The following is a 57,671-nucleotide window of genomic DNA, read 5'->3' as shown; positions in this document are numbered from 1 at the left end:
CTGTTCGTCAGTGCAGCGGCGAGGGTGGTGCAGGCGCTGGCCGTGGCTATCGTCAGCTCGCGCCGGTGGTCGTCCAGCCCAGTACGAAGCCCGCCAGCGCCAGGTAGCGGCCTGCCTTGGCCAGCGTCACCAGCAGGATGAATCGCCACAAGGGTTCGCGCATCGCCCCGGCCACCACGGTCAGCGGATCGCCGATGATCGGCAGCCAGCTGAGCAGCAGCGACCAGCAGCCATAACGCCGGTAGCGCGCCTGGACCTTGGCCAGTTGCTCGGCGTTGAGCGGGAACCAGCGGCGCTCGTGAAAGTGCTCGAAGTAGCGACCGAGCAGCCAGTTGACCAGCGAGCCGAGCACGTTGCCCGCCGTGGCGACGGCCAGCAGCGCCCAGGCGGCGTGCCGACCGTCGAGCAACAGCGCCACCAGCACGGCCTCGGACTGCAGCGGCAGCAGGGTGGCGGCACCGAAGGCGGCGAAGAACAGCGAGGCGAATGCCAGCACGGGAAGGGCTCGAATGCGGGGCGGCAATTCTCGGCGACCCGGCGGCGGCGGACAAGTGCGGCCAAAGGCTGGGCGGTGTGCATGCGGTTATGTATACATGCGGTGATACTTTTGTAGACAATAGTATGGGCGCTAGTCGAAACCTCGTCGTGTTAGTGTTCCTGGCCGCGCCGACAACATCTGAGCTATAGCCGAGTCGATTTCGCTTCTTTGCCGTTATATCTGGAACCCGCCATGTACAGAGTTTCCCCCCAGGAATTACGCCGCGGTTTTCGTACGCTGCTGAAATTCCCTGCCTGCTATCACACCGCCTCGGTGTTCGACCCCATGTCTGCGCGGATCGCCGCCGACCTCGGTTTTGAAATGGGCATCCTCGGCGGATCGGTGGCCTCGCTGCAGGTGCTGGCCGCGCCAGACTTCGCCTTGATCAGCCTCAGCGAGTTCGCCGAACAGGCCACGCGCATCGGTCGGGTGGCGCGCCTGCCGGTGATCGCCGACGCCGACCACGGCTACGGCAACGCGCTCAACGTGATGCGTACGGTGGTCGAGCTGGAACGTGCCGGTGTGGCGGCGCTGACCATCGAGGACACCCTGCTGCCGGCGCAGTTCGGGTGCAAATCCACCGACCTGATTCCGCTCGCAGAGGGCGTCGGCAAGATCCGCGCAGCATTGGAGGCGCGGGTCGATCCGGAGCTGGTGATCATCGCCCGCAGTCACGCCGGCGTGCAGACCACCGAGCAGGTCATCGAACGCGCCGTGGCCTATCAGGAAGCCGGCGCCGACGGCATCTGCCTGGTCGGGGTGCGCGACTTCGAGCACCTCGAGGAGATCGCCGCGCATTTGCATATCCCGCTGATGCTGGTCACCTACGGCAACCCCAAACTGCGCGACAACCAACGCCTCGCCGAGCTCGGCGTGCGCATCGTGGTCAACGGCCACGCGGCGTACTTCGCGGCGATCAAGGCCACCTACGACTGTCTGCGCGAACAGCGTCAGTTGGATGGCAGCATCGGCCTCAGCGCGTCCGAGTTAGCGCACAAGTACACCGAGCCGGAGGACTATCAGGCCTGGGCGCGCGAGTTCATGGACGTCCGCGAGTAGTGACGGTGGTTATCGCGAATTCATTCGCGATGCTCTGAGCGGCTATTGGCCTTCGCGGCCTATGGCCGCTCAGAACGTAGGGCGGGTGAAACCCGCGTGGTGCCTCTATCGGCGGGTTGCACCCGCCCTACAAGAGCGATGCGCAATTTCGTCTTTTCGTAGGAGCGGATTTATCCGCGATCATCGCAGTGCTCGTCACCCGGCTTGTAAAACGACTGACGGGCGCGCATATCTGGTCAATAACTGAACAGTTGCGGAGGTGCGCGATGGCCGGTGGCTGGACCAACGACGACAACATCCAGGAGCAGATCGACGACAGCATCGCCGATGCCATCGCCCGGGCGCGCAGCGAGATTCCGCGTGGCGAGAGCCTGACTCACTGCGAAGAGTGTGACGCACCAATCCCCGAGGCGCGGCGCCAGGCGGTTCCCGGCGTGCACCTGTGCGTGAGTTGCCAGAGCGTGCATGACCAGGAGCAGAAGGCCGTCAGCGGCTACAACCGGCGGGGCAGCAAGGACAGTCAACTGCGTTGAATTCTCCGCTATGGTTAGCGGCATATTGCCCGTCAGCCATCCGGAGTCCCCATGCCGAGCCTGCAGCATCGTCTGGTCGTCCTTGCCTTGCGGTTGATCCGCCGGAAACGGATCTGGGCCTCGATTCCCAACCTTCACGCCAGCCTCGCCGAGGTCCGCCAGAGCGGGCCGGAGCGGCCGTCCGAGCGATTACAGCGCGAGTTCGAGGTGCGCCACGAATGGCTCGACGGCCAGGAGCTCTACACCCTGGCACCGCGCGCGCCGATGGCCGGAGCGAAGCATCTGCTGTACCTGCACGGCGGTGCCTACGTGCGACCGATCAGTCGCTACCACTGGGGATTGCTGGCCGATCTGGTACGGCGCAGCGGCTGCACCATCAGCGTGCCGTTCTACCCGCTGGCGCCGGAACATACCTGCCAGCAGGCTCTGGCGTTCGCCCACAAGGCCTGGGCGCTGGCCCGCGAACGTGCCGGCAGCCAGCCGCTGTTGCTCGGCGGCGATTCGGCCGGTGGCGCGCTGGCGCTGGCGCTCGCCTTCGCCCTGCGCGAGCGGAACGAGGCGCTGCCGGAGTGGCTGCTGCTGATCTGTCCGTGGGCGGACGTGCGAATGACCAACCCCGCGTGCGCGGCGATCGAGCCGCGCGACCCGATGCTGGCGCTGGCCGGAACCCGCGAGGCCGGGCGCTTGTACGCCGGGGAGTTGTCGCTGGAGCATCCGTCGGTGAGCCCGCTGGAAGGCGAGTTCAGCGGCCTGCCGCCCCTGCTGCTGGTCGTCGGTACCCGCGATACAGCCTGTCCGGATGCCCTGCTGCTGGCGGATAGGGCCCGCGCCCAGGGCGTGACCGTCGACCTGGTGCGCGGCGACGGGCTGGTGCACGTCTGGCCACTGTTTCCGATCCCCGAGGCCGATGCCGTGCGCGAGCGGATGGCGTGCTTGCTGCGCTGAGTGGCGGGAGGCGCTTGGTCCCGCTGTTGCAAGCGTATCGTGCGCGCCGCCCGTCACTCGGCGAGCGAGCGATGCTGCGTCGAGCGTCGGCGGTCAGCCGTAGCGTTTCTTCGCCTCGATGGCCAAGCCGCTGCCGATGCTGCCGAACAGGTTGCCTTCGACCAGCCGCGCCTTCGGCAGCATCGTCGCGATGCTCTGGCGCAGCGCCGGCACGCCGCTCGAGCCGCCAGTGAAGAACAGCGTGTCGACTTGCTCGGCGCCGATCCCGGCGTCGGCCAGCAATTGGGTAACACCGCCGCGAATGCGCGTGAGCTGGCTGTCGATGGCCGCCTCGAACAGGCTGCGGCTCAGCTCGGCGACCAGCCCCGGCTCGACGCGGCCGAGGTCGATGGAGTGCTGCTCGCTATCGGTCAGGGCGATCTTGCTGTCTTCCACCTGCATCGCTAGCCAGTGCCCGGCGCGCTGTTCGATCAGGCTGAACAGGCGGTCAATGCCGGTGCCGTCGACGATGTCGTAGCGCATGTTCTTCAGCGCCAGCTGGCTCTTCTGCGCGTACGCCGCGTTGATGGTGTGCCAGGTGGCGAGATTGAGGTGGTAGCTGGTCGGCATGAAGGCGTCGCTCTTCATCCGGCTGCCGTAGCCGAACAGCGGCATCACGCCCTGCAGGCTGAGTTGCTTGTCGAAGTCGGTGCCGCCGATGTGCACGCCGCCGGTGGCGAGGATGTCATCCTGCCGCTCGGCCACTTCGCGGCGCTCCGGCGCCAGGCGCACCAGCGAGAAGTCCGAGGTACCGCCGCCGATGTCGACGATCAGCACCAGCTCTTCGCGCTCAATGCCGCGCTCATAGTCGAACGCCGCGGCAATCGGTTCGTACTGGAACGACACGTCCTTGAAACCGAGCTTGCTCGCCACCTCGACCAGGGTGTTTTGGGCCAGCAGGTCGGCCTGCGGATCGTCGTCGACGAAGAACACCGGCCGGCCTAGCACCACCTGCTCGAACTCGCGCCCGGCCGCCGCTTCGCCGCGCTGCTTGAGCTGGCCGATGAACAACCGCAGCAGTTCCTTGAACGGCAGCGCGCTGCCCAGCACGGTGGTCTCGCTCTTCAGCAGACTGGAGCCCAACAGGCTCTTCAGCGAGCGCATCAGCCGCCCTTCGTAGCCGTCCAGGTACTCGTGCAGGGCCAGGCGGCCGTACACTGGGCGGCGTTCCTCGGCGTTGAAGAACACCACCGAGGGCAGGGTCAGCTTGTCGTCCTCCAGGGCGATCAGCGGATCGACGTCGGGACGCCACCAGCCGACGGTGGAGTTGGAGGTGCCGAAGTCGATGCCGAGGGCGTTGGCGGGCTGAGCGAAAGTCATGGCGCAGGCGGTCCGGAAAAAACGGCCGCGCAGTGTACGCGAGCGCGCGGCGAAGTGCTGCGTCTGCGCGCGACGGTCCGACATAGAGCAGGCGGAACGCGTCAGGCGCTCTAAAGTCATAGCTCAGGCAGTGGCCGGTTAACCCGGTCAGCACTGGTTCCGTGCTCGCGGCTGGTCGACTGAAGGCAAAGGTGGCTCGATGGATTTCAAGGATTACTACCAGGTTCTCGGCGTTGCAGCGGACGCCGACAGCAAGGCGATCAAGACCGCCTATCGCAAGCTGGCGCGCAAATATCACCCCGACGTCAGCCAGGAGACGGACGCGGAGAATCGTTTCAAGGAAGTGGCCGAGGCCTATGAGGTGTTGAGCAACACCGAGAAGCGCGCCGAATACGATGAGCTGCGCAATTATGCCCAGCAGGGCCGACCCTTCGAGGCACCGCCCGGTTGGCAGTCGCGCAGTTCCGGCGGCTATGCCGACGAATTCGGTGGTGGTGGGCGGGATTTTTCCGACTTCTTCGAGTCCATCTTTGGCGCTAGCGGGCGCTCGCAGGGGCCGCAGGGTCACGCGCGCCGCAGCGCGCATCGCGGCCAGGATGTGGAGATGGAGCTGCCGATCTTCCTCGAGGACACCCTCGCCGAGGAAGCCAAGCAGGTCGCTTACCAGCTGCCGCAATACAGTGCCGATGGCCAGCCACTGGCGCCGCTGAGCAAGACCTTGAAGGTGAAGATTCCCGCCGGGGTCACTGATGGCGAGCGCATTAGGCTCAAAGGCCAGGGCGCGCCGGGTTTCGGCGACGGTGCGCCGGGCGACCTGTACCTGATCATCCGCCTGGTGCCGCACCCGCTGTTCGATGTGGAGGCACACAACCTGATCATTGTCGTGCCGCTGGCGCCCTGGGAAGCGGCGCTGGGCGCCAAGGTCGCGGTGCCGACCCTGGACGGCACGATCAACCTGACCGTCCCGGCCAACAGCCAAAGCGGCCAGCGGCTGCGGATCAAAGGCAAAGGCTTGGTCAACAAACTCGGTGAGCGCGGCGATCTGTACGCGTTGTTCAAAATTGTCATTCCCGCGCACGGCGACGAGCAGGCCCGGCAGCTCTGGCAGCAACTGGCTGAGCACGCCGCCTTCGATCCCCGCGCCGAATGGAGGAGCCGCTGATGGCCAGCCGTTTGATCATCCAGTTCAATTTGCAGGAGTTCTGCCAGTGCGCCGAACTCTCCACCGACTACGTCTACGAGATCGTCGAGCATGGGATTGTCGAGCCGCGCGGCAGGTTGCCGGAGGAGTGGTTGTTCGATGCCGCTGCGCTGGCGATTGCCAAACGCGCAGCGCGGATGCGCCGGGATCTGGATATCGAGTGGGCGGGCATCGCCTTGGCGTTGAATCTGCTCGATGAGCTGGAGCAGTTGCGCGCAGAGAACCGCCGGTTGCGGCAGCGTTTGGATAGATTCCAGTTGGAGTAGGGGCGCAGGGCTCCAATCCCGTGTGGCAGGCCCGCGACCTGCATGTTGGGCATCGCTGCGCTCAGCACCAACCTACCAGAGTTGCATCCCTGCACCGTAAATCCAGCAGGGCAACCTCGACGTAGGTTGGCGCTGAGCGCAGCGATGCCCAGCGCGATGACGCGGGGCGCCCTGGTTTTCAACCTCCAGACCAATCCGGCGTCACCACCCCCTCGCGCGCATAGCGGTGAATCGACGAATACGGCCAATCCACGGCGCGGCTTACGTAGCCATGCTTGAGCGGATTGCCATGGATGTAATCGATATGCCGCGCGAGGTCCTGCTCATCGCGGATCTGGTGCTCCCAATAACGCCGCTGCCAAATGCCGCGCTCGCGCTTGAGCCGGCGTGACAGCGTGACGGTTTCCAAGTGACCGATGGCACGGGAGAAACCGGCCTTGATCAACGACCAGCGCAGCGGGTAATTGGTGTCGTTTTCCGGCAGTCGCCAGAGCGCATGCAAGTGATCCGGCAACACCACCATCGCCAGGATCTCGAACGGATGCAGTGAACGCACATGGCGTACCGAAGCGCGCAACGCATCGATATGGTCGGTCAAGAGGGTTTGCGAACGGTCAGCCAGGTTGACCGTAAAAAAGAATGTGCCGCCCGGCACATAGGCGCGTCGATACCGCATAGCCACCATCCTTGGTGTGAGTGCAACCGGTGAGAGTGTAAGTCAATCGGGGAGGTGATCCCCAGCGGCAGGCCTACATGTTGGGCATCGCTGCGCTCAGCACCAACCTACCAAGGCGATCTCCTCACCTCGCGAATCCAGCAGGCCGACCTCGACGTAGGTTGGTGCTGAGCGAAGCGATGCCCAACAAGACACCGCCGCCCTCGCTCGACAGACGAGCAAGGGCTCGTTTGCACGATCTCAAAACAAGAAATAACGCTGCGCCAGTGGCAACACCTCGGCCGGTTCGCACCACAGCAGTTGGCCATCCGCCTTGACCTGATAGGTCTGCGGATCGACTTCGATCTCCGGCAAATAATCGTTGTGGATCAGGTCGGTCTTCTGCACGTCGCGGCAGCCTTTGACCACGGCGATGCGCTTCTGCAGGCCGAGCTGTTTGGGAATCCCCGCGTCCAGCGCCGCCTGGCTGATAAAGGTCAGGCTGGTGGCGTGGCGGCTGCCGGCGTAGCTGGCGAACATCGGCCGGTAGTGCACCGGCTGCGGGGTGGGGATCGAGGCGTTGGCGTCGCCCATCAGGCTGGCGGCGATGGCGCCACCCTTGAGGATCAGCGTCGGCTTGACCCCGAAGAACGCCGGGCGCCAGAGCACCAGGTCGGCCCATTTGCCGACTTCGATGGAGCCGACTTCGTGGCTGATGCCGTGGGTGATCGCCGGGTTGATGGTGTACTTGGCGATGTAGCGCTTGATGCGGAAGTTGTCATTGCCCGCGCCGTCGCCGGGCAGGGCGCCGCGCTGCAGCTTCATCTTGTCGGCGGTCTGCCAGGTGCGGATGATCACCTCGCCGACGCGGCCCATGGCCTGGCTGTCCGAGCTGATCATCGAGAACGCGCCGAGGTCGTGGAGGATGTCCTCGGCGGCGATGGTCTCGCGGCGGATGCGGCTTTCGGCGAAGGCCACGTCTTCGGCGATGCTCGGGTCGAGGTGGTGGCAGACCATCAGCATGTCCAGGTGTTCGTCGATGGTGTTGCGGGTGAACGGCCGGGTCGGGTTGGTCGAGCTGGGCAGCACATTCGGAAAGCCGCAGGCCTTGATGATGTCCGGCGCGTGACCACCGCCGGCGCCTTCGGTGTGGTAGGTGTGGATGGTGCGGCCCTTGAACGCGGCGAGGGTGGTTTCGACGAAGCCGGACTCGTTGAGGGTGTCGGTGTGGATCGCCACCTGCACGTCGTACTGGTCGGCGACGCTCAGGCAGTTGTCGATCGCCGCCGGGGTGGTGCCCCAGTCCTCGTGCAACTTGAGGCCGATGGCGCCGGCCTTGACCTGCTCGATCAGCGGCTCGGGCAGCGACGCGTTGCCCTTGCCGGTGAGGCCGATGTTCATCGGGAAGGCATCGGCGGCCTGCAGCATGCGCGCCAGGTGCCAGGGCCCGGAGGTGCAGGTGGTGGCGTTGGTGCCGGTGGCGGGGCCGGTGCCGCCGCCGATCATGGTGGTCACCCCGCTCATCAGCGCTTCTTCGATCTGCTGCGGGCAGATGAAGTGGATGTGGGTGTCGATGCCGCCGGCGGTGAGCAGCATGCCTTCGCCGGCGATCACCTCGGTGCTGGCGCCGATGGCGATGGTCACGTCGGGCTGGATGTCCGGGTTGCCGGCCTTGCCGATGGCGGCGATGCGCCCGTCCTTCAGGCCGACGTCGGCCTTGACGATGCCCCAGTGGTCGATGATCAGCGCGTTGGTGATCAGCGTGTCGACCACCTCGGCGGCGAGCAGCTGGCCCTGGCCCATGCCGTCGCGGATCACCTTGCCGCCGCCGAACTTCACTTCCTCGCCGTAGGTGGTGAAGTCCTTCTCGACTTCGAGCCACAGGTTGGTGTCGGCCAGGCGCACCTTGTCGCCGACGGTGGGGCCGAACATGTCGGCGTAGGCTTGGCGGGAAATCTTCATCGCTCGTTCCTTGTCATGTGTCCGGTCTCGCGCTTGGATGCGGGCCACGGGGTTGTTTCGTTCACGGCAGACAGTCCCCTCTCCCATTTATGGGAGAGGGCTAGGGAGAGGGGAGACAAGCGGCCCGCGCGCGCTGTTGGTCACAAATCGCCCATCACCCGGCCGGCGAAGCCATACACGCGGCGCAGGCCGGCCAGTTCGACCAGCTCGACCTCGCGGCTCTGTCCCGGCTCGAAGCGCACCGCGGTGCCGGCCGGAATGTTCAGGCGCATGCCGCGTGCGCTGGCGCGGTCGAACAGCAGCGCGTCGTTGGTTTCGAAGAAGTGGTAGTGCGAGCCGACCTGGATCGGCCGGTCGCCGCTGTTTGCCACGTTGAGGGTCAGAGTGCGGCGGCCGGCGTTGAGCTCGATCTCGCCGTCCTGGATCTGGTATTCGCCGGGGATCATCTGTGGGTCACTCCAGGATCAGTTGCATAAAAGTGAGATCCAGCCAGCGGCCGAACTTGCGGCCGACCTGGGGCATCTGCCCGCAGATGACGAAGCCGAGGCGTTCGTGCAGGCGGATCGAGGTGCTGTTCTCGCGCTCGATGGCGGCGACCATGACGTGCAGTTTGGCCGCCCGGGCGCGTTCGATCAGCGCTTGCATCAACGCCGGGCCGAGGCCCTGGCCGCGCTGGTCGCCCCGCACATACACCGAATGCTCGACGGTGTGGCGAAAGCCTTCGATGCTCCGCCAGGTGCCGTAGCTGGCATAGCCGAGCACCGCCCCCTGGGCGTCGCGCGCGACCAGCACGGGAAAGCCGGCGGCGTGGCGCTCGCTCAGCCAGGCGCGGCGGTTGGCCAGGTCCACCTCGGTTTCGTTCCAGATCGCCGTGCTGTTCAGCACCGCGTCGTTGTAGATCGCGAGGATGCCGGGTAGATCGGTTTCGCCGGCGTTGTCGAGCAAATGGGACATAGGTTCACGTCGGTCAGGGCGGTGATCGGGTAGGGCGGGTGCAACCCGCGCGGGGCTGCTGTGGGTTGCACCCGCCCTACGGTTACGCAATCGGTTGGTGGACGGTGACCAGCTTGGTGCCGTCGGGGAAGGTAGCCTCGATCTGAATCTCCGGAATCATTTCCGGCACGCCTTCCATCACCTGCTCGCGGGAGAGCAGGGTGGTGCCGAAGTGCATCAGCTCGGCGACCGTGCGGCCATCGCGCGCGCCTTCGAGCAGGGCGGCGGAAATCAGCGCCATGGCTTCCGGATAATTCAGCTTGAGACCGCGCGCCAGGCGCCGCTCGGCGACCAGGCCAGCGGTGAAGATCAGCAGCTTGTCTTTTTCTCTGGGTGTCAGGTCCATGGTGCGTCCGTGTGGTTCGGTAGGAGCGAATTCATTCGCGATGGGGCGGTTCGGTGGCGCCGATGATCGCGAATGAATTCGCTCCTACAGGTTCGTCGGTAGCGGCTCGTAGCCCGGATGCAATCCGGGAGCGGAGTAGCCGGATTACGTACTCCAGATGCGTGGTGGCACCGCCTCGCGACCGAGCAGCGCCGGGCGCAGCAGGCGCCACAGCGCGATCAGCCAGGCGCGGGCGTGCAGCGCTTCGCTGGCCAGGCAGCGTGCAACCAGCAGGCCGGGCAGCTGGGTCAGGTCGCCGCGCACCGCGCAAGGCAGTTCGCGGCAGCGTTCGAGTAGCTCGGCGTCGATCTCGCCGCTGACCAGCAGCGTGGCGAATACCGGCTGGCCGGCGAGACCGATCGGCGAGTCGAGTAGGCCGTCGCCACCGATCACGCGTTGGCGTTCGTGCCAGAGCAGCTGACCGTCGCGTCGGATATCCACGCGCGCCTGCAGATGGCCGTCGGCGAAGCGCTCGCCGGCCGCCGGGCGACCGAGTGCGACGATGTCCCAGTAGCACAGGCGGGCGTCGCCTTCGAGTTCGATGCGGGTGGTCAGTTCGGCCTGGGCGGCGGAATAGACGATGGTTTCCTGCGGTAGCCATTCCAGGGTGGCGCCGGCGGCGACGCGCAGGTCGAGGGTTTGATAGGCCGGGCCGGCGGCGCGGTACCACTTGGCGGCGCCGGGGCTGGTCAGCTGCGCCCAGGCGTGTGCGCCGACGCTCACGTCGATGCCCAGGCGATCACCGCCGGCGATGCCGCCGGGTGGGTGGACGATGATGTGTTGGCAGACCTGCGGCCCCTCGGGGTAGAGGTGCTTCTGCACCCTAAGCGGGCCGAGGTGGCGACGCTGCACCGGACGGGTGCACTCGTCGAAGCGAGCATAGGCCAGCTCCAGTTCGGCATGCCAGCTGGGCGTGAACAGAGCAGCGGGGCGGTTCATGACAGGCGCGGTGGTCCGTGCGAAAAGTTGACCACCTGGCCAAGCAAGAGGCGTGCCTCGGGCCAAAGCGGTGCGCGGAGAGGCGTAGCCCGTAGGATGGGTCGAGGAGCGCAGCGACGATACCCATCATGGCCACGATGGGTATCGCTTCGCTCGACCCATCCTACGAGTTTCTTAAATCGCCACCAGGCCGCGCACGCCCTCGGCGTCCATGTCCGCACCACGGCCCTGCTGGACGATCTCGCCGCGCGCCATCACCAGGTACTGGTCGGCCAGTTCGGCGGCGAAGTCGTAGAACTGCTCGACCAGCAGGATGGCCATGTCGCCGCGCTCGGCGAGCTTCTTGATCACCGCGCCGATCTCCTTGATCACCGAGGGCTGGATGCCCTCGGTGGGCTCGTCGAGGATCAGCAGGCGCGGCTGGCTGGCCAGCGCGCGGCCGATCGCCAGCTGTTGCTGCTGGCCGCCGGAGAGGTCGCCGCCGCGCCGCGCCTTCATCTGTTCCAGTACCGGGAACAGCTCGTAGATAAACGCCGGCACGCTCTTGGCGTCTTTGGCGCCGAAGCGCGACAGGCCCATCAGCAGGTTTTCCTCGACGCTCAGGCGCGGAAAGATCTCGCGACCCTGCGGCACGTAGGCGATGCCGGCGTGCACGCGCTGGTGCGGCTTGTAGCCGGTGATCGGTTTACCTTCCCAGGCGACCTGGCCTTCCTTGCTCGGGATCAGGCCCATCAGGCATTTCAGCAGGGTGGTCTTGCCCACCCCGTTGCGGCCGAGCAGGCAGGTGACTTCGCCGATCTTCACGTCGAACGACAGGCCGCGGAGGATGTGGCTGCCGCCGTAGTACTGGTGGAGCTGTTGGACTTGCAGCATGGGGATGTCCTTGTCGTCTTGTCGGTGGACAAGCCTGCGGCGTTGTCCACCCTACGGATGTCTGGGCCCGGTGTAGGGTGGATGGCCGAAGCCATCCACCGATCGGTGTCATGGGTGGATGAGCTGCGCGTCATCCACCCTACAAAATCTCATTTCGTAGGATGGGTTGAGCGAAGCGATACCCATGCGGATATGCCATGTTGGGTATCGCTGCGCTCAACGCCAACCTACGTGATGCTCAGCGTTAGCGACCGAGGTACACCTCGATCACCCGCTCGTTGCCCTGCACCTCATCCAGCGAGCCTTCGGCCAGCACGCTGCCCTGGTGCAGCACGGTGACGTGGTCGGCGATGCTGCCGACGAAGCCCATGTCGTGTTCCACCACCATTAGCGAGTGCTGGCCGGCGAGGCTCTTGAACAGCTCGGCGGTGAACTCGGTCTCGGCGTCGGTCATGCCCGCCACCGGCTCGTCGAGCAGCAGCAGTTGTGGGTCCTGCATCAGCAACATGCCGATCTCGAGGAACTGCTTCTGGCCGTGGGAGAGCAGGCCGGCGCTGCGATGGCGGGCGTTCTCCAGGCGGATGGTGGCGAGCACCTCGTCGATGCGGTCGCGCTGCTCGCCGGAGAGCCGTGCGCGCAGGCTGGCCCACACTGACTTGTTGGTCTTCTGCGCCAGTTCGAGGTTCTCGAACACGCTGAGCGCCTCGAACACCGTGGGCTTCTGGAACTTGCGGCCGATACCGGCCTGGGCGATCTCGACCTCGCTCATCTGCGTCAGATCAAGGGTTTCGCCGAACCAGGCCTGGCCGCTGTTGGGCCGGGTCTTGCCGGTGATCACGTCCATCAGGGTGGTCTTGCCGGCGCCGTTGGGGCCGATGATGCAGCGCAACTCGCCGACGCCGATGTACAGGTTCAGGGCATTCAGCGCCTTGAAGCCGTCGAAGCTGACGCTGATGTCTTCCAGGGTCAGGATGGTGCCGTGGCGCACGTCGAGGCCGGGTTCGACGCGACTGCCGAGGCCCAGCGCGTCGCGGCTGGTGCCGGCGTCGCGATTCGGATTATAGGCCGGTTCGAGCATGAATTCCGGGGTGGCGGTGACTCTCATTCGGCTTTCCCCCGCTTGAGCAAACCAATGACACCTTTGGGCAGGAACAGCGTGACCACGATAAACAGCGCGCCGAGGGCGAACAGCCAGTACTCGGGGAAGGCCACGGTGAACCAGCTCTTCATGCCGTTGACCAGGCCGGCGCCGAGCAGCGGGCCGATCAGCGTGCCGCGCCCGCCGAGGGCTACCCACACGGCGGCCTCGATGGAGTTGGTCGGCGACATCTCGCTGGGGTTGATGATGCCCACCTGCGGCACGTACAGCGCGCCGGCCAGACCGCACAACACGGCACTCAATACCCAGATAAACAGTTTGTAGCCGCGCGGGTCGTAGCCGCAGAACATCAGGCGGTTCTCCGCGTCGCGTAGCGCGGTGAGTACCCGGCCGAACTTGCTGCGCGCCAGCTTCCAGCCGAGCAGCAGGCTGCCGACCAGCAGCAGCACGGTGCAGAGGAACAGCGCGGCGCGGGTGCCCGGCGCGGTGATCTCGAAGCCGAGGATGCTGCGGAAGTTGGTGAAGCCGTTGTTGCCGCCGAAACCGGTCTCGTTGCGGAAGAACAGCAGCATGCCGGCGAAGGTCAGCGCCTGGGTCATGATCGAGAAGTACACGCCCTTGATCCGCGAGCGGAAGGCGAAGAAGCCGAACACCAGGGCCAGCAGGCCGGGGGCGAGGACCACCAGGGCCAGGCACCAGAGGAAGCTCCCGGTGCCGTACCAGTACCAGGGCAGCTCGGTCCAGGCGAGGAAGCTCATGAACCCGGGCAGCCCGTCGCCGGCCGACTGGCGCATCAGGTACATGCCCATGGCGTAGCCGCCGAGGGCGAAGAACAGGCCGTGGCCAAGCGACAAGAGCCCGGCGTAGCCCCACACCAGGTCCAGCGCCAAAGCGACGATGGCGTAGCAGAGGATCTTGCCGATCAGGGTCAGGGTGTAGGCGGAGACGTGCAAGGCATGCTCGGCCGACAGCAGGTGCAGCAGCGGCAGGGCGATGAGCACGGCGAGCACTAGCGCGCCGACGGCCAGGCTCAGCTGCGGGCCGAGCTTGGTGCCGGCGCGGGCCAGCAACGTTTGATTGAGGGGCATGGTCATTAGTCAATCACCCTGCCTTTCAAGGCGAAGAGGCCCTGCGGGCGTTTCTGGATAAACAGGATGATCAGCGCGAGGATGAGGATCTTGCCCAGCACGGCGCCGATCTGCGGTTCGAGGATCTTGTTGGCGATGCCCAGGCCGAAGGCCGCCAGCACGCTGCCGGCCAGCTGGCCGACGCCGCCGAGCACCACCACCAGGAACGAGTCGATGATGTAGCTCTGGCCGAGGTCCGGACCGACGTTGCCGATCTGGCTCAGCGCCACGCCGCCGAGCCCGGCGATACCGGAGCCGAGGCCGAAGGCGAGCATGTCCACACGCCCGGTCGGCACGCCGCAGCAGGCTGCCATGTTGCGGTTCTGGGTGACCGCGCGGACGTTGAGGCCGAGGCGGGTCTTGTTCAGCAACAACCACGTCAAGGCAACGACAAAGAGCGCGAAGCCGATGATCACGATGCGGTTGTAGGGCAACACCAGATTCGGCAGCACCTGGATGCCGCCGGACAGCCAGCCGGGGTTGGCTACTTCGACGTTCTGCGCGCCGAACAGCACGCGCACCAGCTGGATCAGCATCAGGCTGATGCCCCAGGTGGCCAGCAGGGTTTCCAGCGGGCGACCGTAGAGGTGGCGGATCACCGTGCGCTCGAGGGCCATGCCGATGGCGGCGGTGACGAAGAACGCCACCGGCAGCGCGGCCAGCGGATACAGCGCCAGGTAGTCGGGGGCCAGACGCTGGAACCCCAGCTGCACCAGGTAGGTGGCGTAGGCGCCGAGCATCAGCATTTCGCCGTGGGCCATGTTGATCACCCCGAGCAGGCCGAAGGTGATCGTCAGGCCGAGGGCAGCGAGCAGCAGGATCGAACCGAGGCTCATGCCGCTGAACGCCTGGCCGAGCAGTTCGCCCAGCAGCAGGCGGCGCTTGACCTGGGCCAGGCTGGTCTCGGCGGCGGTGCGCACCGTGGCGTCGGCTTCCACGCCGTCGGCCAGCAGCGCTTCCAGGCGGGTCTTCGCCAGCGGGTCGCCGGTGGCGCCGAGTAGGCGCACGGCATTCAGGCGGACGGCCGGGTCGGGATCGACCAGTTGCAGGTTGGCCAGCGCCAGGGCTAGGGCGTCGCGCACCGCCTCATCGCTTTCCGTGGCGACGCGACCATTGAGCAGGGCGAGCTGCGCCGGCTTGGCGGATTTCTGCAGCTGGCGGGCGGCTGCCAGACGCACGGCCGGGGCGTCGGCGAGCAGCTGGTGGCTGGCCAAAACGGTGGCTAGCAGGCCGCGCAGGCGGTTGTTCAGGCGCAGCTGTTTGGGCGGGCTGGCGGGCGGTTGGTCACCTTCGGCGGCGTGGAACTGGCCGCCTGCTTCGATGAATGGGGTCTTGCTGCTGTCGGCAGCCAGGCGGCCTTGTTGCAATGCGTCGAGCAGCGGCAGACGCGCCGGGTCGGGTTTGGCGGCCCAGCTTTCCAGCAGCTTGGCTTGTTGAGCCGGGTTGGCCGCAACGAAATCATTGGCATCGCCGGCGTGGGTGGTCATCGGCAGCAGGAGCAGTGCCAGTGACAGCAGAAAGGGGTAGAGGGCAGTGGGCATAGCAAGGTCCTTCAGGTCGCCGCTAGCGTCGTAGCCCGGATGCAATCCGGGATCGGTTATTCCCGGATTACATCCGGGCTACGGTCCTGTGGCATGGCTATCTCGTGGAGCGAGGTTCACGTGGGGCAGCAGAGGTAGGTTGGCGCTGAGCCGAAGGCGATGCCCAACAACCGGTCCGGAGGGACCGGCAGGGTTGCCGGCGGCCACCACGGGAACCGCGAGCGGTTCCTTGTTGGGCATCGCTGCGCTCAGCGCCAACCTACGCACGTAACCTGCGTTGCAGCATCAGTTGCTCTTCACCGCGTAATCCGGCTTCTTGTCGTTACCCGGGATGAACGGGCTCCACGGCTGGGCGCGGATCGGTCCTTCGGTCTGCCAGACGACGGAGAACTGGCCGTCGGCCTGCACTTCGCCGATCATCACCGGCTTGTGCAGGTGGTGGTTGGTCTTGTCCATGGTCAGGGTGTAGCCGGACGGCGCGGCGAAGGTCTGCCCGGCGAGCGCTTCGCGGACCTTGGCGACGTCGGTGGACTTGGCCTTCTCGACCGCCTGCGCCCACATGTGGATGCCGACGTAGGTGGCTTCCATCGGGTCATTGGTCACCGCGGTGCTGTAGTTGGGCAGGTTCTTGGCCTTGGCGTAGGCTTTCCACTGCTCGACGAACTTGCCGTTGACCGGGTTCTCCACCGACTCGAAGTAGTTCCAGGCGGCCAGCTGGCCGACCAGCGGCTTGGTGTCGATGCCGCGCAGTTCTTCTTCGCCGACCGAGAAGGCCACCACCGGGATGTCGGTGGCGTCGATGCCCTGGTTGGCCAGTTCCTTGTAGAACGGCACGTTGGAGTCGCCGTTGACGGTGGAGATCACCGCGGTCTTGCCGCCGGCGGAGAACTTCTTAATGTTGGCGACGATGGTTTGATAGTCGCTGTGGCCGAACGGGGTGTAGACCTCTTCGATGTCCTTGTCGGCGATGCCCTTGCTGTGCAGGAAGTTGCGCAGGATCTTGTTGGTGGTGCGCGGGTAGACGTAGTCGGTGCCGAGCAGGAAGTAGCGCTTGGCAGCGCCGCCGTCCTCGCTCATCAGGTACTCGACGGCCGGGATGGCTTGCTGGTTCGGCGCCGCGCCGGTGTAGAAGACGTTTGGCGACATTTCCTCGCCTTCGTACTGCACCGGGTAGAACAGCAGGCCGTTGAGCTCCTCGAATACCGGCAGCACGGATTTGCGCGACACGCTGGTCCAGCAACCGAACACCACGTCGACCTTGTCCTGGGTCAGCAGTTGGCGCGCCTTCTCGGCGAACAGCGGCCAGTTGGACGCCGGGTCGACCACCACCGGCTCGAGCATCTGGCCGTTGACCCCGCCCTTGGCGTTGATCTCGTCGATGGTCATCAGCGCCATGTCTTTCAGCGAGGTCTCGGAAATCGCCATGGTGCCGGACAGCGAATGCAGGATGCCGACCTTGATGGTCTCGGCGGCCTGAATGGTCCAGGTCATGCCCATGGCGGCGATGGATGCGGAAAGGGTGAAAGCCTTGATCAGGCTGCGACGTTGCATAGTGCGATCTCCATTCACAAAACGTGTTTTAAAAGTGGACTTCGTCGGCATTCATCGAGGTTCTTGTCGTCACGGCGTCTGGGCGCCAGTGCTCCTTTCTACTGCGGCCTCGGCAAGGCATTCAGCAATAGGCGTGCCGGCTGCGCGGCAAGCGCATAAGCGCGGGCTTTTCGGCGATGGAGCACGCGGTGGTTGAGAATCCGTTGCACCTGGACGGTGCGAAAGTAAGCGGACACGGTGGCGGATGCGCGGTGTTGCACCACGTGTGTGCGCAAGCGTGCGGCAGATCGGGGCGGGCTCTCCAGGCCGGGGCGCCTGGCTACTCGAGGGGTGGCCGGATGACGCCAGAGCCGTAGGATGGGTCGGGACGCGCAGTCTGAGCGTAGCGATACCCATCACAATCCAACCGCGCGGGTATCGCTGTGCTCAACCCACCCTACAAAAGCGCAGCGGTCGCCGTAGACCTTGAGCAGACGCACAGCCCGCGGTCGGCAGCGGCGGCGGGTTTTCCGCCGGCCTTTTAGATATGAATGCGGACCTCAGCCGAGCAGGTAGTTCTTCACCCCGGTGAAGATGATCTGCGCCGCCAGCGCGCAAACGAACAGGCCCATCAGGCGGCTGACGATCTGCAGACCCTGCTCGCCGAGCAGGCGTTCGAACAGGTCGGAGAGATAGAGCACCACGCCGACGGTGAGGCTGGCCAAAACGATGGCCAGAACGGCGATCAGCTTGTCGTTCCAGTGCACCTGGCCGGCGCCCATCACCAGCATGGCGCCGATCGTGCCGGGGCCGACCGTCAAAGGGATGGTCAGCGGCACGATGGTGACGTCTTGTTGCACGTTGTCGCTCTGCACCACCGACTTGCCCTGGGCCATGCCCAGCGCCGAGATGAACAGCACGCTGCCGGCACCGATGCGGAAGGCGTCGATGGTGATGCCGAACCCGATGAAGATCGTCTGCCCGAACAGGTACAGCAGCACGCTGGCAATCACCACGCCGAGGGCGACTTTCCAGGCCAGCTTCTTGCGTTCCTTGGCCGTGTAGCCGCGGGTCAGGCTGATGAAGCACGACAACACGAAGAACGGGCTGTAGAGCACCAGCATCTTCAAATACAGGCTGAACAGCTCGGAATGCATGGACTGGGCTCGTGCGGGTGGGTTGGCTGTTAGTGTAGGGGCGGATTTATCCGCGAGCCGGGGCGACTCGCGTAATGCCTATATCGCGAATGAATTCGCTCCTACAGGGTGGTTACTCAGGACAGCGCGTTGCTTTGCTCGCGCTGGCGGCGTGCCTCGCGCTCGCTGACCCAGAATGCGATCAGCTCGCGCAGCTGCGACATTTCCACCGGCTTGGCCATGTGGCCGTCCATGCCCACTTGGCGTGCGCGCTCCTTGTGCTCGCTGAGAATATGCGCGGTGAGTGCCACCACCGGGGTGCGTCGGCGCTGCTCCTGCGCTTCCCAGCTGCGCAGCCGCTCGGTGGCGGAAAAGCCGTCGAGCACGGGCATTTCGCAATCCATCAGCACCAGGTCGTATTGCGTGGCCTGCATGGCGTGCAGCGCTTCTTCGCCGTTGCTGGCAGTGTCCGGCTGCAGGTTGAGCTTGCCGAGCATGCCGCGGATCACCTTGGTGGAGATGCTGTTGTCTTCGGCGACCAGGATGCGGAAGTCTGTCGGCACCGGCAGCGCCGTGTTGGCGGCAGCGTATGGCGGAACAACGGAGCCGCTGTAGCGCTGGGCCAATTCGTCGGCCAGGGTGGTCTTCAGGGTGTAGCCGGCTACCGGCTTGGCGAGGATGCGCTTGATCCCGGCGTTGCGCGCGATCACCTTGCTCGGCGCATGGCTGATACCGGTGAGCATGATGATCAGGATGTCGTGATTGAGGCTCGGATCTTCCTTGATTCGTGCGGCCAGCTGCATGCCGGTCATGCCCGGCATGTCCTGGTCGAGCAGCACCGCGTCGAAATATTCGCGGATGTGTGCCTTGGTGCGCAGCAGGGCCAGCGCCTCCTTGCCGGACGGCACGGCGCTGACTTGCAGGCCCCAGGCGCTGCACTGCTGGACCAGAACCTTGCGGCAGGTGTCGTTGTCATCCACCACCAGCAGGCGCGCGCCCTGCAACGGGCCGTCGAGGTCGGTGGTCGGGTGTTGCAGGCGCTCGACGTCCAGCGGCAGGGTCAGCCACAGGGTATTGCCCTGGCCGCCGCCCTGGATGCCGAATTCGCCGTCCATCAGGCGCACCAACTGACGGGCGATGATCAGCCCGAGGCGGCCGCCCAGCTTGGTGGCGGCGAGGAAGTCGCGGCTGTGTAGCTCGGCGGTGAGCAGGGCGGCGCGCTCGTCGGCTTCCAACGGCCGCCCGCTGTCCTGGACGGCGATGCGCAGACGCGGTTGGGCGGCGTTCTGGTCGAGGGCCACGGCGAGCAAAATCTCGCCCTCGTCGGTCTGTTTGAAAGCGTTATCGAGCAGGCTCAGCAGCGTCTGGCGCAGGCGCGTCGGATCGCCGCTGATCACCCGTGGCACCTGGGGCTGGGTGAAACTGATCAGCTCGATTTTCTGCTGCTCGGCCTTGGCGCGGAAGATGTCCAGGCAATCGTCGATCAGCGCGTTGAGGTCGAACTGCACGTCATCCAGCTCGATCTGCCCGGACTCCAGTTTGGAGATGTCGAGAATCTCGTTGATCAGGCCCAGCAGTTCATTGCCCGAGCTATGGATGGTCTGCACATAGTCGCGTTGTTTGGCTGATAGCGGCGTGCCGAGGAGCAGCTCGGTCATGCCCAGTACGCCATTCATTGGCGTGCGGATTTCATGGCTGATCTTGGCGAGGAACTCAGCCTTGGCTTTCAGCTCGGCGGAGTTCGCGGCGTGCGCCTGACTGCTGCTGAAACGCTCGTAGAGAATGCGTTGCTGGCGCTCGCTGAGGGCGATGCTGAGTAGGAGGCCGCTCACACTGGCGGTGCCGAGAGTGAAGAACGCCAGCCAGTCGGAGGCGACCGTCCAGTAACCGAACAAGGCCGGCAGTGCGCCGATGAACGCCAGGCCGAACAGCAGCATGGCGGCACTGAACAGACGTGCCGGTCGGTAACCGTGCTGCCAATGGAACAGTGCGATAGCGAAGATGCTCAGCGTGGTGACGACGGTGATCAGGTACACCGCCTGGTTGAAATGTGCATCGCTGGCAAGCAACAGCAGCAAACACGCCACGCCAATCAGCACGCCTTCGCCCAGCAGCAGGTGGCGCATGCCATTGGTGCTGCAGACCTTGGCGAAGAAGCTCGAGGTGAACGCCAAGGCGCAGAGCATCGCCAGGAGCATCGCCAGATTGCCCAGTTGGGCCTGTAGGCCTGGCCAGCCGCTCAACACCGGATTGACGATGCCCAACTGATACAGCGCGGTCATCAGCAGGCACGCCTGGGTCGCCGCCAGCCATAGTGCAGCGGGTGCGCGCGAGTAGTTGAAGCGCACCAGGTTGTAGACGATCAAGACGATGAAAATCCCGATCAACATGCCGAACAGCAGCGGGCGGCCGCTTTCGCTGGCCATCAATACCGCGGATTGAATCTCCACGACCGGCCGCAGGGCGTGCTCGGAGGCCAGGCGCACGAAGATATCCAGCGGCTCCTGGGACAGTGGCACGGGGAGCAGAAAATCACGGCTGGGCAGGGGGCGGTTGGCCAGGGGCAACTGACTGCCGCTACGGGTGTGAGTCAGCAGTTCGCCGTTGCGCACCACGTACAGGTCGAGGTGCGCCAGGTATGGCGCGAAGACCCGCAGCAGCGACTCGTGACTCTGTTCAGGCAGGCGGTGATGCAGCCATAGCGCCTGCTGGCCGCCGGGCACATACAGCTGTTCGCTGTCGACGTGATTGAACTGGTTGCGGTAGGTGGCGGTGCGGATGTCATTGAAGTGCAGGTCACCATGGCGATCGACCAGCGCGGACCACTGCGTGCTTTCTGCGGCCTGGCCGGACAACGGGGTGAGCCCCGTCAGCAGCATGCAGGCAATGAGTCCTATGGCGATCCTGAGCCCGCGCACGGCGAAATCCCTTCGAATAGTGAGTGACCGATTATAGTCATGCCACTCACCGTAGGGCCATGACCTCGGCGGCCAGCTATCGGGCGTCGCGGTATGGTTGCTAGTGCCTCGCAGCCCACGCGCCGTGCGGCTTTGCAGATTTCAATAGGCATTAGACTAATGTCTAGTACTGATTGCCATTCGCCCGTCTAGCCTTGCTCTGCAGAACAAACACAAGAAGACGTCCGGGCACAGGGCGATCCACGCTCTTGCCGGCAGGCCGTCGTGGAGGCAAGCCATGAGCGAAGCGACGTTAGTTGCCGGATACGCACCGGCCAGACCCATGACTGCGGAGGAGCGGAAAGTCATTTTCGCGTCCTCCCTCGGCACAGTGTTCGAGTGGTACGACTTCTACCTGTACGGATCGCTCTCGGCGATCATCGCCGCCCAGTTTTTCTCGGGCGTGAATCCCACGGCAGCGTTCATCTTCGCCCTGATGGCGTTTGCCGCCGGCTTCGCGGTGCGTCCGTTCGGGGCACTGTTCTTCGGGCGGCTCGGCGATCTGGTTGGGCGCAAGTACACCTTCCTGATCACCATCATGATCATGGGCCTGTCGACCTTCATCGTCGGCATCCTGCCTTCGTACGCGTCGTGGGGCATCGCGGCGCCGATCATCCTCATCGTGCTGCGGCTGTTCCAGGGCTTGGCGCTCGGCGGTGAATACGGCGGCGCGGCGACCTATGTCGCCGAACACGCGCCGCACGGTCGGCGCGGCTACTACACCGCGTGGATCCAGACCACCGCGACGCTCGGCCTGTTCCTCTCGCTGCTGGTGATCCTCGGCACGCGCACCTGGCTAGGCGAGGAAGCGTTCACCGCCTGGGGCTGGCGCATTCCGTTCCTGCTGTCGATCATTCTGCTCGGCATCTCGGTGTGGATTCGCCTGACCTTGAGCGAGAGCCCGGCCTTCAAGAAGATGAAGGATGAAGGCAAGACCTCCAAGGCGCCGCTGACCGAGGCGTTCGGCCGCTGGGACAACGCCAAGGTGGCGCTGATCGCCCTGTTCGGCGGTACGGCGGGGCAGGCGGTGGTGTGGTACACCGGCCAGTTCTACGCGCTGTTCTTCCTGACCCAGACGCTCAAGGTCGAAGCGGCGACGGCGAACATTCTGATTGCCCTGTCGCTGCTGATCGGCACGCCGTTCTTCATCGTGTTCGGCTGGCTGTCCGACAAGATCGGCCGCAAGCCGATCATCCTCGGTGGTTGCTTGATCGCAGCGCTGACCTACTTCCCGCTGTTCAGCCTGATCACCCACTACGCCAACCCCGCGCTGGAGCAGGCCCAAGCGTCGGCGCCGGTGACCGTGGTGGCGAACCCGAGCGAGTGCTCGTTCCAGTTCAACCCGGTCGGCACCTCGAAGTTCGTCACCTCCTGTGACATCGCCAAGAGCTTCCTGGCCCGCAACTCGGTGAACTATGCCAACGAGGCGGCGCCGGCTGGCACCGTGGCGAGCGTCAAGATCGGTGACGAGACCATTGCCTCCTTTACCGGCGCCGGCATGCCTGCCGATCAGTTCAAGGCGCAGTCCGAAGTATTCAACGCCCAGATGACCGAGGCGATCCGCGGCAATGGTTATCCCGCCAAGGCCGATCCGGCGCAGATCAACACGCCGATGGTGGTGCTGCTGCTGACGGTGCTGGTGCTGTTCGTGACTATGGTCTACGGTCCCATCGCCGCGCTGCTGGTCGAGCTGTTCCCGACGCGCATCCGCTACACGGCCATGTCGCTGCCCTATCACATCGGCAACGGCTGGTTTGGCGGGTTCCTGCCGACCACTGCCTTCGCCATGGTCGCCGCCACCGGTGATATCTACTACGGGCTGTGGTATCCGATCGTCGTGGCGGTGATGACCTTCATCATCGGCCTGTTCCTGATGCCGGAAACCAAGGACCGCGACCTGCGCAACTGGCACTAGAAGCCCCAGCATCCCCTCTCCCGTTTATGGGAGAGGGGATGTCAGCCAAAGCCGCATCTCTCGTTGACTGAAACGACAAGGCCCCGCATCTGCGGGGCCTTTCCTTTCATTCGCTTACGCACACGCCGGACTTGTAGGAGCGAATTCATTCGCGAAGGGCAGGCACGCCGTTCTCCCGGATTCGCGGATAAATCCGCTCCTACAAACAGCTTGCGCTGCGGGCTTCAGCCCTCGCCGCGCTCGCGGGCGATCGCCCGGTAGCCGATGTCGTTACGGTAGAAGCTGCCGTTCCAGCGGACTTTCTCAGCCAGTCGGTAGGCCTGCTGCTGCGCATCGGCGACGCTCTTGCCAATGGCGGTGGCGCACAGCACGCGGCCGCCGGCGGTGACCACCTGGCCGGCGCTGTTCAGCGCGGTGCCGGCGTGGAACACCTTGCCTTCCAGCGCGGCGGCGGCATCCAGGCCTTCGATCACGTCACCCTTGGCGTAGTCGCCCGGATAACCGCCGGCAGCCAGTACCACGCCGACGGTCGGACGCGGGTCCCAGGTGGCTTCGACTTTATCCAGTGCCTTAGCCAGCGCGGCCTCGACCAGCAGCACCAGGGAGCTCTCGAGACGCACCATGATCGGTTGGGTTTCCGGATCGCCGAAGCGGCAGTTGAACTCGATGACCTTCGGCTGGCCGGCCTTGTCGATCATCAGTCCGGCATACAGGAAACCGGTGTAGACATTGCCTTCGCTGGCCATGCCGCGCACGGTCGGGTAGATGACTTCGTCCATCACCCGGTGGTGCACCGCATCGGTGACCACCGGGGCCGGCGAGTAGGCGCCCATGCCGCCGGTGTTCGGCCCAGTATCGGCGTCGCCGACGCGCTTGTGGTCCTGGCTGGTGGCCATCGGCAGGACATTCTTGCCATCGACCATGACGATGAAGCTGGCTTCCTCGCCGTCGAGGAATTCCTCGATCACCACGCGCGAACCTGCGTCGCCGAAGGCGTTGCCGGCGAGCATGTCGCGCACCGCGTCCTCGGCTTCGGCCAGGCTCATGGCGACGATCACGCCCTTGCCGGCGGCCAGGCCGTCGGCCTTGACCACGATCGGCGCACCTTTCTCACGCAAATAGGCCAGCGCCGGTTCGACTTCGGTGAAGTTCTGGTAGTCGGCGGTGGGGATCGCGTGACGGGCGAGGAAGTCCTTGGTGAAGGCCTTCGAACCTTCCAGCTGGGCGGCCGCGGCGCTGGGGCCGAAGATGTCCAGCTTGCGCGAGCGGAACAGGTCGACCACGCCCTTCACCAGCGGCGCTTCCGGACCGACGATGGTCAGCTGCACGTTTTGCTCGGCGAAGTCGGCCAGTTGCTCGATGGCCAGCACGTCGATGGCGACGTTCTCGCACTTGGCCTCAGTGGCCGTGCCGGCGTTGCCCGGCGCGACGAAGACTTTCTGCACCCGCGCATCCTGGGCGACTTTCCAGGCCAGGGCGTGTTCGCGACCGCCGCTGCCGATGATCAGTACGTTCATGGGGTTTCTCCTGACCGTAGCCCGGATGCAATCCGGGGCTTTTGAGTGGGTGTCCCCGGATTTCATCCGGGCTACAACGCTAGGCGACTCGGTGTAGGTCGCAATGAAGCCGGTAGATGCAAGGCTCCCTGGATTTCGACAAGCGGAGTTGCCTAGTGGCAATGAGCATTGGCGGAACCCGGGGCAACATGGCAGATGCCGGTTTCAGTGCGGCCGGAATCAATGTCTAAAGTGACGCATGCCGGTGAAGACCATGGCGATACCCGCCTCGTCGGCGGCAGCAATCACTTCGCTATCGCGCATCGAGCCGCCCGGCTGGATCACCGCGGTGATGCCATTGGCGGCGGCGTTGTCCAGGCCGTCGCGGAACGGGAAGAAGGCGTCGCTGGCCATCACCGAACCGGCCACTTGCAAACCGGCGTGCTCGGCCTTGATCGCCGCGATACGCGCGGAGTTGACGCGGCTCATCTGGCCGGCGCCGACACCGATGGTCTGCCGATTCTTGGCGTAGACGATGGCGTTGGACTTGACGAACTTGGCCACTTTCCAGGCGAAGATCAGGTCGTGCACTTCTTGCTCGGTCGGCGCGCGCTGGGTGACGATTTTCAGGTCGTCAGCGCTGATCATGCCGATATCGCGGCTCTGCACCAGCAGGCCGCCGTTTACGCGTTTGAAGTCCAGGCCCGGGCTGCGCTCGGCCGGCCATTCGCCGCATTCGAGCAGGCGAACGTTGGCTTTGGCGGCGACCACGGCGCGCGCGGCCTCGCTGACTTTCGGGGCGATGATGACTTCGACGAACTGCCGATCGACGATGGCCTGGGCGGTTGCGGCGTCCAGCTCGCGGTTGAAGGCGATGATTCCGCCGAACGCCGATTCGGTGTCGGTGGCATAGGCCAGTTCGTAGGCCTGGCGGATCCCGCCTTCGCTGTCCAGGGCCACGGCCACGCCGCACGGGTTGGCGTGCTTGACGATCACGCAGGCCGGCTTGACGAAGCTCTTCACGCATTCCAGCGCGGCGTCGGTATCGGCGACGTTGTTGAACGACAGTTCCTTGCCCTGCAGCTGCACCGCAGTCGACACGCTGGCTTCGCCGCCTTCGACATAGAACGCCGCGCTCTGGTGCGGGTTCTCGCCGTAGCGCATGTCCTGCGCCTTGATGAACTGGCTGGTGAAGGTGCGCGGGAAGGCGCTGCGGTTGTCGGTCGACAGGGTTTCCGTCGCCTGGTCGATGGTGCCCAGGTAGTTGGCGATCATGCCGTCGTAGGCGGCGGTATGCTCGAAGGCTTTCAGCGCCAGGTCGAAGCGCTGCGCGTAGGTCAGGCCGCCGGCTTTGAGGTTGTCGAGGACGCTGGCGTAGTCGCCGGCATTGACCACGATGGCGACGTCCTTGTGGTTCTTCGCCGCGCTGCGGACCATGGTCGGGCCGCCGATGTCGATGTTCTCGATGGCGTCGGCCAGATCGCAGCCCGGTTTCGCCACGGTGGCAGCAAACGGGTAGAGGTTGACCGCGACCAGGTCGATCGGCTTGATGCCGTGCTGCTCCATGACTGCGCCGTCGAGCGCACGGCGACCGAGGATGCCACCATGGATTTTCGGGTGCAGGGTCTTCACCCGGCCGTCCATCATCTCCGGAAAGCCGGTGTAGTCGGCGACTTCCACGGCGGCGATGCCGTTGTCCTTGAGCAGCTTGTAGGTGCCGCCGGTGGAGAGGATTTCGACGCCAAGGGCAACGAGTTCACGGGCGAATTCAAGGATGCCGGTCTTATCGGAGACGCTGATCAGCGCGCGGCGGACGGCAAGGCGGGTGGTTTGGTCGGTCATCACGGTTTCCATCTAAAGCAGAGAAATCAGCAAAAAAGGGCGGCCTTCCGATGAGTCTGGGGGCCGCCCTTTTCCGTATGAATGCGTGCTTACAACAGGTCGTACTGTTTGAGCTTCTTGCGCAGCGTGCCGCGGTTGAGGCCGAGCAGTTCGGAGGCCTTGGTCTGGTTGCCCTTGACGTAGTTCATCACGGTTTCCAGGAGCGGTGCTTCCACTTCGGAGAGCACCAGGTTGTAGACATCGGAGACGTCCTGCCCATCGAGGTGAGCAAAGTAGTTGTGCAGCGCCTTCTCCACATTGCCGCGCAGGGTTTGCCCTTCTTCGCTCGGCGTATTCAGGTGCTGTTTCAGATTAACGTTGTCGCTCACAGGTGCGGTTCCACTCACTAATGTCTCAGTCATCGTCGTCATGCGGCCACTTCCTCCCCCCGGTTGCGACGTTCGGCAAAAAATTGCTGAACGCTGGCGCATTGCACGTCCGTGTTTTCCAGACGATTGAATTGGGCGCGAAATTCCCTGGCGCCCGGCAGGGTTGCGAGGTACCAGCTGACGTGTTTGCGGGCGATACGCACGCCCATCACGTCGCCGTAGAAACTATGCAGTTCGGCCAGATGCCCTAGCAGAATGCGTTCCACCTCATGCACGGTTGGCGCCGGCAGATGCTCGCCGGTGCGCAAAAAATGTTCTATCTCGCGGAAAATCCACGGCCGCCCCTGGGCCGCGCGGCCGATCAGCAGGGCATCGACGCCGGTGGCATCGAGGACCCGGCGGGCCTTTTCCGGCGAATCGATGTCGCCATTGGCGAACACCGGCATCGACACCGCCTGCTTGATCGCGGCGATGGTGTCGTATTCGGCTTCACCGGTGTACAGATCGGCGCGCGTGCGGCCATGCACGGCCAGCGCCTGGATGCCGGCCTGCTCGGCGATCTTCGCCACGCGCAGACCATTCTTGTTGTCGCGATCCCAGCCGGTGCGGATCTTCAGGGTCACCGGCACATCCACCGCCTGGACCACTGCAGCGAGGATTTCGGCCACCAGCGCCTCATCCTTCATCAACGCCGAGCCGGCGGCCTTGTTGCAGACCTTCTTGGCCGGACAGCCCATGTTGATGTCGATGATCTGCGCACCGAGTTCCACGTTGGCGCGGGCGGCGTCGGCGAGCATCTGCGGGTCGCCGCCAGCGATCTGTACCGAGCGCGGCTCGGGATCGCCGGCGTGCATCAGGCGCAGGCTGGATTTGCGGGTCTTCCACAGACTGATATCGCTGGTCACCATCTCCGAAACCACCAGACCTGCACCCAGGCGCCGACAGAGCTGGCGGAATGGGCGATCCGTGACACCCGCCATGGGGGCGAGGATCAATTGGTTGGGCAATGCATAGGGGCCGATGCGTACCGCCGACATGGGTCTTCCCTGCCTGTGGGGCCGGATCTGTGAGTTCGAAAAGGGTGGGCATGATACCCACTCTCGATGACCGGATAAAGGTCGTTTTGAACAAATTCTGAGCAGCCAGCGAGTTATTGCCAGCGGTTGTTAATAACCCGTTACAGGCAAGAACCGTGGTGCACCGCTTACTCCGGGGAGAGGAAGCTTAGGCTGTAATTCACCGCCTTGGTGCCTGGATCGAGGATGTCCAGGGAGATATGGATAGGCGTTTGCGGCGGCATTTCCGCTTGCCCGGCTAGCTCACCGGCCAGGTATTCGCTGGGTTTGAAGCGGCGACTGGCGAGCAACTGGCCACCGATGTCGGCGAAGCGCATTTCCAGCAGCGGGAATGGCTGGGAGAACGGCGCGCGGTTGTAGAGGATGGCGTCGACCACCAGCGCCCCGGCGAACTCCGGATGGCTGCGCACCACCAGGTTGCTGCTCTTGATCAGGTCGATATCGACCTTGGACGGCAGCTGGCAGCCAAGCGTCGGACACAGCTGTTCGAACCAGGGGCGATATTGGTCCTGGCGGGCCAATTCGTCGAAGTGATAGGCGATGTACTGGCTGGCCAGCGCCACGGCGGCGATCAGGTTGAGAAGCCCCCAGGCGATCCAGCGACCCCAGGGTTTGCGCGGTGCTTCCCAGTCGAATTGCAGCGGCTCGTCATTCAGATTGCTCAAGCTGTCGTCGGCCTGGCGCTCTTTGCGACCCAGCGGCGGCAGCGCCGAGAAGGACTCCTGGCTGCGCGGCTGATCGGCGACGGGCGGCTCATCGGGCACGGCGCTGAGAGCGAAATCGTCTTCGCCGTCCTCGGCTTGGCGTTCGACCTGCGGCGTGGGCTCATCGTCGACGTCGAGCGGCTGGACATCCGTTGTCGCCGATATCGCGAGCGACTCGATGGGCTCGCTCGCTACGGTGCTGGGGGATGGTGCGGCCAGGTCGCGAATTTCCTCGCGCAGTAACGCCTCGGCCCATGCTTCGTCGGCGCTGTGAGGGCTTTCTTCGCGGCGCTGGAGAATTTGTTCGGCCGGTTTGGCGCCGCGCTCGAGGGCGACAAACTCGCGGGACAGCTGCATTTCCTGCTGTTCCAGACGAGCCAGTTCCTCGTCGAGATCGAGGCCGTCGAGGTCGAGATCGTCGTGAATCCACAGCGTATCGTCGGCTGCTTTGCTAGCGGGTGCCGGCGTTACCGGTGACTTGGCTGGCGACGGGCTGGGCGGTGGCTGGTCGCCGAGGACGCCAGGCTGATCGATCAGCAGTTGCTGGCCGGCATTGAACACCTGCATGCAGGCACCGCACCGCACCGCACCACGGGCGGCGCCAAGCTGTGCGCGAGTGACGCGAAAGCTGGTGCTGCAATGGGGGCATTGGGTGACGAAGCTGTCGATCATGCGGGGTTCCGGCGGTACAGAGGGCAAATTGCGGCGTTTAGTCTAACTCAAGGCGCTGGGCGGATGGAGCCTCAGCGGCGGCGGCCGCTGATGCGGATCCAGCCGTCTTTTTCCGCCGTGGGGTCGAGATCGAAGGCCTGGCTGTAAGCGGCGCGCACGTCCTCGGCTTGTTCGGCGAGGATGCCGGACAGCGCCAGTTGGCCGCCACTCTTGACCAGGCCGGTGATTTGCGGCGCCAGTTGCACCAGCGGACCGGCGAGGATGTTGGCGACCACCACATCCGCCTGTTGGGCGGGCAGATCGGCCGGCAGATAGATCGGGAAACGGGCCGGATCGATGCCGTTGCGCGAGGCGTTGTCCCGCGAGGCCTCGATCGCCTGCGGATCGATATCGGTACCGACCGCCTGGCGCGCGCCCAGCAACAGCGCGGCGATGGCCAGAATCCCCGAGCCGCAGCCGAAATCCACCACATCGCAGCCAGCCAGCTCACGGCCGTCGAGCCATTCCAGGCACAGCGCGGTGGTCGGGTGGGTGCCGGTGCCGAAGGCCAGGCCGGGGTCGAGCAGCAGGTTGACCGCCTCGGGCTCGGGCGCGGCGTGCCAGCTCGGCACGATCCACAGGCGCCGGCCGAAGCGCATCGGCTGGAAGTTGTCCATCCAGCTGCGTTCCCAGTCCTGATCCTCGATGCGTTCGATCTGATGCTCGGGCAACTGCGCGCCGGTCAGCAACTGCAGGTGGGCGAGCAGGCTGGTTTCATCGGTATCCGCTTCGAACAGGGCGAGCAGATGAGTGTGCGACCACAGCGGCGTGGTGCCCAGGTCCGGCTCGAAAATCGGTTGATCTTCGGCGTCCATGAAGGTTACCGACACCGCGCCGACTTCCAGCAGGGCGTCTTCGTAGGTTTCCGCCTGCTCCGGGGCGATGGCGAGACGGACTTGTAACCAGGGCATGGGCAACCTCATGACGCGTAGGGCGGAAAAGCCGGCAAGCTTACTGCAGCGCCGCCGGAGCGGCTACCGCTGGGCCGGCACAAAGCACACGGGCCGCCCGAAGGCAGCCCGTGGGGTAACGCGCGATAGCGGCTTAGTGCTTATCCATACCCAGTTTCTTTTCCAGGTAATGGATATTCACGCCGCCTTTGCAGAAGCCCTGGTCACGAACCAGGTCGCGATGCAGCGGGATGTTGGTCTTGATCCCGTCGACCACGATCTCGTCCAGAGCATTGCGCATGCGCGCCATGGCTTCGTCGCGGGTGGCGCCGTAGGTGATCAGCTTGCCGATCAGCGAGTCGTAGTTCGGCGGTACGCTGTAACCGCTGTACAGGTGCGAGTCGACGCGTACGCCATTGCCGCCCGGGGCGTGGAAGTGTTTGACCTTGCCGGGGCACGGCATGAAGGTCGAAGGGTCTTCCGCGTTGATCCGGCATTCCAGCGCGTGACCACGAATCACCACGTCTTCCTGCTTGATCGACAGCTTGTTGCCGGCGGCGATGCTGAGCATTTCCTTGACGATGTCGATCCCGGTAACCATCTCCGATACCGGATGCTCCACCTGCACGCGGGTGTTCATCTCGATGAAGTAGAAGTGACCGTTCTCATAGAGGAATTCGAAGGTGCCGGCGCCGCGGTAGCCGATATCGATGCAGGCTTTAACGCAGCGAGCGAAGACTTCCTGACGGGCGCCTTCATCGATGCCCGGTGCTGGCGCTTCTTCCAAGACCTTCTGGTGGCGACGTTGCAGCGAGCAGTCGCGATCACCGAGATGGATGGCGTTGCCCTGGCCGTCGGACAGTACCTGCACTTCCACGTGACGTGGGTTGGTGAGGAACTTCTCCAGGTAGACCATCGGGTTGCCAAACGCCGCGCCGGCTTCGGTGCGGGTCAGCTTGGCCGACTTGATCAAGTCTTCCTCGGCATGCACCACGCGCATGCCGCGACCGCCGCCGCCGCCAGCGGCTTTGATGATCACCGGATAGCCGACTTCACGGCCAATCGCCAGCGCAGTCTCTTCGTCTTCCGGCAGCGGCCCATCGGAGCCCGGTACGGTCGGCACGCCGGCTTTCTTCATGGCGTCCTTGGCTGACACCTTGTCGCCCATCAGGCGAATGGTCTCGGCTTTCGGGCCGATGAAGGCGAAGCCGGAGTTTTCCACCTGTTCGGCGAAATCGGCGTTCTCGGCAAGGAAGCCGTAACCCGGGTGAATCGCTGTGGCGCCGGTTACTTCGGCGGCGGCGATGATCGCCGGAATGTGCAGGTAGGACTGCGCTCCCGGCGCCGGGCCGATGCACACAGTCTCGTCGGCGAGGCCCAGGTGCATGAGTTCGCGGTCGGCCGTGGAGTACACCGCCACGGTCTTGATGCCCAGTTCCTTGCAGGCACGCAGGATACGCAGGGCGATCTCACCGCGGTTGGCGATCAGTACTTTTTCCAACATCGCAGGCTCTCCGCGCATCAAACGATGGTGAACATCGGCTGGTCGTATTCAACCGGCTGACCATTTTCCACCAGAACTGATTCGATGACACCGCTGGCTTCGGCTTCGATGTGGTTCATCATCTTCATGGCTTCGACGATGCACAGAATGTCGCCTTTCTTCACGCTCTGGCCTACTTCGACGAAGTTGCCCGAGGTCGGCGAGGCGGCGCGGTAGAAGGTACCGACCATCGGCGAACGCACCACGTTGCCGTTCAGCTTGGCCGCCGCCGGAGCAGCGGACTCTGTCGGTGCGGCAGTCGGAGCGGCGACCGGAGCCGGTGCGGCGGCATACACCGGTTGCGGTGCGAACTGCTGCTTGCCGTGGCGGCTGATGCGCACGGACTCTTCGCCTTCGCGAATTTCCAGTTCATCGATACCGGACTCTTCCAGCAGTTCGATCAGTTTTTTGACTTTACGAATATCCATCAAGCATCAACTCCCAAGCTCGGTTCAGGGGGTGTTAGCGGCGTCATTGGAAAACGCTGATCTGTTTTCACGCGACGCCCAGTTGTTCCAGGGCGGCCTCCAGGGCCAGTCGATAACCACTGGCGCCAAGGCCGCAGATCACTCCCACCGCAACGTCGGAGAAGTAGGAGTGATGGCGGAAAGGTTCGCGCTTGTGCACGTTGGACAGGTGCACTTCGATGAATGGGATGCTCACCGCCAGCAACGCGTCACGTAATGCGACGCTGGTATGCGTGAAAGCGGCGGGATTTATCAGGATAAAGTCGACACCTTCGGTCCTGGCGGCGTGAATTCGCTCGATCAGTTCGTACTCGGCGTTGCTCTGTAGATAGAGCAGATGATGGCCGGCTTCGCGAGCACGGCGCTCCAGATCCTGGTTGATTTGCTCGAGCGTAACAGCGCCGTAGACGCCCGGTTCGCGGGTGCCGAGCAAATTGAGATTGGGCCCATGCAGGACCAAAAGCGTGGCCATGAGTTATTTCCTTATCGGGCGAGCTGCAGCGGACTATGCCGGAGACTAGCAAGCGCTGTCCAGTTGCCGGCAGTTGCCGGCACGATGGCAGATGTTTATCGCAAAACGGTTACCGATCGGCGGCTTTCTGTAGGCGTGCACTGAACGCCGCTGCATCGATCTCACCTACGACACGCAAATCACTGCGCTCGTCACCCTTTTCGTCGAACAACAAGACCGCCGGTGGACCGAACAGTTTGTAACGGTCGAGCACGGCGCGTTGTTCGGCGGTGCTGGCGGTGATGTCGAAACGGATCAAGCGATAGCCGGTGAGTTGCGCCTTGATTTGCTCGGTGCCGAACACTTCGCGTTCGATGACCTTGCAGCTGATGCACCAGTCGGCGTACCAGTCGAGCAGCAGCGGCTGGCCGGCAGCCTTGGCCCGCGCCAGGGCGCTGTCCAGCTCACTGGCGCTGTCCAGAGTCACCCATTCGCCGGTGGCCAGGGCGCCGCTCCATGGGCGCAGCGGATCGGAGCCGCCGCGCACCGCGCCGACCGCCGCGCTCACCGCATAACTAAGCAGCAGCGCGGCGGCGAGCAGGCTGACATGCCGGCCGAGGCCCAAACGCAGGCGACCGCGGCGGGCGAGGAAATAGCCGCTGCCGGCAGCCAGCGTCGCCCACAGCGCCAAGGCCAGCGGGCCGGGCAGTACCCGCTCGAGCAGCCACACCGCGACCGCCAGCAGCAAGACGCCGAAGGTGTTGCGCACGGTCAGCAGCCAGTTGCCGGATTTCGGCAGCAAGGCGCCGCCGCCGGTGGCGAACAGCACCAGTGGCGCACCCATGCCAAGGCCCAGGGCGAACAGCTTGAGGCCGCCACCCAGCGCATCACCGCTGGCGCCGATGTAGAGCAGGGCACCCGCCAGCGGCGCCGAGACGCAGGGCGAGACCAGCAGGCTGGAGAGCACGCCGAGCAGCGCTGCACCCCAGAGCGAACCGCCGCGCGCGTTGCCGGCCAGGCGGTCGAGTGGCTCGCTGATCAGGCGCGGCAGGCGCAGCTCGAAGACGCCGAACATGGCCAGGGCAAACACCACGAAGAAGGCCGCGAACGGCACCAGTACCCACGGTGATTGCAGGCGTGCCTGCAGATTCAGCTCGGCGCCGAACACGCCCATCAGCGCCCCGAGCAGAGCGAAGCAGGCGGCCATCGGCAGCACATAGGCGAGCGACAGGCTCAAGCCGCGCAGTCCGCCAACCTGCCCGCGTAACACCACGCCAGACAGGATCGGCAGCATCGGCAGCACGCACGGAGTGAACGTCAGGCCCAGGCCGGCGAGAAAGAACAGTGCCAGCGCATGCCAGGTCCAGGTGCCTTCCTCTGTGCTGCTCGGGCCAGCCGGACTGGGCGGTGCGCCGATATCCAGACGCTCGGTTTCCGGCGGATAGCAGAGGCCTTTGTCGGCGCAGCCCTGGTAGGTCACCTGCAGGTTGATCGGCAGGTTGTAGGGATTGTTCAGCGGCACATCGATATCCAGCACACCGTGATAGACCTCGACGTCGCCGAAATACTGATCGTGCTTGGCTTCGCCCGGCGGCAGCTGCACCGCGCCGCCCGCCAGATCGGTAGGCTCGACGCGGAACTGGAAGCGGTGGCGATACAGGTAGTAGCCCTCGGCGGCGACAAAGCGCAGCTTCAGCGACTGTGGTGTGCTCTGCACCAGGCTCAGGCGAAACGCCTCGCGCACCGGCAAGAAATCGGCGCTGTTGTTCAGTTGCCCGCCCAGCTCCGGGTTGGGACGCTTGTCGAACAGGCCGGCGGCGGCGGGTAGGGCGAGCAGGAGCAGCAGAAGGGGCAGCAGACGACGCATGACGGACTCGATAGGCGTGGACCTGTGCATCATAACCAACTCGTCGCCCGCTATGCCGGCGACGATTCAGCGCATGGACCGGAGGCTAGACGCGGAACGCCTGCACCGCGTGGTGCAATTGCTCGCCCAGTTGCAGTAGGTGGTCGCCTTGCTGGCGGCTCTGGCCAATCCGTTGCAGGTTGTCGTCGCCGAGCAGGTGGATGCGCTCGCTATGGTCGCGAATCTCGCTGACCGCGCCAGTTTGCTGGGCGGTGGCGGCGGCGATCAGTTCGGCCATGCTGGCGATGGTGCGGATCGCCGCGATGATTTCGTCCAGCGCGCCGTCGGCCGCCTGAGCCTGGCGAGTGCTCGACTCGGCATGCTCGACCTGGCTGCGCATGGCGTTCAACGATTGTGTGGCTGCTTGTTGCAGGCGCCCGATCAGCTGCTGGATTTCGCCGGTGGCGCCGCTGGTGCGCTGCGCCAGCGAGCGCACCTCTTCGGCGACCACCGCAAAACCGCGGCCCGTTTCGCCGGCACGCGCCGCCTCAATGGCCGCGTTGAGGGCCAGCAGGTTGGTCTGTTCGGCGATGCTGCGGATCACCGTCAACACCTGGTCGATGGTTTCCGTCTCCGTCGCTAGACGTTCGATGGCCTGGGCGTTGCCTTGTACTTCACCGACTAGCGCATGCAGGCCGCCGAGGCTTTGGCCTATCACCTGCTGGCCCTTTTCCAGGGCGAGGTCGGCATCGCGACTGGCCGCGGCGGCGTGGCTGGCGTTGCCGGCGACTTGCTGGATGGTCGCTTCCAGTTCGCCCAGCGCGTCGCGGATCTGCGCCGTGCCGCCGGCCTGACGCTGGGCGCCGCTGTGTAGGCCGCCGCTCAGATCAGCCAGGCTGCGGCTGCTGCCGGCGACTTGCTCGGCATGCCCGCGCAAGGTGCCGACCAGTTCGACCAGGTACAGGCGCAGGCGGTTGAGCGATGCTTCGATGTCGCGCAACTCGCGGGTACGGGTCGGCAAGTGGATTGGCGCGGCGAAATCGCCGGCGGCCCAGGCCGACAGCGCCGGCACCAGTTGCCTGAGGACTCGTGCGAGCCGCCGTTGGATGCGGTCGATGGTCAGCGCGATCAACAGGATCAGGCCGATGATCAGGCCCTGGAGCAGCTGCACCTCGCGCTGGATGCGCGCGTGTTCGGCGCGCACGGTCGGCTCGCTGGCGAGCAGCGCCTGTTGCAGGGCGTCGACTTTGGCCTCGGTGCTAGCGGCCAACTGGCTGCGCCGCAGGATCAGCTCGCGGGTCCGTGCGAGTTCGGCCGGGTAGCGTTTGAGCAGGCTGGCCAGCTCGCGCTTGAGGGCGATGCCGCGGTCCTCGCGTTGCTCTTCAGCGGCTGCGGCCAGGCCCATCTGGGCGGCGAAGTCGTCGGCGCCGGAGCTGGCTTCATTGGTCAGACCGAGCAGCGGCAGGGCATCCAGGCTGGCAGTTTGCCGGGTGAGGGCGGCTAATTCGCGATCGAGTTCGGCCATGAGCTCGGCGCGCCCACTGCTAACCAGTTTGTCGCGCGCGTGACTGAGGCGTAGCAGGTGCTGGGCGGCGCGCAGCAAGGGCGGGCGATAATCGCCGGCCGCGGTGCCGGTGCTGGCGTCGGCGTACGCGCTGAGCTGTTCGAGGGTGCCGGCGAGGTCGCGCTCGGCTTGGACCAGCAGGCCCTGCGGGTCGCCTGCGAGTTTGCCGGCGGCGAGCAACTCGGTGCTGGCGAATTGGCGCAGGTCCTCGAGGCTGGGTCGCAGGGGGCTGGCCAGGGTTGTCGGCAGTTGATCGAGCTGCGCGGCCAACTCCTCCAGCGCCTGACTGGCGGTGCTGTGGCGCAGGGCATCGCCGCTGGCCAGATAGGCGCCCACGTTGTCGGCGACCTGGCGCTGAAACTGCTGCGACAGGGTCAGGTATTGCGCCATCAGCTGATAGGGCCGCTCGAGGGCGCGCTGCGACCACCAGAGTGTCGCGCCGAGGGCCAGGCAGACACCGAGCAACAGCAGGGTATTGAGATTGGTAAGGGCTTTCAGGCGCATGGGCTTCATCGACGACTAAACGATAAGTCCATGATCTTATTGCGGTTTTGTTGCAGATTCGTGACGCCGGAAGCGGCGTCACGGTCAGTGGGTGTGCGGCTCAGTCCTGATGGACGTTCACCCGGTTACGCCCGCCATGTTTGGCGGCGTAGAGCGCTTCGTCGGCACGCTTGGCCAGGGCCGCACCGTCGACGCCGTCGACCCGCTCGGCGATGCCGCAGCTAAACGTGCAACTCAAGTCCGCCGGGTGCGCGGGGTAATGGATTTCCGCGAAGCGTCGGCGAATCTCATCGAGCAGGCGGGCCGCGCCGGTTGCATCGGTATCGGGCAACACCACGGCGAACTCCTCGCCACCGTAGCGCCCGATCTGATCGGTCTTGCGCAGGCGCTGCTTGAGAAACAGCGCCAGGCTCTTGATCACCCGATCGCCCATCGGGTGGCCGTAGCTGTCGTTGACCTTCTTGAAATGGTCGATATCGAGCATCGCGAAGGACAGTGGCTTGCCATCGCGGCGCGACCGCGAGGTGGCGTCCTCGAGCAATTGCAGGGTGTGCGTGTGGTTGTACAGGCCGGTCAGGCTGTCGCGCACCATGCGCGCCTTGAGGCTGCGCGCGCGGGCGGCACGAGTGCGCACGGTAGCGATCAGGTGCCGCGGCTTGATCGGCTTGGTGAGGAAGTCGTCGCCGGCCTCGCTCATCGCGTCGAGCTGCTTGCTCAGATCATCCTCAGCGGACAGATAGATGATCGGCACGCTGACATAGCGCTCATGCTGGCGGATCACCTTGGCCAGCTCGGTGCCGCTGCAATCGGGCATGTACATGTCGAGGATGATCAGGTCGGGCTGGAATTCGGCCAGTTCGTCCATCGCCCGGATCGGCCCGGTAAGGCTGCGGGTGATGATCCCGGCGCTGTTCAACACGCGCTCGGTGTGCGTCGCCTGGGCGCGCGAGTCGTCGATGACCAGCACGCGGTAAGGGTCGTACTGGGCGACATGGGTGAGGACTTCGATGCGCTCGATCAGGCTCGATGCGTCCAGATTGCCGCTGTAGAACTCCTTGGCGCCGGCGCGCACGGCGGCCAGACGGGTCGGCGTGTCGGCTTCTTCCTGACTGTAAAACAGCAGTGGCAGCTTGTGTTCCAGGCTTTGCTGCAGCGTTTCGGCGAGTTTTAGGCCGCAGTCGGGCCCGGAAAAGTCGACGTCCATGACCACCGCGGCGGGCAGGCGCTCGGCCAATGCCGCCTGAAAGGCCGCGGCGTTGGCCAATGGCTGGGCGATCACGCCGAAGGACTCCATTTGTCGGGTCAGGCGTTCGGCGCGCTCGTGATCCAGCAATGCCAGGTACACCGGCTTGCGCAGCGGTGGCAGAAAGGTTTGTTCGAGTTGATCGCCATGGCGCAGGCCGGTGCGTGACAAACGCTGCATGACCTGGCTCAGCTCGCTGATCAGGTGGCTGCTGAGGCGGCTGTTGTTAGCCAGCACCGCCTGCAGACTGCGGTCAATATCGCTGGCCAGGCGCGCATGTTCGGCCTGCTCGAAGCGTCCGGCATAGCGCAGCAGACGCAGATTGGCCTCGTGCAACTCGGCCATGTCAGCGCTGTTCCACTCACGCTGCTGCAAGCGCTGCCAGACTTCCAGCACTTGCCGCGCCTGGTGGATCACGCGTTGGGCGAAATGGTGTTTAAGGCGGTCGTGGCTGAGATCTTCTGGCTCGGTCATGGCTGACTTCTTATGCAGAGACGTACGAGCTGCGTGGTGGCCTGATGATATCACTGGTCTCCAATCAGTACGATAGTACCGCTAATAACCTGGCGTCAGGTCGTTGACTGATTAATCTTCCGACCATGTTCCCCGCCCAAAGTTTGCCGGGCCGCGCTGCGTATCCTCGCTGGCTTGTCTTATAGTGGCCTGATCTACCGCGTCGACCGATAGTGCCCAGACCGCACGGCACCCCACGGCGAGCCCGCGGTCAGAACTTTGAATTCGCTTTCTTAAGGACAACTGCCATGTTGGATTGGAAGAACCGCGCAAGCAGCGCTCGCGAGCGTACGGCCGATGGCGTCGAAGGCGCCCGCAGCTATTTTGGCGGGCTGTGGAGTCGAGCCCTGGGCGTGCTGATTGGTCTGTACCTGCTGGCAACCCTGGTGGTCGGCTGGTACTGGAGTCAGGAGCCGGATCTCTTCCCGGTGGTGCAGCACAGCAAAGTCGCTGCCGAACAGGCGCAGCGGCAACTGGTGACTGGCTACCTCACCGTGGAAACCCTCAAGGAAGTCGCCAGCACCTTGCTCGACAAGTCCGGCGGCTACCTGTCCAACGATTTGGCGCCGCCCGGTCTGTGGCTGGACAACATGCCCAGCTGGGAATACGGCGTATTGGTGCAGGTGCGCGATCTTACCCGTGCGCTGCGCAAGGACTTCGCCCGCTCGCAATCGCAGTCCACCGAAGACGCCGACCTCGCCAAAGCCGAGCCGCGCTTCAACTTCGACTATAAAAGTTGGGCACTGCCAGCCTCCGAGTCGGAGTACCGCGAGGGCGTGCGTTCGCTGGATCGCTTTCTGGTCCGCCTCAGTGACCCCGCCCAGCACAATGCGCAGTTCTATTCGCGCGCCGATAACCTCAACAACTGGCTCGGCGACGTCGCCACTCGCCTGGGTTCGTTATCACAACGCTTGTCGGCCAGCGTCGGCCGGGTGCGTCTGGATACCGACGTGAACAGCGGCACCAACCTGGCTCCGGGCGAAGTGCCGCAGGTCAGCGAGCAACGCGTCGCCACTCCGTGGCTGCAGATCGACAACGTGTTCTACGAGGCACGCGGCCAGGCCTGGGCCTTGTCGCACATCCTGCGCGCCATCGAGGTGGACTTCGCCGACGTGCTGGCCAAGAAGAACGCCACGGTCAGCGTGCGGCAGATCATCCGCGAACTGGAAGCCGCGCAGGAGCCGCTGTGGAGTCCGATGGTCCTGAATGGCAGCGGCTATGGCCTGCTCGCCAACCACTCGCTGGTGATGGCCAACTACATCTCGCGCGCCAACGCCGCGGTGATCGACCTGCGCCAGCTGCTCAGCCAGGGCTGAGGCGATGGCCCACGCGCCGAACGAGGCGGCTCATCGCGCCGCCTCGGATGCCGAACGGGTGGCCTGGGTCGACGAACACGACCGCCCCTTGGGCGGCGTATCGCGCGCCGAGCTACGCGCCCAGCGCCTGATCGGGCGCGGCACTTACATCCTGCTGTTCAATAGCGCCGGCGAGTTGTGCGTGCACCGACGCATGCTAAGCAAGGCGCTGTATCCCGGTTACTGGGATGTCGCGGCCGGTGGCATGGTCCTGGAGGGTGAGAGCTACGCCGAGTCGGCTGAACGTGAGCTGGCCGAGGAGCTCGGCATCGCCGGCGTCGAACTGGTCGAGCACGCGCACTTTCTCTATGACGCGCCGGAGAGCCGCCTGTGGTGCACCGCCTACTCGGCGGTGTCCGATGCGCCGTTGATTCTACAACCCGAAGAAGTACTCGAAGCGCGCTTCATGACCCTCGACGCAGCCCTCGCCGACACCCAGTGCAGACCCTATTGCCCGGATTCCCTGGCGGCGCTGCAGCGTTATCTGGCGGCAACCCGCACCCCGTAGGTTGGGCTGAGACGCGCAGCGCCGATGCCCAACGGGTGGCAGTGCACGCAACGCCGCTCCACTAGACACCCGCGTTGGGCATCGCTGCGCTCAGCCCAACCTACCCCCAACCTGCGGTTGTGCAGGATTTCCCATCAGCGTCGTGCAACATGCCGAACGGCGTCGCCAATCCGCCGATTAATGGCGCAATTGTGCACTTAGCAGGCGGGGCCTTTGCCGTTACACTGCGCGCCCCGCGCCTTCCCCGGCGTGGCATGCGCTGCCCCTGCCAGAGTGGGGTTTCGCGGTCGGCAAGCGCCGGCCAGTCGCTATCCTGACCAGCCTAAGAGGAAAAGCCGGTGGTCAAGAAAGCTGCGTCGTTTTCCGCCCTTGGCGGACTCGTCTATTCCACCGATAGCGGTCGGCATTGCCCCGACTGCGGCCAGCCGGTGGACGCCTGCATCTGCAAACAGAATCTGCTTCCCGAAGGCGACGGCATCGCTCGTGTGCGCCGCGAGACCAAAGGTCGCGGCGGCAAGACGGTGACCACCGTCAGCGGCGTGCCACTCGCCGAGGAACCGCTCAAAGATCTCGCCAGCGCGCTGAAAAAGCGCTGCGGCTGCGGTGGTTCGCTGAAGGACGGAGTGATTGAGATTCAAGGCGACCATGTCGAGCTGTTGCTAGCCGAGCTGATCAAACGCGGCTTCAAAGCCAAGAAATCCGGCGGCTGAACAGGCCGGTTGCGCTCGCCCTTCTAAACTTCGTTGCAGCGTTGGGGTCGACTCCCCAGCGATTGTCATTTGCGTCGGTCACTCTGCCCATGCAGGCGGCGCCATTTTATTTTTCGACAGGGGTACTCAATGTCCGTACGACGCACACGCAAAGATGACGGCAGCCAATGGACAGTCGCGGACAGCCGCAGCGTCTACGGCATCCGCCACTGGGGCGCCGGCTATTTCGCGATCAGCGACAGCGGTCGCGTCGAGGTCCGCCCGAACGGTCCGGCCAGCGCGCCGATCGACCTGTTCGCGCAAGTCGATGAACTGCGCCAGAGCGGCCTGTCGCTGCCGCTGCTGGTGCGCTTCCCGGACATCCTGCAGGACCGCGTGCGCAAACTGACCGGCGCCTTCGACGCCAACATCGAGCGCCTCGAATACCAGAGCCGCTACACCGCGCTGTACCCGATCAAGGTCAACCAGCAGGAAGCGGTGGTGGAAAACATCATCGCCACCCAGGACGTCTCGATCGGCCTCGAAGCCGGCTCCAAGCCCGAACTGATGGCCGTGCTGGCGCTGGCGCCGAAGGGCGGCACCATCGTCTGCAACGGCTACAAGGACCGCGAGTTCATCAAGCTGGCGCTGATGGGCCAGAAGCTCGGCCACAACGTGTTCATCGTCATCGAGAAAGAGTCCGAGGTGCAGCTGGTGATCGAGGAGGCGGCCGAGCTCAAGGTCGCCCCGCAGATCGGCCTGCGCGTGCGCTTGTCCTCGCTGGCCTCGAGCAAGTGGGCCGACACCGGCGGCGAGAAGTCCAAGTTCGGCCTGTCTGCCGCGCAGCTGCTCTCGGTGGTCGAGCGCTTCCGCGCCGCCGGCTTGGATCAGGGCATTCGCCTGCTGCACTTTCACATGGGCTCGCAGATCGCCAACCTGGCCGACTACCAGCACGGTTTCAAGGAAGCCATCCGCTACTACGGCGAACTGCGCGGCCTCGGCCTGCCGGTCGACCATATCGACGTCGGCGGCGGCCTGGGCGTGGATTACGACGGCACCCATTCACGCAACGCCAGCTCGATCAACTACGACATGGACGATTACGCCGGCGTAGTGGTCGGCATGCTCAAGGAGTTTTGCGACGCGCAGGGCCTGCCGCATCCACACATCTTCTCCGAGAGTGGCCGCTCGCTGACCGCCCACCACGCGGTGTTGATCGTGCAGGTCACCGACGTCGAGAAGCACAACGACGAGACGCCGGTGATCGACAACCTTGAGAGCCTGCCGGAAACCGTGCGCTGGCTCGCCGAGCTGCTCGGCCCGACCGATATCGAGATGGTCACCGAGACCTACTGGCGGGCCACCCACTACATGAGCGATGTCGCTGCGCAGTACGCCGACGGCAAGCTCAGCCTGACCGAGAAGGCGCTCGCCGAGCAGTGCTACTTCGCCGTCTGCCGGCGCCTGCATACCTCGCTAAAGGCCCGTCAGCGTTCGCATCGCGCGGTGCTCGACGAGCTCAACGACAAGCTCGCCGACAAGTACATCTGCAACTTCTCGGTGTTCCAGAGCCTGCCGGACACCTGGGCGATCGGCCAGATCCTGCCGATCCTGCCGCTCAATCGCCTCGACGAGGAGCCGCTGCGCCGCGCCGTGCTGCAGGACCTGACCTGCGACTCGGACGGCAAGATTCGCCAGTATGTCGACGAGCAGAGCATCGAGACCAGCCTGCCGGTGCACGAAGTGCGCGAGGGCGAGGATTACCTGCTCGGCGTATTCCTGGTCGGCGCCTATCAGGAAATCCTCGGCGACATGCACAACCTGTTCGGCGACACCGACTCGGTGAACCTCTACCAGAACCCGGACGGCAGCGTGTACCACGCCGGCATCGAGACCCACGACACCATCGAGGACATGCTGCGCTACGTGCACCTGTCGCCCGAGGAGCTGATGACGCATTACCGCGACAAGGTCGCCAGCGCCAAGATCAGCGTCCGCGAGCGCACCCAGTTCCTCGACGCCCTGCGTCTGGGGCTGACCCGCTCGTCGTACCTGTCGTCCTGAGTCGCGCCACGAAAAAAAGCCCGCTCTATTGAGCGGGCTTTTTTATGCGTGGCCTGAGGGCGTAGCCCGGATGCAATCCGGGACACAGAGTCGCCGGTATCCCGGATTGCATCCGGCTACGGATCTCAGCCGCCGATGACTCCATAGCCGCGCGTCATCAACACCGCCAGCAGCGGGATGATCAGCAGCAGCAACAGCTCCAGGCGGATGGTCATGATCACCAGTTTGGCGCGCCCGGCGCTGATCACCGGCGGTTGCCCGGCGAGCAGGCTATTGCGCCAGTTGAGGAAGGTGAAGGTCGGCAGAATCGAGATCAGACCGACCAGAATGAACAGCCCGAGCTTGGCGTGGAACAAGTAGTTCTGCAGGTAATAATCGACGCCCTTGGCGTACCACAGCACCCGCGCAAACCCGGTGAGCAAGACCACCCCGGCGGTGGCGCCATAGGCGATATCGATGCGGATCAGGCTACGTGCGCGCTGCACGTCCTGCAGTGCCGTCTTGAACAGCACATGCTCGGTGGTCAGAAGCGCGAACAGCACGAAGATCGAAATGAAGTGCAGATAGGCGGTGATGGCTTGGCCCATGGAAGCTCCTTGTTGTCATTCTGGTTCGCTGGCATGGGCCGCACGGTTGCGGCCCCGCTGCTTGGCACGGTACCGCGCGTGGTCGGCGCATTCCAGCATGTCGCTCTGGGTTTCACTGGAAGTCGCTAGCGTGATGTCGAGGCTGATGATCGGCTGTCTGTCCCGGACGCTCCTTTAGCGCGGCCGGGGGAACCAGGCATCGTCTCGACTCAGGCGCCAGGCGAAGCTGCCCAGGCTGAGGCCGCGAATCAGCATAAAACATAGAAACGCCAGCCACAGACCATGATTGCCCAAACCCTGCAGCAGCCAGCCAATCGGCAGGGCCAGCGCCACGGCGATGAGCATCGCATCGCGCATCTCGCGGGCCCGGGTGGCGCCGATGAACAGCCCGTCGAGCATAAAACTCCACACCGCCACCAGCGGCAATGCCGCCAGATACGGCAGATAGACGTAGGCCACCCGGCGCACGTCGGCGATATCGCTTTGCAGGTCGATGAACAGCCGCCCGCCCAAGCCGAACAGCAGGGCAAAGCCGAGGCTGCCTAGCAGCGACCAGAGCCCGGCGACCAGCAGCGAGCGGCGCAGCGCCAGGCGGTCGCGGGCGCCGATGGCGTGGCCGCATAACGCCTCCATGGCGTGGGCCAGCCCGTCCAGGGCATAGGAGATGATCAGCAAGCCATTGAGCAGCAGCGCGTTGGCCGCCACCGTCGCATCGCCGAGGCGCGCGCCCTGCACCGTGAGCAGGAAGAACACCGCCTGCAGGGCCAGCGAGCGGATGAAGATGTCGCGGTTGACCGCCAGCAGCGGGCGCCAACTGGCCCACTGGTGCAGCGCCGGCCAGTTCAGGCGGCCGGCATAGCGGCGCAGCGCGCCACGACTCAGGGCCAAGCCGAGCAGCGCACCGCTCCACTCGGCGAGCACTGCGGCCCGTGCCGCGCCGGGCACGCCCCACTCCAGGCCGAGGACGAACCACAGCGACAGCCCGGCATTCAGCAGATTGGTGGTCAGCATGATCGCCAGTGGTGCGCGGGCATTCTGGTTGCCGAGGAACCAGCCGATCAGCGCGTAGTTGGCCAGGGTCGCCGGCAGACCGAACAGGCGGGTATGGAAGAACTCGCGCGTCAGCTGGTCGAGTTGGCTCGAGGGGTTCATCAGGCTCAGGGCGAAATCGCTGAACGGCACCGCCAGCAGGCCGAGCAGCAGGGCCAGGCCGAGCGCCAGCAGCAGGCCTTGCAGGAGAATCTGCCGTAGAGCTCCGCCATCTTTGCGGCCGGCCGCCTGTGCGGCGAAGCCGGTGGTGCCCATGCGCAGGAAGCCGAGCGTGCCGGCGATCAGCGTATAGAGCATGCCGCCGACCGCCACCGCGCCGAGTTGATGGGCGTGCGGCAGATGGCCGACCACCGCGCTGTCGACCAGCGACACCAGCGGAATCGACAGATTGGAGAGAATCATCGGCAGCGCCAACGCCCACACTTTGCGATGGGTTGGCTGGTGCCGCCAGGCGTCTTGGATCGAGGACATGCGCAACTCCCGGCGAGGGTGCCAGTGTAGCGGGGCGACTGTGACGACCCCAAATGAGGCAAACGCGTAGGGCGTACTCGCGCAGCAGTACACATGTGGCTGGCGTGGCGGACTGTTCGCTGCACTCCTGAGCTCGGTAGGGTGGAAAACCGCGCAGCGTTTTCCACCAGCGGCGCGGTGGATGTGCACAGGGACATCCTACGAGCTGATCGGTTAGCGCTTTTGTCCCCTCTCCCGTTTACGGGAGAGGGTTAGGGAGAGGGCGAGCGGCCTTTTCCCCTCTCCCCCGGCCCCTCTCCCACCAGTGGGAGAGGGGGGAGTCCATATACGGATTGCATCCTGGCTACACCATTCCAGCCCAGCGGTCTGCACCACGCATCGCGCTAACGGGCTTTGCCAGACGGCGCCCGCCAACCCCCTCGGCTATAGTTCCCAACCTCCACACCACCCATTCCGGGAGCTTGTCATGCCGTACAAGGGATTGTTGCTGGCCGTTGCGCTCGTCCTTGTGAGCGCTTGCGATTCGTCCACCCCCGAGGCGCCGAAAACCGCCGCGCCGTCGGATGCCGCAACCTCGGTTGGCGCAACCTCGGCTGGCGGGCAGGCCACGCCGCACGCACCGGTCGATGCCAAGGCTCTGGCGCAGCGCTACGCCGGGCGCGAGCTGGAGGTGATCGACGTCTCGGAAGTCCAGCTCGACGGTGCCAGCGTGCTGTCGGTGAGCGTCTCGGTGCCGCTCGATCCCGAGCAGAACTTCGCCGACAAGCTGCATCTGGTAGACAGCAAGAGTGGCAAGGTCGACGGTGCCTGGGAGCTGACCGACAACCTCATGGAGTTGCGTCTGCGTCACCTCGAGCCGCAGCGCAAACTGGTGCTGACCGTCGATGCCGGTCTGCGCGCCATTAACGATGCGACCCTGGCCAAGGAGTTCATCAGCCAGCTGCAGACCCGCGATCTGCAAGCCACGGTGGGCTTCGCCAGTCGCGGCTCGCTGCTGCCGACCCGCCTGGCCGAGGGCCTGCCGGTGATTGCCCTGAACGTCGACAAGGTCAACGTCGAATTCTTCCGCATCAAGCCCGAAGCGCTGCCGGCGTTCCTCAGCAAGTGGGGGCGCAACTCCAGCCTCGACAACTGGGAAGCGCGCGAGCTGCTGCCCTTGGCCGACCTGGTGTACGGCGGCCGCTTCGACTTGAAACCGGCACGCAACACCCGGGAAACCCTGCTGCTGCCGATCGCCGGCCTTGAGCCGTTCAAGCAGCCCGGCGTGTACCTGGCGGTCATGCGCGAAGCCGGCAGCTACGGTTACTCGCAGCCGGCGACGTTGTTTACCCTGAGCGACATCGGCCTGTCCGCGCACCGCTCGCGCGATCGTCTGGACGTGTTCACCCAGGCGTTGGAAGGCGGTAAGGCGCTCGCGGCGGTCGAGCTGGAAATCCTCGATGGCGAAGGCCGGGTGGTCGGCGAGGGCAAGACCGACAGCGACGGCCACGCCGAGCTGGCCTTGCCGGCCAAAGCCGAAGTGCTGCTGGCCCGCGAAGACGAGCAGACCAGTCTGCTGCGCCTCAATGCGGCGGCCTTGGATCTCACCGAGTTCGATATCGCCGGGGCGCAGGCGCATCCGTTGCAGTTCTTCGTGTTCGGCCCGCGCGACCTGTATCGCCCCGGCGAGACGGTGCTGCTCAACGCCCTGCTGCGCGATGCCGACGGCCGCGCGGTGCCGGCCCAGCCGGTGAATGTCGAAGTGCGCCGCCCGGACGAACAGGTCAGCCGAAAATTCGTCTGGGAAGCGGGCGAGGACGGCCTCTACCAATACCAGTTGGAACTGGCCGGCGAGGCGCCGACCGGGCGCTGGCAGCTGCTCTTCGATCTCGGCGACGGCAAGCCGCAGCTGTATGAATTCCTCGTCGAGGATTTCCTTCCCGAGCGCCTGGCCCTGGAACTCAAGGGCCGCGACACGCCGTTCGCGCCGACCGACAACCCGCAGTTCAGCGTCAATGGCCGCTACCTGTACGGCGCCCCGGCGGCCGGCAATCGCCTCAGCGGCCAGCTCTATGTGCGCCCGCTGCGCGAGGCGGTGCCAAGCCTGCCGGGCTATCAGTTCGGTTCGGTGACCGAAGAAGAGTTGAGCCAGGATTTCGATCTCGACGAAACCACCCTGGATGCCGAAGGCAAGGCCAGCTTGGACGTCGAGAGTCGCTGGAAAGAGGCCAAGTCGCCGCTCAAGCTGATCCTCCAGGCCAGCCTGCAGGAGTCCGGCGGTCGGCCGATCACCCGGCGCATCGTACAGCCGGTGTGGCCGGCCGAGCGCTTGCCGGGTGTGCGCGGCTTGTTCGACGGCGAGAGCGTCGACGCCGACGGCCTCGCCGAGTTCGAACTGCTGGTCGCCGACCCCGCCGGTCACAAACTGGCCGCCGACAACCTCAAGGTGCGGCTGGTGCGCGAGCGCCGTGACTACTACTGGAATTACTCGGAAAGCGACGGCTGGAGTTACCACTACAACGCGAAATTCCTCCAGCTCAGCGAGGAGGCCATCACGGTCGCCGAGGGCAGCACCGCCAAGGTCAGCTTTCCGGTCGAGTGGGGCCCGTATCGCATCGAGGTGGAAGACCCGCAGACCGGCATGCTCAGCAGCCTGCGCTTCTGGGCTGGTTATCGCTGGCAGGACAACGCCGAGGGCGGCGCGGTGCGGCCCGATCAGGTCAAGCTGGCGCTCGACAAGCCGGCCTACGCCGAGGGCGACACCGCCCAGGTGACCATCACCCCGCCGGCGGCCGGCAACGGTTATCTGTTGGTGGAATCCAGCGACGGGCCGCTGTGGTGGCAAGCCATTGAGGTACCGGCCGAGGGCAAGAGTTTCGCTATCCCGATCGCCAAGGAGTGGGCGCGGCATGACCTGTATGTCAGCGCGCTGGTGATTCGCCCCGGCGAGCGCAAGGCCAACGCCACCCCCAAGCGCGCGGTCGGCCTGCTGCATCTGCCGCTGGAACGGGCGCCGCGCAAACTGGCGCTGAGCCTGCTGGCGCCGGAGAAGATACGTCCGAATCAGCCGCTCAGCGTGCGCGTGCAAGCCAAGAATGCTGACGGCAGCCCGGCCAAGCAGGTGCAAGTGCTGGTCGCTGCGGTGGATGTCGGCATCCTAAACATCACTGAGTACAAGACGCCCGATCCGTTCGCCAGCCTGTTCGGCCGCAAGGCGTATGGCGTCGATCAACTGGATGTCTACGGCCAGTTGATCGAAGCCGGGCAGGGGCGCTTGGCGAGTCTGGCGTTCGGCGGCGATGCGGCGCTGGCCGGCGGTGGCAAGCGCCCGGAAACCAGCGTGACGATTGTCGCCCTGCAGAGTCAGGCGCTGCAGCTGGACGAGCAGGGCGAGGGCGAAGTCAGGCTGAATATCCCCGACTTCAACGGCGAGCTGCGCCTGATGGCCCAGGCCTGGAGTGACGAGCGCTACGGCGTGGCCGAGGCCAAGACGGTGGTCGCCGCGCCGCTGATTGCCGAGCTGTCGACCCCGCGCTTCCTCGCTGGGGGCGACGAAACCACCCTGGCGCTGGACCTCAGCAACCTCACCGAGCAAACCCAGCAACTCGACGTGCAATTGAGCACCGAAGGCCAGCTGGATCTCAGCCAGAGCAACGCCGGGCAAAGTGTGCCGCTGCAACTCGCCAAGGGGCAGCGCACCACGCTGCGCATCCCGGTGCGCGCGCTGGGCGGCTATGGCCAGGGCAAGCTCAAGGTGCTGGTGCAGGGCCTGCAGCTGCCGGGGGAAACCCTGCCGGCCTACAACCGCGAGTGGACCCTGGGCATTCGTCCGGCCTATCCGGCATTGGTGAAGAGCTTCCGCGCGGTGCTCAAGGATCAACCCTGGAGCCTGCCGAGCGGCACCTTGAGTGCCTTCGAGGCGCCGGGTCGCGAAGCCTTGCTGGAGCTGTCCAGCCGTCCGCCGTTGAACCTCGCCGAACAGATCCGCGCGCTCAAGGCTTATCCGTATGGCTGCGCCGAGCAGACCACCAGCGGCCTGTATCCCTCGCTGTATGCCGATGCGACCAGCCTGCAACGCCTCGGCCTGGTCGGCGAACCGGATGCACAGCGGCGTAAGGCGATTGAAATAGGTATCGAACGGCTGCTCGGCATGCAGCGGCACAATGGCAGCTTCGCCCTGTGGAATGCCGACGGCGCGGAAGAATACTGGCTGACCGCCTATGTCACGGATTTCCTCCTGCGTGCCCGTGAACAGGGCTTCGGTGTGCCGCCCGAGGCGTTGAAGAAAGCCAACCAACGGCTGCTGCGCTATCTGCAGGAGCGCAACCTGATCGACATCGACTACAGCGATAACGCCGCGCACAGCCGCTTCGCCGTGCAGGCCTACGCTGGCTATGTGTTGGCGCGCAGCCAGCAGGCGCCGCTCGGTGCCTTGCGTAGCCTGTACGAGCGGCGCGCCGATGCGCGTTCCGGTCTGCCGCTGGTGCAATTGGCGGTGGCACTCAAGCTGATGGGCGATCAGCCGCGCGCCGACGACGCGTTGGCCGCCGGCCTGGCGCGGGAGCGTGAGAACGATCAGTGGTTGTCCGACTATGGCAGTCCCCTGCGCGATCAGGCGCTGATTCTCGCCCTGCTCGAGGAGCATGATCTCGCCGCCGTCAGCCGTGAGGAAAGGCTGTTCAAGCTGGCCGATGAGTTGGCTAGCCGCGACTACCTGTCGACCCAGGAGCGCAACGCGCTCTTTCTCGCCGGTCGCGACCTGCTCGGCAAGCCGGAACGCGACTGGAGCGCCGAGTTGAGCGTGGCCGGGCAAGCCTGCCCCCTCAGCAACACCGCGCCGGGCCTGAAGCTGGAAGGCGCGACCCTCGACGAACCGCTCGGCGTGCGCAATTTGGGCAGCGAAACGCTGTACCAGCGGCTGACGATTTCCGGCTACCCGAGCAGCGCGCCGAGTGCTGGCGGCGAGAACCTGTCGATCCAGCGCGACTACCTGGGCATGAATGGCGAACCGCTGAACTTGGAGGCCGTGAAGAGTGGTGAGCTGGTTCTCGTGCATCTGGCTATCCAGGCCAAACAACGGGTGCCGGATGCGCTGGTGGTCGACCTGCTGCCGGCCGGCCTGGAGCTGGAAAACCAGAACCTGGCGAGCAGCGCGGCGAGCCTGCAAGACGCCAGCGGCGCGGTGAAGGAGTGGCTGAAAGCGATGCAGAACGCCTCGCCCAAACATCAGGAGTTCCGTGGCGACCGCTACGTCGCGGCCCTGGACGTGGGCGGCCATAGCACCACTCATCTGCTCTACCTGGCCCGCGCGGTGACCCCGGGCATCTATCGCGTGCCGCCGCCGCAGGTGGAATCGATGTACCGGCCGCAATGGCAGGCGCTAGGGGATGCGCCTGAGCGAATGGTGGTGAAGGGGCACTAGCTGCAGAGCACCCTCTCCCCAGCCCTCTCGACTAGGCGTCCCCCCATGAATGGGAGAGGGGACGGATCGAGGAGGGTCGAAATATCCGGTCTCTGGGAGAGAGGCAGTCGTGACGCGTTAGGACATCCACCTGCGGACTTCATTTCACGCCCCTCTCCCGTTCACGGGAGAGGGGCTGGGGGAGAGGGCAGGCAGACTATCGGGGCAAGGAGGCCCATCCATGACATTGCGAGACAACGCCAAACGCCTGCGTAGCGAAATGACCGAGGCTGAAATGCGCCTCTGGTATTACCTGCGTGGCCATCGCTTCCTCGGCTTGAAATTCAAGCGCCAGAAACCGTTGGGCCCGTACATCGTCGACTTCGTTTGTCTGGAGTGCCGACTGATCATCGAACTGGACGGCAGCAAGCACCAGCAGCAGGTGGAGCAGGATCGGGTTCGAGACCGCCATTTTCAGCAGCGCGGCTTTCGGGTACTGCGTTTCTGGAATCATGAGATGCTGGCTGAAACGGAAGCCGTCCTTGAAGCGATACGCCTGGCTGTCGACCCTCTCCCCAGCCCTCTCCCATGAATGGGAGAGGGAGCAGATCGAGAAGGGTCGGATAAATCCTTCTGCGGTTCACTCTTTCCGTTTCCGCGAAGTAAGCAGTTCATGAAGTGTTGGGAAAAATCTTCGGCGGACTTCATTCCAGCGCCCTCTCCCGTGTACGGGAGAGGGCGCTTCACCCAATCAACAAACTCAACAGCCACAGTGCCACGAGCAGCAGGATAATCCCCCAGATGATTGAGCCGCGCAGGAAGGCGCGGATGGCGCTGACCAGCATGAACAGGCCGAGAATCAGGGCGAGTAGGTTGATCCAGGTGGGGTCCGTGCCCAGGGAGCGCGACAGGCCGTCGGTGAAGTTGGCGCCAGCGCGGCCGAGCAGGTCGAAGAAGCCGGAAAGCGCTTCGACGATAAAGCGGATTACCGCGCCCAGCGTTTCGCCGAGCCATTCGAAAAAGCTTTCTGCGCGCATCGTTTCTATCCTTAAATTCGTCGCTGCATGAGCGTTGCGTGGGTTTCAGTTGGGCCCTACGCAGCCGCCCTGAGTTCCCTAGTGCAGTTCATTGGAGTGGTTATGTCTCGGCATCGGGGCCAATTTGTGTCTTTCGTTTCGCCGTATGCAGGCGGGGTATGAAGCGGTTCCGGCATTTTGCGGCGCAGACACTGCATGGACTGGTGCGGCGGCCCTGGCTGTGGCTACCGATCCTGCTGCTGAGCCTGCTGTGGAGCGCCGACCGCTTGTTTCCGCTGCCGTTGCCGGCGGACGATCTGGCCCGCGTGGTGCTCGCCGAAGATGGCACGCCGCTGTGGCGCTTCGCCGATCAGGATGGCGTGTGGCGCTATCCGGTTGAGGTCAGCGAAGTTTCGCCCTACTACCTGCAGGCTCTGCTGACCTACGAAGACCGCTGGTTCTACCAGCACCCTGGCGTCAACCCGTTGGCCCTGGCGCGCGCCGCCTGGCAGAACCTGCGTGGCGGGCGAGTGGTGTCCGGCGGCAGCACGCTGTCGATGCAGGTGGCGCGCTTGCTCGATCCGCACTCGCGCACCCTGGCTGGCAAGCTGCGCCAGTTGTGGCGCACCGCGCAGCTGGAATGGCATCTCTCCAAGGCGCAGATTCTCGCCCTGTATCTCAATCGGGCGCCGTACGGCGGCACGCTACAGGGGATTGCGGCGGCCAGTTGGGCCTACCTGGGCAAGCCGCCGAGTCAGTTGACCCGCAGCGAGGCGGCGCTGCTCGCGGTGTTGCCGCAGGCGCCGAGCCGGTTACGGCCGGATCGGCATCCGGAGGCGGCGCAAGTCGCCCGCGACAAAGTGCTGCGCCGCCTCGCCGAATTCGCCGTGTGGCCACGTCCAGCGATCGATGAAGCGCTAGAGGAACCGGTGGTTCTCGCCCCGCGTCAGGAGCCGCGTCTGGCGCCGCTATTGGCGCGCCGGCTGAATCATCCCGGCAGCCCGCCGCTGATTCGCACCACGGTGGATGCCGCGTTGCAGCGCCGCCTGGAAGATCTGCTGCTGGGTTGGCGCTCGCGCTTGCCGCCGCATACCTCGGCGGCGCTGTTGGTGGTCGAGGCGCAGAGCATGGCGGTGCGCGCCTACCTGGGCTCGGTGGATATCGCCGATGTGCAGCGCTTCGGTCATGTCGACATGATCCAGGCGCTGCGCTCACCGGGTTCGACGCTCAAGCCGTTCCTCTACGGCATGGCGTTGGATGCCGGCTTGATCCATTCCGAGTCGCTGCTGCAGGACGTCCCGCGCCGCTATGGCGATTACCGGCCCGGCAACTTTTCCAGTGGTTTCAGTGGCCCGGTGTCGGCCAGCGAGGCGTTGGCCACTTCGCTCAATCTGCCCGCCGTGCAGTTGCTCGAAGCCTATGGGCCCAAGCGCTTTGCCGGCGAGTTGCGCAATTCCGGGGTGCCGCTCGCGCTGCCGCCGCTGGCCGAGCCGAATCTGGCGCTGATCCTCGGCGGCGCGGGCAGTCGCCTGGAGGAGTTAGTGGCCGGTTACAGCGCCTTCGCGCGAGGCGGCATGGCGGCGCGGCCGCGCTTGCAGCCGCAGGATGAATTGCGCGAGCGGCGTCTGTTGTCGCCCGGGGCGGCGTGGATCGTGCGGCGCATTCTCAGTGGCCAGGCGCGGCCGGACCGCGATCCACGGGCGCAGTTGGTGCAGCGGCCGAGCCTGGCCTGGAAGACCGGCACCAGTTACGGCTTTCGCGATGCCTGGGCGCTGGGCGTCGGGCCGCGTTATCTGATCGGCGTGTGGATCGGTCGCCCGGATGGTACGCCGGTGCCCGAGCAGTTCGGTCTGGCGTCGGCGGCGCCGCTGCTGTTGCAGGTGCACGATTTGCTGGTCAATCGCGACGGTCAGCGCGGTATCGCGGCACCGGTCGAAGCGGTGCCGGCGAGCATCGGCGTAGCGGCGATCTGTTGGCCACTGGGTCAGCCGCTGGCCAAGGACGACACCAATTGCCGGCGCCAGCGCTTCGCCTGGACGCTCGATGGCACCGTGCCGCCTACGCTGCCGGCGGCCGATCAGCCGCTCGGTTTGGGTTTGGCGCAGACGGTTTGGTTGAGCCCCCGGGGTTTGCGGGTCGACGCTAGCTGTGCCGGCGCCAGCGCCCAGGAACTGGCGTTCTGGCCGGATGCGCTGGAGCCCTGGTTGCCGCGTCGCGAACGCCGCATCGCGCGCTTGCCGGCGCTCGATCCCAACTGCCCGGCGCACGCGGGGCCGGTCGCCACGCCGTTGTCGATCGTCGGCATTCGCGCGGGCGATCAATTGCGCCGGCCGGCGTCGAACACCGAGCCATTACGCCTGCAGCTCTCCGCGCTGGGCGGCAGCGGGCAGCGCTGGTGGTTCCTCAACGGGGTGCCGGTCGGCGAGACCCAGCCGGGCGAGAGCCTCAGTCGCACGCTCAAGGGGCTGGGCAGCTATCAACTCAGCTTGCTCGACCAGAGCGGCGCGACCGCCCGGGTCGAATTCCGCGTAGTCGATTGAACGCGTCGGCGGTCAGGCGAAGTCGGCCAGCACGATGCGGTCGCGGCCCTCGGCCTTGGCTTGATACAGCGCGTTGTCGACGCGCTTGAAGAGCGCCTCGGGGCTGTCGTCGCACTGCGGATCGAAGCTGCCGACGCCGAGGCTGGCGGTCAGCGGCAGGTTGCGCCTGCGGCGCGCTGGAAAAGCCTCAGGTCAGCAGCCAGGCGAGCAGGTAGTAGAAGCCGCCCAGGCGGGTGCGGATCAGGGTGTCTTGCGACTCCCGCCATAGGGGAAAGTAACCCGGATGATGCAGGCGCGACTGATCTTGTAGGAGCGAATTCATTCGCGATATGGAGCGCGCCGCAGTGACGTCATCGCGAATGAATTCGCTCCTACGACTCCAGCCCCACAACCGCGCGGACGCAGCCTTGTAGGAACGGATTTATCCGTGATGGGTCTTCCAAAGGCTATGTCCCAGGACTGTATTGCCCGGCTCCAACCGAAACCGCTATCTCCCCGCGAATGTACTGCTCCAGATGCTGGATCAGGCCATCCTGCTCGGCCAGGGTCTCCTTGATCAGGTCACCGATCGACAGCAGCCCGAGCAGTTCGCCGTCATCCACCACCGGCAGGTGGCGCAGGTGGCGATCGGTCATCAGCGTCATGCACTCGCGGATGCTCTGCCGGGGGGCCACCGTGATCACCGGCACGCTCATGATCTCGCTGACCAGGGTGCCGATGGACGAGCGGCCCCGGAGCACGCCTTTGCGGGCGTAATCGCGTTCGCTGACGATGCCCAGCAACTGGCCCTCGTCGAGCACCAGCAGCGCCCCGACATTATGCTCGGCCATGACCTGCAGCGCTTCCAGCACGGTTGAGCTGGGAGCGATGGCATGGACGTTCTGGTGCGTTTTGGCCTGGAGAATCTGTGCCACGGTTTTCATGCAATCCCCTTGTTCGATCGTGCGGTCAGCTCAGTGACGGCAAGGATCGAACAAGACGGCGGCCAACGGCCAAACGGAGATTTGTATCGGGCTGATTGAAAACTTCATTGACGTGGTGCAGCCCGCGCACGCACACCTCACTGCATCCAAGAAGCGCTGGGACGAACCATGCAACAGATGATTGGTACTTCGCCTTTCCAAAGGCACGTGACCACAAATGAAACCGCTTCCCGGTGCCGGGTAAAGATTTTGTATACAAAATATTAAGTTCACTGCTGCGTTGGTCGATATAGCGGCATGGCGCGCGGGTGCGCAGCTTTGTATACAACTCCTTTCTCTTCCTCAGGTGGACCATGCGAATCTGGCAACGCAGTATCCAGTGGCAACTCACCCTCAGCATGGGCGCGGCCCTGCTGGTCAGCATTCTTATCGTCATTGGCGTGTACGGCTGGGTGGTCAACCGGCTGGCTGAACGGGCGCTGGTCGACAATGCGCTGCCGGCCAGCGTCGAGGCGATCGGCAACGACCTCGAGCGCATTCTCGCCGCGCCGCTGACGGCGGCGGCGGACATTGCCGGCAACAGCCTGGTCGGCGACTGGCTGGCCAGTGGCGAAGACCCGGCACGACAACCCGACTTCCAGCGCTACCTCAACGCGCTGCGCAGCCAGCATCAGGCGCTGACCACCTTCATCGTCGCGCTGGACAGCGGTCACTACTACACCGATCAGAAGTTCGACCGCACGCTGCAGCGCGGCAAGGCCGACGACGCCTGGTTCTATGGCTTCCTCGACAGCGGCAAGGAGCGCGAGCTGTCGTTCGACATCGACAAGTCGAACAACGTGCCGAGCCTGTTCATCAACGTGCGCATTCGCCAGGACGGCAAGGACCTCGGCGTGGCCGGGCTGGGTTTCGGCATGCAGGCGATGTCCGATCTGGTACGCAATTTCCAGTTCGGTGAGCGTGGGCGTATCTATCTGGTCGACGACGGCGGCCAGGTGAAGATCCATCCGCAGGCCGAGCTGAACAACCGCCGCAATCTGACCGACCTGCTGGGGGGCGACGTCGCCGGCGAACTGCTTGGCGGTGCCGGCAAGGCGCTGCGCTTCCAGCGTGATGGCGAGACGTATCTGGTGGTGTCGCGCGAGCTGAAGAGCCTCGGCTGGCGTCTGGTCAGCGAAGTACCGGAGGCGGAAATCTACGCCGAGGCGCGTCAGGCCATGCTCAGCAGCGGCTTGATCGGTCTGGCCGTGGCGCTGCTGGTGCTCGGTCTGGTGGCGCTGCTGGCGCGTGGCTTGGTGCGCCCGCTGCAGCAGGTCACCGCGGCGCTGGTGGAAATCGGCGGCGGTGGCGGCGACCTGACCCGCCGTCTCGACGAGTCGCGGGCCGACGAGCTGGGCGATCTGGCGCGCGGCTTCAACCGCTTCCTGGAAAGCCAGCGCAGCCTGATCGGCGAAGTGCTGGCCACCAGCCAACGCCTGCGCGGCTCGGTCGGCCAGGTCGCCGAAGTGGTGGAAAACACCGCCGGTCGCGCCGGTCGGCAGCGCGAGATGACCGACATGGTCGCCACCGCGGTGCACGAGATGGGCCTCACCGTGCAGGAGATCGCACGCAACGCCAGTGATGCCGCGCAGGCCTCACACAACGCGCGCAGTGAAGCGTTGCAGGCCCGTCAGGTGGTCGGCAGCTCGATCGCGCATATCGAGAAGATGTCCGGCGAGATCGGCCACGCCTCGGTGGCGGTCGGCGAACTGGCCCATGAAGTGGCGTCGATCGACCAGGTGCTGTCGGTGATTCGCGGCATTTCCGAGCAGACCAATCTGCTCGCCCTCAACGCCGCGATCGAAGCGGCGCGCGCCGGCGAGTTGGGGCGCGGCTTCGCGGTGGTCGCCGACGAGGTGCGTACCCTGGCCAGCCGCACCCAGGACTCGACCGGTGAAATCCAGCAGATGATCGAACGCCTGAAGAGCGGCGCCGACAGCGCGGTGCATTCCATGCAAGCCGGCCAGGCGGCCACCGGCACCGGCGTCGAAGCCACCCAGCGCACCGGCGTGTCACTGGGCGCGATCACCGAACAGGTCGAGCGCATCAGCGACATGAACACCCAGGTCGCCACGGCCACCGAGGAGCAGTCGTCGGTGACCGAAGAGATCAACCGTAACGTGCAGGGCATCGCCGACCTGGCGCACGCCACCTCCGCCGACACCGAACGCTGCCGCGTCGATTGCCAGACGCTGCGCGCCCTGGCCGACGATCTGACGCGGCAGATGGGCAGCTTCCGCCTCTGATCCGCCCCACCCTGATAGGTAGGCGGCGGCCCGGCCGGGGTCGCAGCCACGCCTTCTGACATGGGCTGGAGCGCCCGCCCCTTGGGCATCTGGCCGATTGCCGCCTACCCGTAGGGGGCATCGACAGCCCCGCTGACCCGCGCCTTTACTGCGCTCCCGCTTGGGAGTCGGCAGCCCCCTCGCACATCGGGCGGCCCCGCCGCCGACAACAACAAAAACTCAGGGTGAAGGCATGAATAATCTGCTTGTTCAACGGCCGCTCCGGCTCTATGCCGTGCTTGCCGGACTACTGCTCTGCGGCGCCGCGAGTGCCGTGCAGGCCGGGCCGCAGGTGAAGATCGACAGCGGCTGGGTCGAGGGTGCCGTGGTCAACAACGCCCGGCTGTTCCGCAATATCCCATTCGCCGAGCCGCCGCTCGGTGCGCTGCGCTGGAAGGCGCCGCAGCCGGCCGCGCCATGGGGTGGCGTGTTGCAGGCGGTTGGCGCGGGCAAGATCTGCGTGCAGGGCGGTTCGGAAGTCTCGCCATCGCTCGGCGAAGAGGACTGCCTGGTTCTCCACGTTACCAGCCCGA

At 65.1% G+C, this 57,671-nt stretch carries 48 protein-coding genes and 1 pseudogene (1 of these 49 only partly in view); 16 read left to right on the top strand and 33 right to left on the bottom strand.

All coding sequences use genetic code 11. The annotated features are described in order from the left end of the window. Positions 1-52: 52 nt before the first annotated feature. On the bottom strand, positions 53-496 hold the full coding sequence (locus NVV93_RS17000) for a YqaA family protein (RefSeq protein ID WP_258251818.1): 444 nt from the start codon (positions 494-496) through the stop codon (positions 53-55). A gap of 234 nt (positions 497-730) precedes the next feature. Here NVV93_RS17000 and NVV93_RS16995 point away from each other — a divergent pair, with 234 nt between their 5' ends. The 3 genes from NVV93_RS16995 (at position 731) to NVV93_RS16985 (ending at position 3,075) form a co-directional block, all read left to right on the top strand. After that, on the top strand, positions 731-1,597 hold the full coding sequence (locus NVV93_RS16995) for an oxaloacetate decarboxylase (protein ID WP_258251817.1): 867 nt from the start codon (positions 731-733) through the stop codon (positions 1,595-1,597). A gap of 266 nt (positions 1,598-1,863) precedes the next feature. Then, positions 1,864-2,130, top strand: coding sequence for a DksA/TraR family C4-type zinc finger protein (locus NVV93_RS16990; RefSeq protein WP_258251816.1), 267 nt, complete (start codon positions 1,864-1,866; stop codon positions 2,128-2,130). 51 nt (positions 2,131-2,181) lie between these two features. Continuing rightward, the gene (locus NVV93_RS16985) at positions 2,182-3,075 is read left to right on the top strand and encodes an alpha/beta hydrolase fold domain-containing protein (protein ID WP_258251815.1); all 894 of its coding nucleotides are present in this window, start codon (positions 2,182-2,184) and stop codon (positions 3,073-3,075) included. Positions 3,076-3,168: 93 nt separating this feature from the next. Here NVV93_RS16985 and NVV93_RS16980 read toward each other — a convergent pair whose 3' ends face one another. Further along, on the bottom strand, positions 3,169-4,434 hold the full coding sequence (locus NVV93_RS16980) for an Hsp70 family protein (protein WP_258251814.1): 1,266 nt from the start codon (positions 4,432-4,434) through the stop codon (positions 3,169-3,171). Between the two features lie 199 nt (positions 4,435-4,633). Between NVV93_RS16980 and cbpA the strand changes: the two genes are divergently transcribed. Together cbpA and NVV93_RS16970 are read left to right on the top strand one after the other, a co-directional pair. Beyond that, on the top strand, positions 4,634-5,596 hold the full coding sequence (cbpA, locus tag NVV93_RS16975) for a curved DNA-binding protein (protein ID WP_258251813.1): 963 nt from the start codon (positions 4,634-4,636) through the stop codon (positions 5,594-5,596). Then, the gene (locus NVV93_RS16970) at positions 5,596-5,901 is read left to right on the top strand and encodes a chaperone modulator CbpM (protein WP_258251812.1); all 306 of its coding nucleotides are present in this window, start codon (positions 5,596-5,598) and stop codon (positions 5,899-5,901) included. Before cbpA ends, NVV93_RS16970 begins: the two co-directional genes overlap by 1 nt. A 178-nt stretch (positions 5,902-6,079) precedes the next feature. Here the strand turns inward: NVV93_RS16970 and NVV93_RS16965 are convergent, their stop codons facing one another. The 13 genes from NVV93_RS16965 to NVV93_RS16905 form a co-directional block, all read right to left on the bottom strand. Further along, entirely contained in the window at positions 6,080-6,577 is a 498-nt protein-coding gene (locus NVV93_RS16965) for a transposase (protein WP_258251811.1), read from the bottom strand. Positions 6,578-6,817: 240 nt separating this feature from the next. After that, positions 6,818-8,518: an urease subunit alpha gene (gene ureC, locus NVV93_RS16960; protein WP_258251810.1), complete on the bottom strand. Its 1,701-nt coding sequence runs from the start codon at positions 8,516-8,518 to the stop codon at positions 6,818-6,820. Positions 8,519-8,658: 140 nt separating this feature from the next. Next, a complete protein-coding gene (locus NVV93_RS16955) occupies positions 8,659-8,964 on the bottom strand; it encodes an urease subunit beta (protein WP_258251809.1) in 306 nt (101 codons plus the stop codon). A 7-nt stretch (positions 8,965-8,971) separates the two neighbouring features. After that, the gene (locus tag NVV93_RS16950) at positions 8,972-9,472 is read right to left on the bottom strand and encodes a GNAT family N-acetyltransferase (protein ID WP_258251808.1); all 501 of its coding nucleotides are present in this window, start codon (positions 9,470-9,472) and stop codon (positions 8,972-8,974) included. A gap of 82 nt (positions 9,473-9,554) precedes the next feature. Continuing rightward, positions 9,555-9,857: an urease subunit gamma gene (locus NVV93_RS16945; RefSeq protein ID WP_258251807.1), complete on the bottom strand. Its 303-nt coding sequence runs from the start codon at positions 9,855-9,857 to the stop codon at positions 9,555-9,557. 144 nt (positions 9,858-10,001) lie between these two features. Then, positions 10,002-10,835 (bottom strand): urease accessory protein UreD, encoded by an 834-nt coding sequence (locus NVV93_RS16940; protein ID WP_258251806.1) that lies wholly within the window; start codon positions 10,833-10,835, stop codon positions 10,002-10,004. Between the two features lie 174 nt (positions 10,836-11,009). Continuing rightward, a complete protein-coding gene (urtE, locus tag NVV93_RS16935) occupies positions 11,010-11,708 on the bottom strand; it encodes an urea ABC transporter ATP-binding subunit UrtE (RefSeq protein WP_258251805.1) in 699 nt (232 codons plus the stop codon). A gap of 244 nt (positions 11,709-11,952) precedes the next feature. Then, a complete protein-coding gene (gene urtD, locus NVV93_RS16930) occupies positions 11,953-12,813 on the bottom strand; it encodes an urea ABC transporter ATP-binding protein UrtD (protein ID WP_258251804.1) in 861 nt (286 codons plus the stop codon). Beyond that, the gene (gene urtC, locus NVV93_RS16925) at positions 12,810-13,901 is read right to left on the bottom strand and encodes an urea ABC transporter permease subunit UrtC (protein ID WP_258251803.1); all 1,092 of its coding nucleotides are present in this window, start codon (positions 13,899-13,901) and stop codon (positions 12,810-12,812) included. Before urtC ends, urtD begins: the two co-directional genes overlap by 4 nt. Further along, the gene (urtB, locus tag NVV93_RS16920; protein WP_258251802.1) at positions 13,901-15,475 is read right to left on the bottom strand and encodes an urea ABC transporter permease subunit UrtB; all 1,575 of its coding nucleotides are present in this window, start codon (positions 15,473-15,475) and stop codon (positions 13,901-13,903) included. Before urtB ends, urtC begins: the two co-directional genes overlap by 1 nt. A 285-nt stretch (positions 15,476-15,760) precedes the next feature. Continuing rightward, positions 15,761-17,026: an urea ABC transporter substrate-binding protein gene (gene urtA / locus NVV93_RS16915; RefSeq protein WP_258251801.1), complete on the bottom strand. Its 1,266-nt coding sequence runs from the start codon at positions 17,024-17,026 to the stop codon at positions 15,761-15,763. Positions 17,027-17,565: 539 nt separating this feature from the next. Then, a complete protein-coding gene (locus NVV93_RS16910) occupies positions 17,566-18,162 on the bottom strand; it encodes a MarC family protein (RefSeq protein WP_258251800.1) in 597 nt (198 codons plus the stop codon). Positions 18,163-18,278: 116 nt separating this feature from the next. Further along, a complete protein-coding gene (locus tag NVV93_RS16905) occupies positions 18,279-21,020 on the bottom strand; it encodes a hybrid sensor histidine kinase/response regulator (RefSeq protein ID WP_258251799.1) in 2,742 nt (913 codons plus the stop codon). A 316-nt stretch (positions 21,021-21,336) separates the two neighbouring features. Here NVV93_RS16905 and NVV93_RS16900 point away from each other — a divergent pair, with 316 nt between their 5' ends. Further along, the gene (locus NVV93_RS16900) at positions 21,337-23,013 is read left to right on the top strand and encodes an MFS transporter (protein ID WP_258251798.1); all 1,677 of its coding nucleotides are present in this window, start codon (positions 21,337-21,339) and stop codon (positions 23,011-23,013) included. 224 nt (positions 23,014-23,237) lie between these two features. Here NVV93_RS16900 and purD read toward each other — a convergent pair whose 3' ends face one another. From purD to NVV93_RS16840, 12 genes are all read right to left on the bottom strand, one after another. Then, positions 23,238-24,530: a phosphoribosylamine--glycine ligase gene (gene purD, locus NVV93_RS16895; RefSeq protein ID WP_258251797.1), complete on the bottom strand. Its 1,293-nt coding sequence runs from the start codon at positions 24,528-24,530 to the stop codon at positions 23,238-23,240. A 219-nt stretch (positions 24,531-24,749) separates the two neighbouring features. Then, positions 24,750-26,351, bottom strand: a complete 1,602-nt coding sequence (gene purH, locus NVV93_RS16890; protein WP_258251796.1) for a bifunctional phosphoribosylaminoimidazolecarboxamide formyltransferase/IMP cyclohydrolase — start codon at positions 26,349-26,351, stop codon at positions 24,750-24,752. 89 nt (positions 26,352-26,440) lie between these two features. After that, positions 26,441-26,761, bottom strand: a complete 321-nt coding sequence (gene fis, locus NVV93_RS16885; protein WP_258251795.1) for a DNA-binding transcriptional regulator Fis — start codon at positions 26,759-26,761, stop codon at positions 26,441-26,443. Further along, positions 26,758-27,756: a tRNA dihydrouridine synthase DusB gene (gene dusB / locus NVV93_RS16880; protein WP_258251794.1), complete on the bottom strand. Its 999-nt coding sequence runs from the start codon at positions 27,754-27,756 to the stop codon at positions 26,758-26,760. Before dusB ends, fis begins: the two co-directional genes overlap by 4 nt. A 167-nt stretch (positions 27,757-27,923) precedes the next feature. After that, the gene (locus NVV93_RS16875; protein ID WP_258251793.1) at positions 27,924-29,171 is read right to left on the bottom strand and encodes a DUF3426 domain-containing protein; all 1,248 of its coding nucleotides are present in this window, start codon (positions 29,169-29,171) and stop codon (positions 27,924-27,926) included. Between the two features lie 71 nt (positions 29,172-29,242). Further along, positions 29,243-30,121 carry a 50S ribosomal protein L11 methyltransferase gene (gene prmA, locus NVV93_RS16870; RefSeq protein WP_258251792.1) on the bottom strand — a complete coding sequence of 293 codons (879 nt, stop codon included), beginning with the start codon at positions 30,119-30,121 and terminating at the stop codon, positions 29,243-29,245. Positions 30,122-30,254: 133 nt separating this feature from the next. Then, complete coding sequence (gene accC, locus NVV93_RS16865) at positions 30,255-31,604, bottom strand: acetyl-CoA carboxylase biotin carboxylase subunit (protein WP_258251791.1); 1,350 nt, start codon at positions 31,602-31,604, stop codon at positions 30,255-30,257. Positions 31,605-31,621: 17 nt separating this feature from the next. Continuing rightward, positions 31,622-32,071: an acetyl-CoA carboxylase biotin carboxyl carrier protein gene (accB, locus tag NVV93_RS16860; RefSeq protein WP_258251790.1), complete on the bottom strand. Its 450-nt coding sequence runs from the start codon at positions 32,069-32,071 to the stop codon at positions 31,622-31,624. A gap of 67 nt (positions 32,072-32,138) precedes the next feature. Continuing rightward, entirely contained in the window at positions 32,139-32,582 is a 444-nt protein-coding gene (gene aroQ, locus NVV93_RS16855) for a type II 3-dehydroquinate dehydratase (RefSeq protein WP_258251789.1), read from the bottom strand. Positions 32,583-32,691: 109 nt separating this feature from the next. Further along, on the bottom strand, positions 32,692-34,428 hold the full coding sequence (locus NVV93_RS16850) for a protein-disulfide reductase DsbD (protein ID WP_258251788.1): 1,737 nt from the start codon (positions 34,426-34,428) through the stop codon (positions 32,692-32,694). Between the two features lie 85 nt (positions 34,429-34,513). Continuing rightward, complete coding sequence (locus NVV93_RS16845) at positions 34,514-35,812, bottom strand: methyl-accepting chemotaxis protein (protein WP_375162936.1); 1,299 nt, start codon at positions 35,810-35,812, stop codon at positions 34,514-34,516. 763 nt (positions 35,813-36,575) lie between these two features. Further along, positions 36,576-38,192, bottom strand: coding sequence for a PleD family two-component system response regulator (locus tag NVV93_RS16840; RefSeq protein WP_258251786.1), 1,617 nt, complete (start codon positions 38,190-38,192; stop codon positions 36,576-36,578). A 287-nt stretch (positions 38,193-38,479) separates the two neighbouring features. Here NVV93_RS16840 and NVV93_RS16835 point away from each other — a divergent pair, with 287 nt between their 5' ends. The 4 genes from NVV93_RS16835 to speA all read left to right on the top strand — a co-directional run bounded on the left by NVV93_RS16835 (position 38,480) and on the right by speA (position 42,847). Next, positions 38,480-39,547: a DUF2333 family protein gene (locus tag NVV93_RS16835; RefSeq protein ID WP_258251785.1), complete on the top strand. Its 1,068-nt coding sequence runs from the start codon at positions 38,480-38,482 to the stop codon at positions 39,545-39,547. A 4-nt stretch (positions 39,548-39,551) separates the two neighbouring features. Next, positions 39,552-40,094 (top strand): NUDIX hydrolase, encoded by a 543-nt coding sequence (locus tag NVV93_RS16830; protein ID WP_258251784.1) that lies wholly within the window; start codon positions 39,552-39,554, stop codon positions 40,092-40,094. Positions 40,095-40,432: 338 nt separating this feature from the next. Further along, the gene (locus NVV93_RS16825) at positions 40,433-40,804 is read left to right on the top strand and encodes a translation initiation factor Sui1 (RefSeq protein ID WP_258251783.1); all 372 of its coding nucleotides are present in this window, start codon (positions 40,433-40,435) and stop codon (positions 40,802-40,804) included. Positions 40,805-40,933: 129 nt separating this feature from the next. Further along, the gene (gene speA / locus NVV93_RS16820; RefSeq protein ID WP_258251782.1) at positions 40,934-42,847 is read left to right on the top strand and encodes an arginine decarboxylase; all 1,914 of its coding nucleotides are present in this window, start codon (positions 40,934-40,936) and stop codon (positions 42,845-42,847) included. A 125-nt stretch (positions 42,848-42,972) separates the two neighbouring features. Here speA and NVV93_RS16815 read toward each other — a convergent pair whose 3' ends face one another. Further along, positions 42,973-43,434: a DUF2214 family protein gene (locus tag NVV93_RS16815; RefSeq protein WP_258251781.1), complete on the bottom strand. Its 462-nt coding sequence runs from the start codon at positions 43,432-43,434 to the stop codon at positions 42,973-42,975. A 174-nt stretch (positions 43,435-43,608) separates the two neighbouring features. Continuing rightward, entirely contained in the window at positions 43,609-44,955 is a 1,347-nt protein-coding gene (locus NVV93_RS16810) for an MATE family efflux transporter (protein ID WP_258251780.1), read from the bottom strand. Between the two features lie 466 nt (positions 44,956-45,421). Between NVV93_RS16810 and NVV93_RS16805 the strand changes: the two genes are divergently transcribed. Continuing rightward, a complete protein-coding gene (locus tag NVV93_RS16805) occupies positions 45,422-50,356 on the top strand; it encodes an alpha-2-macroglobulin (protein ID WP_258251779.1) in 4,935 nt (1,644 codons plus the stop codon). A gap of 220 nt (positions 50,357-50,576) precedes the next feature. Then, positions 50,577-50,927 (top strand): endonuclease domain-containing protein, encoded by a 351-nt coding sequence (locus tag NVV93_RS16800; protein WP_258251778.1) that lies wholly within the window; start codon positions 50,577-50,579, stop codon positions 50,925-50,927. Between the two features lie 151 nt (positions 50,928-51,078). Here the strand turns inward: NVV93_RS16800 and NVV93_RS16795 are convergent, their stop codons facing one another. Further along, entirely contained in the window at positions 51,079-51,372 is a 294-nt protein-coding gene (locus NVV93_RS16795) for a hypothetical protein (protein WP_258251777.1), read from the bottom strand. Between the two features lie 158 nt (positions 51,373-51,530). On the opposite strand from NVV93_RS16795, the gene pbpC reads away from it, so the two are divergent. After that, entirely contained in the window at positions 51,531-53,891 is a 2,361-nt protein-coding gene (pbpC, locus tag NVV93_RS16790; RefSeq protein WP_258251776.1) for a peptidoglycan glycosyltransferase PbpC, read from the top strand. A 12-nt stretch (positions 53,892-53,903) separates the two neighbouring features. On the opposite strand, the gene NVV93_RS16785 is transcribed toward pbpC, so the two are convergent. From NVV93_RS16785 to NVV93_RS16775, 3 genes are all read right to left on the bottom strand, one after another. Then, positions 53,904-54,044, bottom strand: a complete 141-nt coding sequence (locus NVV93_RS16785) for a diguanylate cyclase domain-containing protein (RefSeq protein WP_258254403.1) — start codon at positions 54,042-54,044, stop codon at positions 53,904-53,906. 34 nt (positions 54,045-54,078) lie between these two features. Next, on the bottom strand, positions 54,079-54,213 hold the full coding sequence (locus NVV93_RS16780) for a hypothetical protein (protein WP_258251775.1): 135 nt from the start codon (positions 54,211-54,213) through the stop codon (positions 54,079-54,081). 124 nt (positions 54,214-54,337) lie between these two features. Continuing rightward, entirely contained in the window at positions 54,338-54,814 is a 477-nt protein-coding gene (locus NVV93_RS16775) for a CBS domain-containing protein (RefSeq protein WP_258251774.1), read from the bottom strand. Between the two features lie 353 nt (positions 54,815-55,167). On the opposite strand from NVV93_RS16775, the pseudogene NVV93_RS20220 reads away from it, so the two are divergent. From NVV93_RS20220 to NVV93_RS16765, 3 genes and pseudogenes are all read left to right on the top strand, one after another. Beyond that, positions 55,168-56,187, top strand: a pseudogene (locus NVV93_RS20220) (cache domain-containing protein); the annotation flags it as partial. A gap of 174 nt (positions 56,188-56,361) precedes the next feature. Further along, a complete protein-coding gene (locus tag NVV93_RS20215; RefSeq protein ID WP_375162935.1) occupies positions 56,362-57,099 on the top strand; it encodes a methyl-accepting chemotaxis protein in 738 nt (245 codons plus the stop codon). A 232-nt stretch (positions 57,100-57,331) separates the two neighbouring features. Next, a protein-coding gene (locus tag NVV93_RS16765) for a carboxylesterase/lipase family protein (RefSeq protein ID WP_258251772.1) crosses the window boundary here: on the top strand, positions 57,332-57,671 show its start. The gene runs 1,355 nt beyond the window's last position; only the first 340 of its 1,695 coding nucleotides appear in the window; the start codon lies at positions 57,332-57,334; its stop codon lies off the right edge, out of view.

Source organism: Pseudomonas sp. LS44, from assembly GCF_024730785.1.
In the GTDB taxonomy this organism is placed as follows: Bacteria; Pseudomonadota; Gammaproteobacteria; order Pseudomonadales; family Pseudomonadaceae; genus Aquipseudomonas.
The sequence above is the reverse complement of the archived record's forward strand: the minus strand, read 5'-3'. Positions and strand labels throughout refer to the sequence as shown.

Coding starts and splice junctions, on each gene's coding strand:
- NVV93_RS16955 (WP_258251809.1), bottom strand. CDS start 8,964: ATGATCCCCGGCGAATACCAGATCCAGGACGGCGAGATCGAGCTCAAC.
- NVV93_RS16980 (WP_258251814.1), bottom strand. CDS start 4,434: ATGACTTTCGCTCAGCCCGCCAACGCCCTCGGCATCGACTTCGGCACC.
- cbpA (WP_258251813.1), top strand. CDS start 4,634: ATGGATTTCAAGGATTACTACCAGGTTCTCGGCGTTGCAGCGGACGCC.
- pbpC (WP_258251776.1), top strand. CDS start 51,531: ATGAAGCGGTTCCGGCATTTTGCGGCGCAGACACTGCATGGACTGGTG.
- NVV93_RS16990 (WP_258251816.1), top strand. CDS start 1,864: ATGGCCGGTGGCTGGACCAACGACGACAACATCCAGGAGCAGATCGAC.
- urtB (WP_258251802.1), bottom strand. CDS start 15,475: ATGCCCACTGCCCTCTACCCCTTTCTGCTGTCACTGGCACTGCTCCTG.
- NVV93_RS16800 (WP_258251778.1), top strand. CDS start 50,577: ATGACATTGCGAGACAACGCCAAACGCCTGCGTAGCGAAATGACCGAG.
- NVV93_RS16910 (WP_258251800.1), bottom strand. CDS start 18,162: ATGCATTCCGAGCTGTTCAGCCTGTATTTGAAGATGCTGGTGCTCTAC.
- dusB (WP_258251794.1), bottom strand. CDS start 27,756: ATGTCGGCGGTACGCATCGGCCCCTATGCATTGCCCAACCAATTGATC.
- NVV93_RS16815 (WP_258251781.1), bottom strand. CDS start 43,434: ATGGGCCAAGCCATCACCGCCTATCTGCACTTCATTTCGATCTTCGTG.
- NVV93_RS20215 (WP_375162935.1), top strand. CDS start 56,362: ATGACCGACATGGTCGCCACCGCGGTGCACGAGATGGGCCTCACCGTG.
- aroQ (WP_258251789.1), bottom strand. CDS start 32,582: ATGGCCACGCTTTTGGTCCTGCATGGGCCCAATCTCAATTTGCTCGGC.
- NVV93_RS16810 (WP_258251780.1), bottom strand. CDS start 44,955: ATGTCCTCGATCCAAGACGCCTGGCGGCACCAGCCAACCCATCGCAAA.
- NVV93_RS16775 (WP_258251774.1), bottom strand. CDS start 54,814: ATGAAAACCGTGGCACAGATTCTCCAGGCCAAAACGCACCAGAACGTC.
- NVV93_RS16970 (WP_258251812.1), top strand. CDS start 5,596: ATGGCCAGCCGTTTGATCATCCAGTTCAATTTGCAGGAGTTCTGCCAG.
- NVV93_RS16795 (WP_258251777.1), bottom strand. CDS start 51,372: ATGCGCGCAGAAAGCTTTTTCGAATGGCTCGGCGAAACGCTGGGCGCG.
- NVV93_RS16965 (WP_258251811.1), bottom strand. CDS start 6,577: ATGCGGTATCGACGCGCCTATGTGCCGGGCGGCACATTCTTTTTTACG.
- NVV93_RS16875 (WP_258251793.1), bottom strand. CDS start 29,171: ATGATCGACAGCTTCGTCACCCAATGCCCCCATTGCAGCACCAGCTTT.
- NVV93_RS16805 (WP_258251779.1), top strand. CDS start 45,422: ATGCCGTACAAGGGATTGTTGCTGGCCGTTGCGCTCGTCCTTGTGAGC.
- NVV93_RS16950 (WP_258251808.1), bottom strand. CDS start 9,472: ATGTCCCATTTGCTCGACAACGCCGGCGAAACCGATCTACCCGGCATC.
- urtC (WP_258251803.1), bottom strand. CDS start 13,901: ATGACCATGCCCCTCAATCAAACGTTGCTGGCCCGCGCCGGCACCAAG.
- NVV93_RS16840 (WP_258251786.1), bottom strand. CDS start 38,192: ATGACCGAGCCAGAAGATCTCAGCCACGACCGCCTTAAACACCATTTC.
- purD (WP_258251797.1), bottom strand. CDS start 24,530: ATGAACGTACTGATCATCGGCAGCGGCGGTCGCGAACACGCCCTGGCC.
- NVV93_RS16900 (WP_258251798.1), top strand. CDS start 21,337: ATGAGCGAAGCGACGTTAGTTGCCGGATACGCACCGGCCAGACCCATG.
- NVV93_RS16940 (WP_258251806.1), bottom strand. CDS start 10,835: ATGAACCGCCCCGCTGCTCTGTTCACGCCCAGCTGGCATGCCGAACTG.
- NVV93_RS16850 (WP_258251788.1), bottom strand. CDS start 34,428: ATGCGTCGTCTGCTGCCCCTTCTGCTGCTCCTGCTCGCCCTACCCGCC.
- urtA (WP_258251801.1), bottom strand. CDS start 17,026: ATGCAACGTCGCAGCCTGATCAAGGCTTTCACCCTTTCCGCATCCATC.
- urtE (WP_258251805.1), bottom strand. CDS start 11,708: ATGCTGCAAGTCCAACAGCTCCACCAGTACTACGGCGGCAGCCACATC.
- NVV93_RS16945 (WP_258251807.1), bottom strand. CDS start 9,857: ATGGACCTGACACCCAGAGAAAAAGACAAGCTGCTGATCTTCACCGCT.
- NVV93_RS16830 (WP_258251784.1), top strand. CDS start 39,552: ATGGCCCACGCGCCGAACGAGGCGGCTCATCGCGCCGCCTCGGATGCC.
- prmA (WP_258251792.1), bottom strand. CDS start 30,121: ATGCCCTGGTTACAAGTCCGTCTCGCCATCGCCCCGGAGCAGGCGGAA.
- accC (WP_258251791.1), bottom strand. CDS start 31,604: ATGTTGGAAAAAGTACTGATCGCCAACCGCGGTGAGATCGCCCTGCGT.
- fis (WP_258251795.1), bottom strand. CDS start 26,761: ATGACGACGATGACTGAGACATTAGTGAGTGGAACCGCACCTGTGAGC.
- NVV93_RS16995 (WP_258251817.1), top strand. CDS start 731: ATGTACAGAGTTTCCCCCCAGGAATTACGCCGCGGTTTTCGTACGCTG.
- NVV93_RS16905 (WP_258251799.1), bottom strand. CDS start 21,020: ATGCTGCTGACGGGGCTCACCCCGTTGTCCGGCCAGGCCGCAGAAAGC.
- NVV93_RS16845 (WP_375162936.1), bottom strand. CDS start 35,812: ATGGGCCTGGCCGCAGCCGCTGAAGAGCAACGCGAGGACCGCGGCATC.
- NVV93_RS16780 (WP_258251775.1), bottom strand. CDS start 54,213: ATGAATTCGCTCCTACAAGATCAGTCGCGCCTGCATCATCCGGGTTAC.
- NVV93_RS16985 (WP_258251815.1), top strand. CDS start 2,182: ATGCCGAGCCTGCAGCATCGTCTGGTCGTCCTTGCCTTGCGGTTGATC.
- accB (WP_258251790.1), bottom strand. CDS start 32,071: ATGGATATTCGTAAAGTCAAAAAACTGATCGAACTGCTGGAAGAGTCC.
- ureC (WP_258251810.1), bottom strand. CDS start 8,518: ATGAAGATTTCCCGCCAAGCCTACGCCGACATGTTCGGCCCCACCGTC.
- NVV93_RS16835 (WP_258251785.1), top strand. CDS start 38,480: ATGTTGGATTGGAAGAACCGCGCAAGCAGCGCTCGCGAGCGTACGGCC.
- urtD (WP_258251804.1), bottom strand. CDS start 12,813: ATGAGAGTCACCGCCACCCCGGAATTCATGCTCGAACCGGCCTATAAT.
- purH (WP_258251796.1), bottom strand. CDS start 26,351: ATGACCGACCAAACCACCCGCCTTGCCGTCCGCCGCGCGCTGATCAGC.
- speA (WP_258251782.1), top strand. CDS start 40,934: ATGTCCGTACGACGCACACGCAAAGATGACGGCAGCCAATGGACAGTC.